The organism is Streptosporangium sp. NPDC023825 (assembly GCF_040639575.1).
In the GTDB taxonomy this organism is placed as follows: domain Bacteria; phylum Actinomycetota; class Actinomycetes; order Streptosporangiales; family Streptosporangiaceae; genus Streptosporangium.
Genome location: NZ_JBFAAE010000070.1, coordinates 1 through 44637, shown reverse-complemented (window position 1 = coordinate 44637; position 44637 = coordinate 1). Strand labels below are relative to the sequence as shown.

37 protein-coding genes, 1 pseudogene and 2 riboswitches are annotated in these 44637 nt (G+C 71.1%); of the genes and pseudogenes, 19 read left to right on the top strand and 19 right to left on the bottom strand.

The window, feature by feature from the left end:
* Positions 1 to 166: 166 nt before the first annotated feature.
* Complete coding sequence (locus tag AB0G15_RS37480; protein WP_362695840.1) at positions 167 to 376, bottom strand: MbtH family protein; 210 nt, start codon at positions 374 to 376, stop codon at positions 167 to 169.
* Between the two features lie 534 nt (positions 377 to 910).
* Positions 911 to 1312 carry a hypothetical protein gene (locus tag AB0G15_RS37475; RefSeq protein WP_362695838.1) on the bottom strand — a complete coding sequence of 134 codons (402 nt, stop codon included), beginning with the start codon at positions 1310 to 1312 and terminating at the stop codon, positions 911 to 913.
* Positions 1313 to 1602: 290 nt separating this feature from the next.
* Between AB0G15_RS37475 and AB0G15_RS37470 the strand changes: the two genes are divergently transcribed.
* Entirely contained in the window at positions 1603 to 2190 is a 588-nt protein-coding gene (locus AB0G15_RS37470; protein ID WP_362849597.1) for a TetR/AcrR family transcriptional regulator C-terminal domain-containing protein, read from the top strand.
* A gap of 425 nt (positions 2191 to 2615) precedes the next feature.
* Complete coding sequence (locus AB0G15_RS37465) at positions 2616 to 2807, top strand: DUF5999 family protein (protein WP_329094021.1); 192 nt, start codon at positions 2616 to 2618, stop codon at positions 2805 to 2807.
* A 6-nt stretch (positions 2808 to 2813) separates the two neighbouring features.
* Here the strand turns inward: AB0G15_RS37465 and AB0G15_RS37460 are convergent, their stop codons facing one another.
* The gene (locus AB0G15_RS37460) at positions 2814 to 3446 is read right to left on the bottom strand and encodes an alpha/beta family hydrolase (protein WP_362849603.1); all 633 of its coding nucleotides are present in this window, start codon (positions 3444 to 3446) and stop codon (positions 2814 to 2816) included.
* A gap of 133 nt (positions 3447 to 3579) precedes the next feature.
* On the opposite strand from AB0G15_RS37460, the gene AB0G15_RS37455 reads away from it, so the two are divergent.
* The gene (locus AB0G15_RS37455) at positions 3580 to 3939 is read left to right on the top strand and encodes a hypothetical protein (RefSeq protein WP_362849595.1); all 360 of its coding nucleotides are present in this window, start codon (positions 3580 to 3582) and stop codon (positions 3937 to 3939) included.
* 240 nt (positions 3940 to 4179) lie between these two features.
* Here the strand turns inward: AB0G15_RS37455 and AB0G15_RS37450 are convergent, their stop codons facing one another.
* The 8 genes from AB0G15_RS37450 to AB0G15_RS37415 form a co-directional block, all read right to left on the bottom strand.
* Positions 4180 to 4962, bottom strand: a complete 783-nt coding sequence (locus AB0G15_RS37450) for a hypothetical protein (protein ID WP_362695833.1) — start codon at positions 4960 to 4962, stop codon at positions 4180 to 4182.
* A gap of 125 nt (positions 4963 to 5087) precedes the next feature.
* Positions 5088 to 7943, bottom strand: a complete 2856-nt coding sequence (gene gcvP / locus AB0G15_RS37445; protein WP_362849592.1) for an aminomethyl-transferring glycine dehydrogenase — start codon at positions 7941 to 7943, stop codon at positions 5088 to 5090.
* 181 nt (positions 7944 to 8124) lie between these two features.
* A riboswitch (glycine riboswitch) is annotated at positions 8125 to 8217 on the bottom strand.
* Positions 8218 to 8232: 15 nt separating this feature from the next.
* Positions 8233 to 8763, bottom strand: coding sequence for a MerR family transcriptional regulator (locus AB0G15_RS37440; protein WP_362696061.1), 531 nt, complete (start codon positions 8761 to 8763; stop codon positions 8233 to 8235).
* A 234-nt stretch (positions 8764 to 8997) separates the two neighbouring features.
* Entirely contained in the window at positions 8998 to 9468 is a 471-nt protein-coding gene (locus AB0G15_RS37435) for a bifunctional nuclease family protein (protein WP_326639501.1), read from the bottom strand.
* Positions 9469 to 9547: 79 nt separating this feature from the next.
* A complete protein-coding gene (locus tag AB0G15_RS37430) occupies positions 9548 to 10225 on the bottom strand; it encodes a MerR family transcriptional regulator (protein WP_362849589.1) in 678 nt (225 codons plus the stop codon).
* Positions 10225 to 10737 (bottom strand): FHA domain-containing protein, encoded by a 513-nt coding sequence (locus tag AB0G15_RS37425; protein ID WP_329079681.1) that lies wholly within the window; start codon positions 10735 to 10737, stop codon positions 10225 to 10227. The genes AB0G15_RS37430 and AB0G15_RS37425 overlap by 1 nt, the downstream gene beginning before the upstream one ends.
* A gap of 290 nt (positions 10738 to 11027) precedes the next feature.
* Positions 11028 to 13529, bottom strand: coding sequence for a mannose-1-phosphate guanyltransferase (locus AB0G15_RS37420; protein WP_362849586.1), 2502 nt, complete (start codon positions 13527 to 13529; stop codon positions 11028 to 11030).
* A 3-nt stretch (positions 13530 to 13532) separates the two neighbouring features.
* Positions 13533 to 14129: a CDP-alcohol phosphatidyltransferase family protein gene (locus tag AB0G15_RS37415; protein WP_362849583.1), complete on the bottom strand. Its 597-nt coding sequence runs from the start codon at positions 14127 to 14129 to the stop codon at positions 13533 to 13535.
* 94 nt (positions 14130 to 14223) lie between these two features.
* Positions 14224 to 14336: riboswitch (TPP riboswitch) on the top strand.
* Here AB0G15_RS37415 and thiC point away from each other — a divergent pair.
* The 4 genes from thiC to AB0G15_RS37395 all read left to right on the top strand — a co-directional run bounded on the left by thiC (position 14329) and on the right by AB0G15_RS37395 (position 18516).
* On the top strand, positions 14329 to 16062 hold the full coding sequence (gene thiC, locus AB0G15_RS37410; RefSeq protein WP_362849580.1) for a phosphomethylpyrimidine synthase ThiC: 1734 nt from the start codon (positions 14329 to 14331) through the stop codon (positions 16060 to 16062). (Overlaps the previous riboswitch by 8 nt.)
* 61 nt (positions 16063 to 16123) lie before the next feature.
* Positions 16124 to 16732, top strand: coding sequence for a methyltransferase domain-containing protein (locus AB0G15_RS37405; protein WP_362849577.1), 609 nt, complete (start codon positions 16124 to 16126; stop codon positions 16730 to 16732).
* 104 nt (positions 16733 to 16836) lie between these two features.
* Positions 16837 to 18018: an acyl-CoA dehydrogenase family protein gene (locus tag AB0G15_RS37400; protein ID WP_362849575.1), complete on the top strand. Its 1182-nt coding sequence runs from the start codon at positions 16837 to 16839 to the stop codon at positions 18016 to 18018.
* Between the two features lie 81 nt (positions 18019 to 18099).
* Complete coding sequence (locus tag AB0G15_RS37395) at positions 18100 to 18516, top strand: SRPBCC family protein (protein WP_362849573.1); 417 nt, start codon at positions 18100 to 18102, stop codon at positions 18514 to 18516.
* A gap of 148 nt (positions 18517 to 18664) precedes the next feature.
* Here the strand turns inward: AB0G15_RS37395 and AB0G15_RS37390 are convergent, their stop codons facing one another.
* Together AB0G15_RS37390 and AB0G15_RS37385 are read right to left on the bottom strand one after the other, a co-directional pair.
* The gene (locus AB0G15_RS37390) at positions 18665 to 19579 is read right to left on the bottom strand and encodes an alpha/beta hydrolase (RefSeq protein ID WP_362849571.1); all 915 of its coding nucleotides are present in this window, start codon (positions 19577 to 19579) and stop codon (positions 18665 to 18667) included.
* 24 nt (positions 19580 to 19603) lie between these two features.
* On the bottom strand, positions 19604 to 20287 hold the full coding sequence (locus AB0G15_RS37385) for a gamma-glutamyl-gamma-aminobutyrate hydrolase family protein (protein WP_362849568.1): 684 nt from the start codon (positions 20285 to 20287) through the stop codon (positions 19604 to 19606).
* A gap of 489 nt (positions 20288 to 20776) precedes the next feature.
* Between AB0G15_RS37385 and AB0G15_RS37380 the strand changes: the two genes are divergently transcribed.
* Together AB0G15_RS37380 and AB0G15_RS37375 are read left to right on the top strand one after the other, a co-directional pair.
* On the top strand, positions 20777 to 21892 hold the full coding sequence (locus AB0G15_RS37380) for a globin domain-containing protein (protein ID WP_362849565.1): 1116 nt from the start codon (positions 20777 to 20779) through the stop codon (positions 21890 to 21892).
* A 347-nt stretch (positions 21893 to 22239) separates the two neighbouring features.
* Positions 22240 to 22569 carry a hypothetical protein gene (locus AB0G15_RS37375; protein WP_362849563.1) on the top strand — a complete coding sequence of 110 codons (330 nt, stop codon included), beginning with the start codon at positions 22240 to 22242 and terminating at the stop codon, positions 22567 to 22569.
* A gap of 121 nt (positions 22570 to 22690) precedes the next feature.
* On the opposite strand, the gene thyX is transcribed toward AB0G15_RS37375, so the two are convergent.
* The 3 genes from thyX to AB0G15_RS37360 form a co-directional block, all read right to left on the bottom strand.
* Positions 22691 to 23383 (bottom strand): FAD-dependent thymidylate synthase, encoded by a 693-nt coding sequence (gene thyX / locus AB0G15_RS37370; protein ID WP_362849560.1) that lies wholly within the window; start codon positions 23381 to 23383, stop codon positions 22691 to 22693.
* Between the two features lie 112 nt (positions 23384 to 23495).
* The gene (locus AB0G15_RS37365; RefSeq protein ID WP_362849557.1) at positions 23496 to 25076 is read right to left on the bottom strand and encodes an amidohydrolase; all 1581 of its coding nucleotides are present in this window, start codon (positions 25074 to 25076) and stop codon (positions 23496 to 23498) included.
* 123 nt (positions 25077 to 25199) lie between these two features.
* Positions 25200 to 27341 (bottom strand): anthranilate synthase component I, encoded by a 2142-nt coding sequence (locus AB0G15_RS37360; RefSeq protein ID WP_362849554.1) that lies wholly within the window; start codon positions 27339 to 27341, stop codon positions 25200 to 25202.
* Between the two features lie 356 nt (positions 27342 to 27697).
* Here AB0G15_RS37360 and AB0G15_RS37355 point away from each other — a divergent pair, with 356 nt between their 5' ends.
* The 3 genes and pseudogenes from AB0G15_RS37355 to AB0G15_RS37345 all read left to right on the top strand — a co-directional run bounded on the left by AB0G15_RS37355 (position 27698) and on the right by AB0G15_RS37345 (position 30787).
* Entirely contained in the window at positions 27698 to 29383 is a 1686-nt protein-coding gene (locus tag AB0G15_RS37355; protein ID WP_362849551.1) for a CocE/NonD family hydrolase, read from the top strand.
* A gap of 141 nt (positions 29384 to 29524) precedes the next feature.
* Positions 29525 to 29980, top strand: a pseudogene (locus tag AB0G15_RS37350) (HTH domain-containing protein); the annotation flags it as partial.
* On the top strand, positions 29969 to 30787 hold the full coding sequence (locus AB0G15_RS37345; RefSeq protein WP_362849600.1) for a WYL domain-containing protein: 819 nt from the start codon (positions 29969 to 29971) through the stop codon (positions 30785 to 30787). The pseudogene AB0G15_RS37350 and the gene AB0G15_RS37345, both read left to right, overlap by 12 nt.
* A gap of 124 nt (positions 30788 to 30911) precedes the next feature.
* On the opposite strand, the gene AB0G15_RS37340 is transcribed toward AB0G15_RS37345, so the two are convergent.
* Positions 30912 to 31826: an SDR family oxidoreductase gene (locus AB0G15_RS37340; RefSeq protein WP_362849548.1), complete on the bottom strand. Its 915-nt coding sequence runs from the start codon at positions 31824 to 31826 to the stop codon at positions 30912 to 30914.
* Between the two features lie 362 nt (positions 31827 to 32188).
* Here AB0G15_RS37340 and AB0G15_RS37335 point away from each other — a divergent pair, with 362 nt between their 5' ends.
* The 5 genes from AB0G15_RS37335 to mctP all read left to right on the top strand — a co-directional run bounded on the left by AB0G15_RS37335 (position 32189) and on the right by mctP (position 37497).
* Positions 32189 to 33379 carry a cytochrome P450 gene (locus AB0G15_RS37335; protein WP_362849545.1) on the top strand — a complete coding sequence of 397 codons (1191 nt, stop codon included), beginning with the start codon at positions 32189 to 32191 and terminating at the stop codon, positions 33377 to 33379.
* A 177-nt stretch (positions 33380 to 33556) separates the two neighbouring features.
* Positions 33557 to 34378, top strand: a complete 822-nt coding sequence (locus tag AB0G15_RS37330; RefSeq protein ID WP_362849542.1) for an MBL fold metallo-hydrolase — start codon at positions 33557 to 33559, stop codon at positions 34376 to 34378.
* A 101-nt stretch (positions 34379 to 34479) separates the two neighbouring features.
* Positions 34480 to 35034 (top strand): VOC family protein, encoded by a 555-nt coding sequence (locus AB0G15_RS37325; RefSeq protein ID WP_362849539.1) that lies wholly within the window; start codon positions 34480 to 34482, stop codon positions 35032 to 35034.
* A gap of 650 nt (positions 35035 to 35684) precedes the next feature.
* Complete coding sequence (locus AB0G15_RS37320) at positions 35685 to 35897, top strand: DUF3311 domain-containing protein (protein WP_362695790.1); 213 nt, start codon at positions 35685 to 35687, stop codon at positions 35895 to 35897.
* A gap of 4 nt (positions 35898 to 35901) precedes the next feature.
* Positions 35902 to 37497, top strand: coding sequence for a monocarboxylate uptake permease MctP (mctP, locus tag AB0G15_RS37315; RefSeq protein WP_362849536.1), 1596 nt, complete (start codon positions 35902 to 35904; stop codon positions 37495 to 37497).
* Positions 37498 to 37634: 137 nt separating this feature from the next.
* Here mctP and AB0G15_RS37310 read toward each other — a convergent pair whose 3' ends face one another.
* Together AB0G15_RS37310 and AB0G15_RS37305 are read right to left on the bottom strand one after the other, a co-directional pair.
* Positions 37635 to 40961 (bottom strand): PQQ-dependent sugar dehydrogenase, encoded by a 3327-nt coding sequence (locus AB0G15_RS37310; protein WP_362849534.1) that lies wholly within the window; start codon positions 40959 to 40961, stop codon positions 37635 to 37637.
* 173 nt (positions 40962 to 41134) lie between these two features.
* The gene (locus AB0G15_RS37305) at positions 41135 to 42325 is read right to left on the bottom strand and encodes a TIM barrel protein (RefSeq protein ID WP_362849531.1); all 1191 of its coding nucleotides are present in this window, start codon (positions 42323 to 42325) and stop codon (positions 41135 to 41137) included.
* A 1012-nt stretch (positions 42326 to 43337) separates the two neighbouring features.
* Between AB0G15_RS37305 and AB0G15_RS37300 the strand changes: the two genes are divergently transcribed.
* Together AB0G15_RS37300 and AB0G15_RS37295 are read left to right on the top strand one after the other, a co-directional pair.
* A complete protein-coding gene (locus AB0G15_RS37300; protein ID WP_362849528.1) occupies positions 43338 to 44411 on the top strand; it encodes a serine hydrolase domain-containing protein in 1074 nt (357 codons plus the stop codon).
* Positions 44408 to 44637 (top strand): hypothetical protein (locus tag AB0G15_RS37295; RefSeq protein ID WP_362849525.1); only part of this gene is annotated, 230 nt, incomplete at its 3' end. The genes AB0G15_RS37300 and AB0G15_RS37295, both read left to right, overlap by 4 nt.

Here is a 44637-nt window from a genome sequence, read left to right as displayed (position 1 = left end):
CTACCGGTCCGCGGTGGCGCCCTTCGGCGTGTTTCCGGCCCCTGCGGGGAGTGCCCCCCGGAGGGACCGGCAGGAGCGCGAGGCGCCCCTCCCCGAGGGGCCGGTACGCGGACCGGGGCGACGGTCCCCGTACCGGCCCTCGAAGGTCTTGAAGGTCTTGAAGGGGTCAGCCGCCCATCTCGGCGACGAGGCTTCTGGGGCGCATGTCGGTCCAGGAGCCCTCGACGTAGGCCAGGCAGCCGGCGCGGGAGTCCTCACCGTGGACGACCTCCCACCCCGGGGGGACGTCGGCGAACGCGGGCCACAGCGAGTGCTGCCCCTCGGCGTTCACCAGCACCAGGAAGGACGCGCTCTCGTCGTCGAAGGGGTTGGTCATCGGATACCTCCAGCGTGGGTGTACCGGGTGGCGAACCCGGCCGTGTGGACTCGCCCGGCCCCGGGATTCCCGGCCGGCGCCGGCCGCCCGCGCGGACGGCGCGGGAGTTTCCCACCGGCGCCCGGGGGTCGGCGACCGTCGTCCCCCGCCGGATGCGAGAGCGTTTGGGCGCGAGAAAAAGGCAGACGAAAATGGCATAACTGCGTGCACCTCAGCGAAGTGCCTGGTCACGGCGTTGAGGGAGTGGCCGGAGAGGCCACCGAGACGAAGTGTTTTATTAGGGAAGCCTAACCTAAAATCTGCTATTTTGGGAGGCCGTGCCGAGACGACCGGTCATCAGGGCCGAATCACCGTCGCCTCCCCCCGACCCGTTCCGGAACGACGAAACCGCCCGTCACGGGAACGCGCGACGGGCGGCGAGAGGCCGTTCGAACCGGGTCCGCGGGTGGAGACCCGTGGGCGGATCAGATCCGCGCTCGAGCACCCGCGGTCGAAAACCCTGGTGAGGGCCGGGAACGGGGATCGGGATGGAGCTCAGCGGGCCGATGCGGCGACCGGGCGCGGGACCCTGGGGATGCCGGTCAGCCGGTTCTGCTCGCGAAGGGTGCGCAGGCGGTTGACCTCGGCGGTCCACTCGGCGCCCTTCGGGGTGGCCCTGCCCTTGCGGCGGCGGATCCGGTCGTCGTACGACCTGATCCCGAACGTCGCGCGCTGGTTGGCCTCGGCCGCGCGCAGGGCCTCGGTGAGCGCCCTGTCGAAGGCCAGCCCGGCGGCCCGCAGCTCCTGCACGGGGGCCGCGGCGGCCTGCGCCCGGCGCACCTCGGCCTCGGCCTCGCGCGCCTTCTCCAGAAGCTCGGGGAAGCTCTTCCCGACCTCCTGGTCAGCGTGGTGACGAACCTCCGCCTCCCGGCTCACGCGCGGTCGGAAAAACGCCATCTTCTTCCCTCTCTCGCCGGTCGCCGGTCTCCTCCGGCAGATCACCGCTCGTAGCCTACGCGGTCCGCCCCCGCCCCACACACTCAGGGACCGGGCCTCCCGCGGAACGGTCCGCACCGCCGACCCTCTCACCGTGCGGCGCCACCGGCCCTCTCACCGTACGGCGCCACCGGCCGCCTCGCCGTACGGTGCCACCGGCCACCTCGCCGTACGGCGACGCCGAGGAACATCGGTCCTGCCCGGCGCGCCGTCCTTTACGCAGTAAGGTGAGCGGTGGCAGGATGCCTTTCATGCCTGCCAAGCGACCGCCCGTCCCGCTCTCCAGGGAACGCATCATCGACGCCGCCCTCCACATCGCCGACGGCCAGGGGCTCCGGCGCCTGACGATGCGGCGGCTGGGCGACGCGCTCCAGGTGGAGGCGATGGCCATCTACCACCACCTGCCGCGCGGCAAGGACGCCCTGATGGACGCGCTGGCCGAGCACGTCACCACCGTCCACGCCGAGCCCGGCGAGAGCTGGCAGGACAGCGCGAGGGCCTGGTGCAGGGCGAGCCGGGCCGCGCTGAGGGAGCATCCCGGGGTGCTGGCCCTGGCCCTGACCAAGCCGCCGAGGGGCAGGGCGGCGATCGCCATCAGGGAGCAGACCGACCAGCTGGCCGACGCGGGACTGGCCGACGCCGCGGGCGCGGTACGGGCCCTTCGGGCCTACGTCTTCGGCGCGGTGGCGGTGGAGGTGCAGCAGTCGGGCTGGGCCGAGCCCTCGGGCGACGAGGACGAGCCCTGGCGTCCCCCGTCCAGGGGAGGCGGCAGCCCGGAGGCGGACACCGACTTCGAGCACGGGCTGGACGCGCTCCTGGCCGGCCTGGGCGCCCGGTGAGCGCATCGGACCCGGCAGGGGACGGTCAGGGGTTTGGAAACCCGCGTCGGCGCACGTCAGCAACTTGTAACCGATCGTTTACCTGCTCGGCGGCGTGTCGCACTTGGTCGAATATCCTTATATGAGGCATGCTGTGTTATAGGTCACATCCCCTGATAAAGCCCTGACGGACTGACCCCTTACCAGTTCTCAAACAGTCCTAACGGGCTATGTCGCCAAGGTGCGATCGATCGCACACTTGATCTGCTTGATGTGCGGCTCCCGTTCTGTTAGGGACCGCATGGCCATATATCAACATTCAGATGCTCGTCCCCGTCATACGTGGGAACGGAGACCCATCGGTGACGGTGCCGCCGGATGTCCGATGCCCACCCGTGCCCGGTGTGACCCGGGCGAGCCGACACGAGAGATCCGGAGGCACGCCGATGTGCCCGCACGAGCCGTCCTGTCCGTCCGCCGACGCGCTGGACCGCGAAGCCGCCCGCACCATGGCGGCCCACCCCGAGCAGGGCTGGAGCCTGCTCTGCAACGGTGTGGTGCTGTTCGACGACACCGGCGAGCTTCTTCCCGACGGTGCCGTCATCGAGCCGCACCGGCCACTGGCCGGCGTCGTCTGAGGCCCGTCACACCCGGCCGGTCACGCTGAGCGGGTCCACCGAGCCCGGCCGCATCCTCGTGTCGAGCCACTCGGCGGCCACCTCGCCCACCCTGGCGGGATTCCTCCCGAGGTCGTGACCCTCTCCCGGCAGCACCACCAGGCGCGCGGCGTCCGCCGCCTCGGGCACGCCGAACGGGTCACGGTCTCCGTTCACCACCAGCACGTCCACACCCGCCGCGCGCAGCTCCCCGGCGCGTGACCGCTCCGGCCTCCCCGGCGGGTGCAGCGGGAACGCCAGCGCGACGACCGCGACGGCCCCGACCCGGTCGGCCGTACGGCACGCGACCCTGGCCCCGTTGCTCCGCCCGCCCTGCGCCAGCGGCAGCCCCGGGTAGCGCCCGCGCAGCGCGGTCACCAGCGTCTCCCACGCCTCGTCCTGCTTGACCGCCGACCCCGGCGCGCGGGCTCCGCGCATCCGGAACGGCTGGAGCACCCGCGCGACCGTCGCGCCGATCGCCAGCGCGGCGTCCCGCACGGCCAGCAGGTCGGGGGCGTCCACTCCCCCGGCCGAGCCGTGGGTGAGCACCAGCAGGAAACGCGGGGCGGCCACCTCGTCGATCTCCACCAGCGCAGGGCCGTGCGGGGTCGTGATCTCCATGGGCGGGACCGCGTGCGCGGGGAACCCGGATCCCGGCGTGGACGCGCCGGCGGGAGGGGTGGACTCGGAGGTGGACACGGATCTCCTCCTATTGACTGATGCCCGGCGGCCGGCTTGAAGGAACAATCGAAGCGTGCAGGACTATCAAGATATCCGCCAGGACATGCATGCCACCGTCGAGGCCCGGCGCGACCTCGGCCCCGAGTACGAGGCCGCCCTCATCGAGTCGTTCGTGTCACGCCTCGACGCGACCATCGCCCACCGGGTGCGCGCCGAGATGCACGCCGCCGGGGCGCCGAAGGCCAAGTCGGCCAAGTCGCGCAAGAGCTCGAACGGCTCGATCCCGATCGCCCTCGGTTCGATGGGCATCGGGATCCCGCTGACCGCCGTCGCGGCGCAGACCTCCGGCACCGCCGGGCTGCTGCTGGCCTGGGGCGGGATCGTGGCGATCAACTTCGCCCACGCCCTGAGCCGCTGGCGGGAGCGCGACTGACACCCGCCGGGGTCCCGCCCGGCCCCTCCTTTCCGGCTTCCCGCCCTGGCTCCCCGCCTCGGGCCGTCTCGGGCGGCCCGGAATCCGCGCGGCCGGACCGCCGGGAAGGCCGGTGCCCGTGCAAGGTCTCCCACGGGCCCGACGAGCACCGCGCTCTCGCACGGAACCGGCGCGCCGCGCGCCCCGGGCTCAGAGGTCCCGGCCGAGAGGTTCAGCGATCCCGGTCGAGGCCCGGAAGGCTCAGAGATCCCGGTCGAGGCGGAGGCGGACCTCACCGGCGAGATCCTCGTCCGCGCTGTCCAGGCCGTAGCGCCACACGCGCTCGGCGTCCTCGTCGCGCCCCCTGAGCGGGAGCGTGCGGGCCAGGAGCTCGATGGCCAGCGCGCCGGTCTCGACGTCGCCGCCCTCCTCGATCGCGGCGGAGAACTCCGCGCATGCCAGCTCCAGGTGAGCGATGCCGAGCATCACCCGCAGCCTCGGCACCTCGGCCGCGTCGGGCACGGCGAGCGCCTCCAGGAGCACCTGGGCGGCCTCCCCCGGCTCGCCCTCCTCCAGGAGTGCCTCCGCCAGCCGCTGGGCGGCACGAGGAGCGATCTCCGGGTCGGCGGTGGCCAGCGCGTCACGCAGCGACCTCTCGGCCTCCTCCTCGCCCGTGGCGAGCCTGGCGAGGGCCATGTGCGCCAGCGGGACGTAGGCGGGATGGCCGACGCCCAGCGCGGCCTGCCAGGCGGCACGGGCCTGGTCGGCCAGGCCCTCCCGCTCGAAGCTCCCCGCGAGCAGGCAGGCGGCCTGGGCGGCGAACTCCGGATGCCCGGTCGCCAGCGCGGTGCGCGCGGCCGTGCGGGAGCCCGCCACGTCCCCGCTCTCCTCCAGCACCACCGCGAGACCCACCGCCGCCTGGGCCCGGTCGGGCTCGTCGGGATCGGCGACCAGCTCGGCGAAGATCGCGGCGGCGCCGTCGAGGTCGCCCGCCTCGGCCAGTCTTCGCGCGGTGTCCAAGGGACGGGTGTCCACCTCAGGCATGCAGGATCCTTCCGGATACGGAGACGCCCCGAGCCTAACGACTCGGGGCGCCCTCCGTCCTGTCGCATTCCCCGCGAATATCGAGGGTCGCGCGGGCTTGCGGTCCCGGCGGGACCCGGCGGCGATCAGTCCTCGTACGCCTCCAGGGGAGGGCAGGAGCAGACCAGGTTGCGGTCGCCGTAGGCCTGGTCGATGCGGCGGACCGGCGACCAGTACTTGCCCTCGCGCACCGACGGCAGCGGGTAGGCCGCCTCGGTGCGGCTGTAGGGGTGGCCCCACTCGTCGGCGACGAGGCTGTCGGCCGTGTGCGGGGCGTTGCGCAGCGGGTTGTCGGTCTTGTCGTACGCCCCGGAGGCGACCTTCGCGATCTCCTCGCGGATCGCGATCATCGCCTCGCAGAACCGGTCGAGCTCGGCCAGGTCCTCGCTCTCGGTCGGCTCGATCATCAGCGTGCCGGCCACCGGGAAGGACATGGTCGGGGCGTGGAAGCCGTAGTCGATGAGGCGCTTGGCCACGTCGTCGACCGTCACCCCGGTCTCCTTGGTGATCTGGCGCAGGTCCACGATGCACTCGTGGGCGACGAGGCCGCCGCGGCCGGTGTACAGGACCGGGTAGTGGGGGCTGAGCCTGCGGGCCAGGTAGTTGGCCGACAGGATGGCCTGCTCGGTGGCCGCCTTCAGGCCGTCGGCGCCCATCATCCGGATGTAGGCCCAGGAGATGGGCAGGATGCCCGCGGAGCCGTACGGGGCCGCCGAGACCGGGCCCACCGCGGTGCCCTCGCGCAGCGGGTGGCCGGGCAGGTAGTCGGCCAGGTGGGCGCGGACCGCGACCGGGCCGACGCCGGGGCCGCCGCCGCCGTGCGGGATGCAGAAGGTCTTGTGCAGGTTCAGGTGGGAGACGTCCGCCCCGAACTCGCCGGGCCTGGCCAGGCCGACCAGCGCGTTGAGGTTGGCGCCGTCGACGTAGACCTGCCCGCCGGCCTCGTGCACCAGCTCGCAGATCCGGACGATCGTCTCCTCGTACACGCCGTGCGTGGACGGGTAGGTCACCATGATCGCGGCGAGCTGCTCGCGGTGCTTGTCGATCTTCGCGACGAGGTCGTCGACGTCCACGTTGCCCTGGTCGTCGCAGGCGACCACGGCCACCCGCATGCCCGCCATCACGGCGCTCGCGGCGTTGGTGCCGTGCGCGGAGGAGGGGATCAGGCAGACGTCGCGGCCCGCGTCGCCGCGCGCGGTGTGGTAGGCGCGGATCGCCAGGAGCCCGGCGAACTCGCCCTGGGAGCCGGCGTTCGGCTGGAGCGACACGGCGTCGTAGCCGGTGACCTCGGCCAGCCAGCGCTCCAGCTGCCCGATCAGCTCGACGTAACCCGCGGCCTGGTCCTCGGGCGCGTAGGGGTGCAGCCCGGCGAACTCCGGCCAGGTGATCGGCTCCATCTCGGTGGTCGCGTTGAGCTTCATGGTGCAGGAGCCCAGCGGGATCATCGACCGGTCGAGCGCGATGTCCTTGTCCTGGAGCCTGCGCAGGTAGCGCAGCATCGCCGTCTCGGAGCGGTGGCTGTGGAAGACCGGGTGGGTCAGGTAGTCGCTGACGCGCGCCAGCGAGGCGGGCAGCGCGTCGTGCGCGGCGGCGTCCAGGTCGGCCAGCACGGCGCCGCCGATCCCGAAGGCGGCCAGGACCTGCTCCAGGTGGAGGGGCTCGGTCCTCTCGTCGCAGGTGACGCCCACGTGGTCGGCGTCGACCAGGCGCAGGTTGACCCCGTTGTCGCGGGCCGCGGCGACGACCGCCTCGGCGCGGCCGGGAACCCTGGCGAGCACGGTGTCGAAGAAGGTGTCGTGCACGACCTCGACGCCGCCCTGGCGCAGGCCCTCGGCCAGCACGACGGCGTGCCGGTGGGTGCGACGGCCGATCCTGCGCAGGCCCTCGGGACCGTGGTAGACGGCGTACATGCCGGCGATCACGGCGAGCAGCACCTGCGCGGTGCAGATGTTGCTGGTGGCCTTCTCGCGGCGGATGTGCTGCTCGCGGGTCTGGAGCGCGAGCCGGTACGCGGGGCGCTGGTCGGCGTCCTGGGAGACGCCCACCAGGCGGCCCGGCAGCTGGCGCTGCAGGCCGTCACGGACCGCCATGTAGGCGGCGTGCGGGCCGCCGAAGCCGAGGGGGACGCCGAAGCGCTGGGAGGAGCCGACCGCGATGTCGGCGCCGAGCTCGCCGGGCGCGGCCAGGAGGGTGAGGGCCAGCAGGTCGGCGGCGGCGACCACCTGGGCGCCGCGCGCGTGGGCGGCGTCGGCGATGGCGCGGAAGTCGCGGACCCTGCCGCTGGCGCCGGGATACTGCACGAGCACCCCGAAGCACTCGGGAAGCTCCTCGGTGAAGTCGCTCTCGACCAGCTCGATGCCGAGCGGCTCGGCGCGGGTGCGCAGCACCGCCTTGGTCTGCGGCAGCGCGTCGGCGTCCACCACGAACACCTTCGAGGGGCTGCGGCCCGCGCGGCGGGCCAGGGTCATCGCCTCGGCGGCGGCGGTGGCCTCGTCCAGCAGGGAGGCCCCGGCGACGTCGAGGGCGGTGAGGTCGGAGACGACGGTCTGGAAGTTGATCAGGGCTTCCAGGCGGCCCTGGGAGATCTCCGGCTGGTAGGGCGTGTACGCGGTGTACCAGCCCGGGTTCTCCAGGAGGTTACGGCGGATGACGCCCGGGGTGATCGTGTCGTGGTACCCCAGGCCGATCATCGAGGTGAGCACGGTGTTGCGCCCGGCGAGGGCCCGGAGCTCGGCGAGGGTCTCGGACTCCCCTGCCGCCGGGGGCAGGCTCAGCCGCTCCGAGGAGCGGATCGCCTCGGGCACGGCCACCGCGACCAGGTCGGAGACGGAGGCGAATCCGACCGCCTCCAGCATGCGGGTCTGGCCGGCGTCGTCCGGCCCTATGTGGCGGGTCGCGAACGCGGGGGAGCCGAGTTCGCTGAGCGATGACAGGTCGGTCATTGGTGAAGCCTCCCGGGACGGGGTGGAGACCGGCGCTGGGCGCGGGCGTATGCCTGGTCTCCCCCTCTGTCATCACGACCGTCGTGCGGGTCGTGACCTGAGAGCTTCACCTGCCCCTTGTCGGGAGGCTTGCACCGTCGGTGAGTCGCGCCTGGCGAGCGCGCCTGCTTTCCAGAGTTGCCTCGTCCGTGCGGTACCGGGTGCCTGAGAGATTCCGGGGAGGTTGCTCCTTCGGCGCCCCGATCCTGGTCGGGGTCTCTCCCGCACAGGGTCAGTGGCAGGTCCGAGTTTACCCGGTTCGTCGTGCTCTGCGACGGCGGGCCAGCTCATCGGCCTGATGATCTCCTAAAGGGCCCTCGCTCGACTCCGCGCGTTCGCCGGGCAGATCCGCGAGGGAGCCCTCCACCTCCTGCCACACCCGTCCCAGAGCTATGCCGAAGACTCCCTGACCGCCCTGGAGGAGGTCGATGACCTCGTCGGGCGAGGTGCACTCGTAGACGCTCACCCCGTCGCTCATCAGGGTGATCCCGGCCAGGTCGTTGACGCCCCGGTCGCGCAGGTGCTGCACGGCGATGCGGATCTGCTGGAGGGAGACGCCGGTGTCGAGGAGGCGCTTGACGACCTTGAGGACCAGGATGTCGCGAAAGCCGTACAGCCGCTGGGAGCCGGAGCCGTGGGCGGCTCGCACGGTGGGCTCGACCAGGCCGGTGCGCGCCCAGTAGTCGAGTTGCCGGTAGGTGATGCCGGCCGCGGAACAGGCCGTGGGGCCCCGGTAACCGATGTCGGCGGGCACCTTCACCGGTTGCCCGTCGAACAGCAGACCCTCTTCACCCGCGCGCTGACGTGCCGACTGGCGCCGTTCCGGGTCATCCTGATCGGCGTTTCTACCCTCGCCGCTGCTGACCGCCACGCGGACCTCCGGCTTTCTCTCATCCCACGGCCTGATCTGGGGGTTTACGCACGACCGCGGGTTTCACTTGCACCGTAGGACTGGGGCCAAGTCCAGTCAACGACCCCACCCGGCGCGTCGTGAAGCGTAAATGCACCGAAATTCCTACCCCGCGCGGCCGAAGTCCTCGGGCGTGATCGTGTCAAGGAACTCCCTGAACTTCTCCACCTCGTCCTCCTGGTCGTCCGGGATGATCACCCCTGCCTCCCGGACCACGTCCTCACTCGCGAAGATACGTGCGCCGGTGCGAAGTGCCAAGGCGATCGAGTCCGAGGGGCGCGCGCTCACCTCGACCCCGTTGGAGAACACGAGATCGGCGAAGAAGATGCCGTCGCGCAGGGCGACGATGTTGACCGTGCTCAGCCGGACGCCGAGTCCTTCGAGCACGTCGCGGAACAGGTCATGCGTGAGCGGCCGGGGTGGTGGTTCCTCGGCCTGGGCCATGGCGATCGCCGTGGCCTCCGTCATGCCGATCCAGATAGGTAGGTAACGCTCCCCATGCGTCTCTTTCAGCAAGACGATCGGCTGGTTGGAGGGCATCTCAACTCGAACGCCCACGACCTCCATCTGCAACACGGGCTGCTCCGTCTTCGCTGGATTCCGACCGGTTTGTTCAACGTAACACTCGTGGGGGTACGAGTGCCTGGTCAGGTTCTCACCGGCCCAGGGCCCCACGAACGCCGGAACGCAGCAGAGAGGCGTGCAATTCCAGCAGCAGGCCGGAGATCTCCCTGGCCGTCTCGTCGGCCTGGTCGATGGCCCCGGGCCTGCGGCGGCGCAGGAGCGGGGCGACGGCCTGCTCCACCAGACCGGCCTCGCGCTCCGCGGCGGCCTTGACGGCTCGCAGATGGCGGGCCCGCAGGCCGAAGGCGGCCAGGGCTCCGACGCTGCGGGCCACGGCCAGCGCCTCGGCGTCGTAGTAGCGGGCCACGGCGGCCAGCAGGCCGTAGTCCTCCAGCTCGGCGAGGGTCTCCTCGTCGAGCTCGGCGGCGGCGAGCAGCTCCTCGCGGGTGAGCCGGAGCTCGGGGGGCGCGTCGCCGGGGACCGCGCGCGGCTTGGCGGCCGGACGCTCCTCGCGGTCGGCCGCCTCCAGATGATCCTTGATGACGCGCAGCGGCAGGTAGCGGTCACGCTGCTCGCTGAGGATGTAACGCAGCCGCTCGACGTCGGCGTAGGTGAACTTGCGGTAGCCGGAGGGACTGCGCTCCGGCTCGATCAGCCCCTCGCCCTCCAGGAAACGAATCTTGGAGATGCTGACGTCGGGGAACTCGCCCTGCAGCAGAGCGAGCACCTCCCCGATGCTCATGTGCGCACGAGCGGCCTGCGAGCTCATCATCCTCCAGCGGCGCCGCGGGTGAGGAAGACCAGGCGGAACTTGCCGATCTGCACCTCGTCCCCGCCGTACAGCGGGACCTCCTCGATGCGCTCGCGGTTCACGTACGTGCCGTTCAGGCTGCCGACGTCGCGGACGGTGAAGACCCCGCCGCCGCGCCGGTAGAACTCCACGTGGCGGCGCGAGACCGTGATGTCGTCGAGGAAGATGTCGCTCTCGGGGTGACGGCCCACGGTGGTGAGGTCGCTGTCGAGCAGGAACCGGCTGCCGGCGTTGGGGCCGCGCATCGCGACCAGCAGCGCGGTGCCCGGGGGCAACTGCTCGACGGCCTGCCGCTCGGCGAGAAGCGTCTCACCTGTCTCCGCCTCGTAGGCCTCGATCCCGGAGAGGGAGATCGTCGATGTGCTGTCTCCGGGGGTCTCGGCTTTGGTAAGCGGCGACCCGCATCGTGAACAGAAACGGGCATCCTCAGGATTGGCATGACCGCACTGCGTGCAGTAGACGCTCGGCATCGATCGGCTCGGCCTCCTACCGCGAAGACGCGGCAACGGTGCTCAGTGATGCGCGCCTCGCTTCTTCGCTTCTCAAGTGTTTTCTCGGACTGCGAATGCCGCAACATACAGTGATGAGGCGCGAAGGTCAAGGTTGACGCTGAACCGCGGGTACGGTCGGTGACAAAGTTACAGTGGGGCACTGTCCCCGGTCCATGGCGCCGCGCTGTCTTTGTGGCAACCGCTCGGCCCGCGGCCCCCGTCAGGGCGCCTTCCCGCGCCTGCGGCGCGACGGCCGGGGCCGGGTCCCGTCAGCCGCCCGCGGCCTCCTCCACCACCCTCGCCCAGTGCTCGATCAGGGTCTGCGCGGAGTCGACGTCGAACCCCTCGGCCCACAGGTGGGTGACCGCCTCCGCCGGGTCGGGCAGCACCAGGGTCCAGCTGCCGTCCTCGGCGACGACCCGCACCCCGTCCGTGGTGTCGATGCGGTAGTGCTCGGCGGCCTCGATGACCGAGCGCATCACCGCGCCCTTGGCCGCCCACGGGGTCGGCACGGTCCGGCGCAGCAGCTTGGCCTCGGGGATCCTGGCGTCGATCTGGCTGAGCGAGAGCCGGGTCCTGGCGACCAGGCCCAGCAGGCGCAGGAACACCGCCAGGCCGTCCACCGTGGGGCCGAACTCGGGCACGATGAAACCGCCTCGCCCGTCGGCCGCGAAGATCATCTCCGGCCCCCTGGCGGCGGCGGTGAGCGCGTCGATCGCGGTGGAGGTCCACTCGGCCTGGACGCCGTGGAACCTGCAGACCTGCTCGGCCACCCGGGTGGTGGTGACCGGCAGCGCCACCCTGCCGCCGCGCCGCTCGGCGGCGACCAGGTCGAGCACCACCAGCAGGGCGCGCTCCTCGCTGATCAGCTGGCCCATCTCGTCCACCAGCGCGACCCGCTCCCCCACCGGGTCGAAGCGCACCCCGAAGGCCGCCCTGGAGGAGCTGACGAGCTCCGACAGGCGCTGCAGGTCGCGGCGGCGCTCGGCGAGGGTCTCGGTGGGCGAGGCGTCGTCCAGCCGGTTGTTGACGGTCAGCACGTCCACCCCGACGCGGCCCAGCAGGCTGGGCAGCACCAGCGAGGAGGTGCCTCCGGCGCAGTCGACCACGACCTTCATGTCGGCGTCGCGCACCCCGCTGATGTCGACCAGGCGCAGCAGCTCGTGCGTGTAGTCCTCCACCGCCCGGGCGGGGAAGCTCAGCTCGGCGATCTCCCCGGGGAAGGCGCGGCGGAACTCCTGCCGGGAGAAGACCCGGTCCAGCTTGCGCTGGGCCGCCGGGGAAAGATCCGCGCCGTGCTCGTCCATGAAGACGATGTCGACGCTCTGCGGGTCTCCGGGGGTGGTGCGCAGCGCGATGCCGCCGACGGCGTTCTCCCTGGCGGTGTGGAAGCGGGCCACCGGGAGCGGGGACGCCTCCAGGTCGAGCACGTTGATCGCGCTGGCGTTCAGGGCGCTGATCACGGCCCGCTTCAGCGCCCGCGCGGCGCGGGAGGAGTCGCGGGAGGTGATGACCGAGGCGCCCTTCTTCAGGGTGGTGGCGTAGGCGCTGGCCAGCCGTACGCACAGCTCGGGGGTGATCTCGACGTTGACCAGCCCCGAGACTCCCCGGGGGCCGAACAGGTTGCGCTGGGCGCGCGGCTCCCAGATGACGCTGTTGTTGATCACCGCCCCGGCCTCGATGGTCTTGAACGGGTAGATCTTGACGCCGGAGGAGATGTACGCCTCGGCCTCGATGATGCACTCGTCGCCGACGACGGCGCCCTCCTCGACCCTGGCGCCGGTCATCAGGTCGGTGTTCTTGCCGATCACGCAGCCGCGCAGGTGGGCGCTGGGCCCGACGTAGACGTTGTCGTGGACGACCGCGCGGTGCAGGAAGGCCCCCTCCCTGACCACCGCGTTGCTGCCCAGCACGGTGTACTCGCGCAGCTCGGCGCCCGCCTCGATCTTGGCGTAGTCGCCGACGTAGAGGGGGCCCTTCAGGACGGCGTCGGCGTCGACCGAGGCCCCCTCGGCGACCCAGACGCCCGGCGAGACCTCGAAGGCGTCGATGTCGACCTTGACCCGGCCGGACAGGACGTCGGCCTGGGCCTTGAGGTAGCTCTCGTGGGTGCCGACGTCCTCCCAGTAGCCGTCGGCCACGTAGCCGTACAGCGGGGCGCCGCGCTCCAGCAGCCTGGGGAACACGTCGCCCGACCAGTCGACGGACTCCCCGGCCGCGATCTCGTCGAGGACCTCGGGCTCCATCACGTAGATGCCGGTGTTGGCGGTGTCGGAGAAGACCTGGCCCCAGGTCGGTTTCTCCAGGAAGCGCTCCACCCTGCCCTGGTCGTCGACGATGACGATGCCGAACTCCAGCGGGTTGGGGACGCGCTTGAGCCCGATCGTGACCATCGCGCCGTTCTCGCGGTGGAAACGGATCATGTCGGTCAGGTCGATGTCGGTCAGCGCGTCGCCGGAGATGACCAGGAAGCGGTCGTCGCGGAGCCGGTCGGCGGCGTTCTTCACGCTGCCCGCGGTGCCGAGCGGCGTGTCCTCGGTGGCGTAGTACAGGCTCATGCCGAGCTCGTCGCCGTCGCCGAAGTAGTTGCGGACCAGGGCGGCCAGGAACTGCACGGTGACCACCGTCTCGGTGAAGCCGTGCCGTTTCAGCAGGCGAAGCACATGCTCCATGATCGGCCGGTTGATCACGGGTAGGAGAGGTTTGGGCTGGTTCGCGGTCATCGGCCGGAGCCGTGTCCCCTCCCCGCCCGCCATGACGACGGCCTTCACAGATCACCTCTTAAGGCGTTTGGCCTCGCTTGTCAGCTGACGCACCTGTACCCAATACAGCACCCCGGACCACCAGTACAGGCCGGTGCCCCAGATGGCCAGGGACCAGCCGACGATCCCCGCCACCTCGGCGTACCAGGAGGGATGGTGGGCCAGGAAGAGCAGTGGGAAGGCGTAGAGCAGGTTGGCCGTGGCGGCCTTGCCGAGGAAGTGCACGGGCAGCGCGGGACCGTACCCGAGGCGGCGCAGGATGAGCGGGATGCCCAGCAGCATCACGTCGCGCAGTGGGATGGCCAGCGCCAGCCACCAGGGGATGATCTCGCGCATGGCGAGGCCGAACAGGGTGGCCAGGATGTAGAGCCGGTCGGCCAGCGGGTCGAGCAGGCGGCCGAGCCTGCTGGTCTGGTTCCAGGCACGGGCGATCTTGCCGTCGAGCCAGTCGGAGAACCCCGCCAGCATCAGCAGGGCGACGGCCCAGCCGTCGGCCTTCGGGCCCAGCACCAGCCACAGGAAAACCGGCACCCCCAGAAGCCTGGCCAGGCTCAACGCGTTGGGGACCGTCCAGATTCGGTCCTCGGCCCCCGATGCTTCCGGATTCACCGGCTGATCTCCCTCCCCGTACCTGATGGTGACACTACTGCGTCCGATGCGGCCGGGTGGATGGTGGGCGCGGGGGATACGCGTTATCGTTCCGTTCGACCAACGCGGGAGCCCGGAGAACCGGGCTGAGAGGACGGCCGAGACAGCCGCCGACCGCCAGAACCTGCTCCGGGTAATGCCGGCGAAGGGAGTTTGCGCGATGACCGACGCGCGTATTTCCAGCTCCAAGATCTACCAGGGCGACCTGCGCGTCCCCATGCGCGAGGTGCGCCTGACCGACGGGACCGCGGTCACGCTGTACGACACCTCGGGCCCCTACACCGACCCGTCCGTGACCACCGACGTCACCCGCGGCCTGCCGCGCCCGCGCGAGGAGTGGATCCTGGAGCGGGGCGACACGGTCCGGTACGGCGGCCGATCCGGCGCCCCCGGCGACGACGGCTACCGCGACCGCGACGCCTGGGCCCGCGACCTGCGCTCCCTCGACGCGGTCTTCACCGGCGGCGGCGACCGGCCGCTGCGCGCGGCGGGGGCGCCGGTCACCCAGCTCGCCTACGCCCGGCGCGGCCTGGTCACCCGGGAGATGGAGTTCGTCGCGGTCCGCGAGGGCGTGACGCCGGAGTTCGTCCGCGCCGAGGTGGCCGCCGGGCGGGCGATCATCCCGGCCAACGTCAACCATCCCGAGAGCGAACCGATGATCATCGGCCGCAACTTCCTCGTGAAGATCAACGCCAACATCGGAAACTCGGCCGTCGCCTCCACCGTCGAGGAGGAGGTGGACAAGATGACGTGGGCGATCCGGTGGGGCGCCGACACGGTGATGGACCTGTCCACCGGGCGCAACATCCACACCACCCGCGAGTGGATCATCCGCAACTCCCCCGTGCCGATCGGGACCGTCCCGCTCTACCAGGCGCTGGAGAAGGCGGGCGGCGACGCGGCCCGCCTGTCGTGGGAGATCTACCGCGACACCCTGATCGAGCAGTGCGAGCAGGGCGTGGACTACTTCACCGTCCACGCGGGGGTGCGCCTGGCCCATGTGCCGCTGACCGCGCGGCGCAGGACCGGGATCGTCTCCCGGGGCGGCTCGATCATGGCGGCCTGGTGCCTGGCGCACCACCGCGAGAGCTTCCTCTACGAGCACTTCGCCGACATCTGCGAGATCCTGGCCCGCTACGACGTGGCGTTCTCGCTGGGCGACGGCCTGCGCCCCGGATCGATCTCCGACGCCAACGACGAGGCGCAGTTCGCCGAGCTCAGGACGCTGGGCGAGCTCACGAAAATCGCTCACGCGCACGACGTCCAGGTGATGGTCGAGGGCCCCGGCCACGTCCCCATGCACAAGATCAAGGAGAACGTCGACCTGCAGCGCAAGCTCTGCGACGACGCCCCGTTCTACACCCTCGGCCCGCTGACGACCGACGTCGCGCCCGGCTACGACCACATCACCTCGGCCATCGGCGCGGCGATGATCGGCTGGTACGGCACGGCGATGCTCTGCTACGTCACGCCCAAGGAGCACCTGGGCCTGCCGGACAGGGACGACGTGAAGACCGGCGTGATCACCTACAAGATCGCGGCGCACGCGGCCGACCTCGCCAAGGGCCACCCGGGCGCGCAGGCGTGGGACGACGCGCTGTCCGACGCCCGGTTCGAGTTCCGCTGGGAGGACCAGTTCGCCCTCTCCCTGGACCCCGGGACCGCCCGGTCCTTCCACGACGAGACGCTGCCCGCCGCCCCGGCCAAGACCGCGCACTTCTGCTCGATGTGCGGTCCGAAGTTCTGCTCGATGAGGATCAGTCACGACGTGCGCAGGTTCGCCGAGGAGCGCGGCCTGACCGGCGCCGAGGCCCTGGAGGCCGGGATGCGGGAGAAGTCGGAGGAGTTCTCCCGCGAGGGCGGCCGGGTCTACCTGCCCGTGGAGGGTCTCTGAGCCGCCAAGATCGACCAGGCGGCGTACTGCAGGCGCTTCCGTACCCTCTACCCTTCAAACCATGACCAATGACACCACGCTCTTCCTGGGGCAGTGGATCCGCTCGCCGGGCACCGTCGGAGCGGTGGCGCCGAGCTCGCGGCGGCTCGCCGAGGCGGTGGCCTCGCCGGTCCCGCACCGGGGCGACCCGGTGATCGTCGAGCTCGGCCCCGGCACGGGCGCGTTCACGGCGGAGATCCAGCGCCGGCTGGGCGGCCGGGGGCACCACATCGCCGTCGAGATCAACCCGAGGCTGGCCGAGTTCCTCGCCGCCAGGAACCCGGGCGTGGACGTCGTGGTCGACGACGCGGTACGGCTGCCCCAGCTGCTCCAGGAGCGCGGCCTGCCCCAGGCCGACGCGATCGTGAGCGGGCTCCCCTGGGCCGCCTTCTCCGAGGAGACCCAGGCCCGCCTGCTGGGCGCGGTCACCGGGATCATGGGTCCGCACACGGCCTTCACCACCTTCGCCTACAGCTTCGCCAAGCGCCTTCCTCCGGCGCGGCGCTTCAGGAGGCGCCTGATCGACACCTTCGAGGAGGTCGTCACGGGCCGGACGGTGTGGGGCAACGTGCCGCCGGCCTTCGTCTACCACGCGCGCAGGCCGCGGCTGGAGCCCGCCCCGGAGGCCTGACCCCGCGGGCCGGGGCCGGAACGTCAGGGCCGGGGCCGGGACGCCACGAAGATACCGAACTACGTTCTACGATTGCGCCCGCAGCCAGAATGGAGTTGATCATCGTGGACTTCACCCTCCCCGAGAGCGCCCTCGCCGTACAACGCGGCATCGGCGACATCTGCGCCCGCTACGACCTGGACTACTGGCAGCGGTGCGAGAGCGAGAAACGCTGGCCCGAGGAGGTCTGGCAGGACCTGGCCAAGGGCGGCTGGCTCGGCCTGGCCGTGCCCGAGGAGTACGGCGGCGGCGGTCAGGGCCTGCTGGAGCTGGCCGTGGCCACCGAGACCCTGTCGGCCTCGGGCTCGGCCGGCGGCTCGGCGTTCACCTACGTGCTCACCCCCGGGTTCGGCGCGATGACCCTGTCCAGGCACGGCAGCCGGTGGCAGCGCGACGAGCTGCTGCCCAAGCTGGCCACCGGCGAGCTGGAGACCTGCTTCGCGCTGACCGAGCCCGACGCCGGGTCCAACGCCCTGGGCATCTCCACCTTCGCCCGCCGCGACGGCGCGGAGTTCGTCGTCAACGGCCAGAAGATCTGGATCACCGGCGTGCAGCGCGCCACCTGGATGCTCCTGGTCACCCGGACCATCCCGGCCGCCGAGGCCAAGCCCCGCTCCAACGGCCTGACCGTCTTCCTGGTGAACGTCCCCGAGGCGGTCGCCGCCGGGCAGCTGTCGTTCCGGCCGATCCCGAAGCTGGGCGCCAACACCACCCCGTCCAACATGGTCTTCATCGACGACCTCCGGGTCCCGGAGAGGAACGTGATCGGCGAGGTCGACCAGGGCGCGCTGGTGTTGTGGGACATCCTCAACCCCGAGCGCGTCCTGCTCGCCGCCTCCGCGCTCGGCGGCGCCGAGGTGGCGCTGCGGGTGGCCGTGCAGTACGCCAAGGAGCGCGAGGTGTTCGGCCGCCCGATCGGCGCCAACCAGGCCATCGCCTTCCCCCTCGCCCAGGTCAAGGCGAAGATCGAGCTGGCCAGGCTGATGCTCTACAAGGCCGCCTGGCTGTTCGACAGGCAGCTGCCCTGCGCCACCGAGGCCAACATCGCCAAGCTGTCCGCCTCGCAGGCCGCGTGGGAGGCGGCGGACCACGCCTTCCAGACGCACGGCGGCATGGCCTACTCGCTGGAGTACCCGGTGGCCAACCTGCTGACCGGCGCCCGCATCGGCAAGGTCGCCCCGGTCACCGAGGAACTCCTGCTCAACTACCTGGCCACCCAGGTTCTCGGGCTGCCCAGGAGCTTCTGACCTGATCACCCGGCGGCCCTGATTACCCGGCGGCGCGCGCGGGCATGACCCTCGGCGACAGGCCAGCACGAGGAGTAGCCGATGTCCGCGTACGCCAGCACGGTGATCAACGCCTCCGCCGACCAGGTGTGGGAGTACCTGAGGGATTTCGGCAACGTGGCGGAGTGGCTGCCGGGGATCACCGGCTGCGAGATCGAGGACGGCGGGGACTCCCGGCCGGGCGCGGTGCGCAGGCTGGAGAGCCCCGGCGGAGCCTTCAGGGAGCGGCTGCTCACCCTCGACGACGCCTCGCGCTCGGCGACGTACGAGATCCTGGAGAGCCCGCTGCCGGTCCGTGACTACCGGGCGCTCTACCGGGTCGCCCCCGTCACCGACAGCGGGAGGGCGTTCGTCGAGTGGTCGGCCACCTTCGAGACCGACGACGCGGCGAAGGTGGAGGGGTTCGTCGTCGGCCAGGTCTTCGAGCCCGGCCTGGCCGCCCTGCACGGGCGCTTCTGACCGGGCGCCGCCGCCTCGGGGCGGCCGCCGCCGTACGGGTCCGGGCGGCGTCCCCGGCGGAGGCCGCGGCACGGACCCGCCCCGCGGCAGACACCCCGCGGGAAGGCTCCGCTCGCCGGACGGGTATCGGCCGGCCGGAAAGACCCGTCTACCGGAAGGCCTCCGCGAGACGGGCCGCGGCGTACTCGCGCGCCTCGGTCGCCTGGTCGAAGAAGCCCGGAAGGCCGAAGAAACCGTGGATGGCTCCCTCGTATCTCCTGACCTCGACCGGCACCCCGGCCGCGGCGAGCTGGGCGGCGTACTGTTCGCCCTCGTCGCAGAGGGGGTCGCACTCGGCGACGATCACCGTCGCCGGGGCCAGGCCGGACTTGTCGGCCAGCCGGGCCGGAGCCAGCCGGGGGTCGGCCGGGTCACCGCCGTACTGCGCGACGAACCAGGCCATCTCGTCCGCGCCGAGCCCGAAGCCGGTGGCGTAGGCACGGTAGCTCCCGGTGTCCATGGCCACGTCGGCCACCGGGTAGACGAGCAGCTGGTGGGCCAGCCGGAGCCCGGCGTCCCTGGCCTGCCAGGCGGCCACGGCCGCGAGGTTGCCCCCGGCGCTGTCGCCGCAGACCGCGATGCGCCCCGGGTCGATCCCGTAGGCGCCGGGACGGGCGAAGACGTCCTGGACGACGCTCCACGCGTCGTCGGCCGCCGCGGGGAAGGGGTGGTGGGGCGCGAGCCGGTAGTCGACCGAGACCACGACCGCCCCGTTGCGCACCGCGAGGTCGCGGCCGAGGGCGTCGTTGCGCTCGACGCTCCCGAAGACCCAGCCTCCGCCGTGGAGGTAGACGATCGCGGGAAGGGGGCGGTCGCCCTCCTCGGGCCGGTAGACCCGGACCGGCACGCCCCCGACGACCTCGTCCCTGACCATCGGGAGGGGAATGATCGGACCCCGCTGCTCGGCGAAGGCGTCCAGGGTCCGCAGCTCGGCGATCATCTCGGGGGTGAGCGTGGAGAGAGGGGCACCGAGGTCCGTCTGGAAGAGCTTCAGGTAGGCCTCGGCCTGCGGGTGCAACGGCATGATCGGCACTTTACCCGCCGGACGTCACCGCCGGGCCTCCTCGACCAGGGCCTCGATGAGCCGGTTGTCCCCGGCGCGTCCGGGGTTCCACTGCACCCCGACGCAGAACCGGTGCCCCTGCAGCTCGACGCCCTCGACGATCTGGTCGTCGGCCCAGGCCACGGCGAGCAGGCCGGTGCCCAGCCGCTTGACGGCCTGGTGATGGGGCGCGGTCACCTCGGCCGTGTCACCCACCGTCTTGCCGAGCCTGCTGGAGACGCTGATCTGGATGCGGTGCGCCTGGGCGGCGTGGCGGTCGTGGTCGACCACCTCGGGGAGCCAGGGGATCAGGGTCCCGCCCTGGGCGACGTTCAGGACGTGCATGCCCCGCCCCGAGGCGAGCAGCGGCAGGCCGGCCTTGACGGCGGCGCGGGCCAGCGCCAGCTCGAAGCGGTCGCGGTGCGGCTGGGGGTCCCTGACGCGCTCCTCGGGGGCGGCCCCGTAGAGGGAGGGGTCGAGCTCGCCCCCTCCGGCGAGGATCACGCCCGACAGGCCGCCGACGTAGTCGTCGATCCCGCCGAGGTTGAGCGGGGGCAGCAGCACCGGGGCGCCGCCCGCCTTCTCGACGGCTCGCGCGTAGGAGGGCGGCGACAGGACGGCCTCCCTGACCCAGTCGCCCCAGCGGGCGGCCTCGAGGTAGGCGGTGATACCGATCAAGGGTCGGGGCATGCGTTCTCCAGGGGGCGTGCGCGAGGTGGCGCCACCTGTTTCGGACAGCACCGATCCCATCTCCAACAGCTCCTCTATCATGGCGCACTCTATTTCGGTCATGTCACACATTCGAGGTATCAGTGTCGTCTCGCCAGGAGTCCCCAACTCTCACCGCGGGGACGGTTCACACCCCCGGCGACCTGGAACTCCGCCATGACCGCATGGCTTACGAGCAGTAAACTCTCCATTCAAATGGAACGTGATTATTATTCGCCTATGTCGCCCGCCGCCAATTAGTTGGTCACGCAAAATAACTTTTCAATTACGGATAGTTAGATTTCCCACCATATTGCTGAGAAACGGTTGTGACGTCTACATGGTGATGGAAGACTCAAATTCGAGTGGCCAGGTGAGCCGGGGCTCCCGGTCGCTCGTCACCCGGAGCCGTCAGGGAGGTGGATCTGCATGATCGGACTTTGATCCGATCAATTAGGGTGGGTTCGTTAAATGTCGTTGAATCCGCATCTCGTCAAGGAAAGTTTCGCCCTCGTCGAACCCGTCGCGGACAAGGCCGCGGCGTACTTCTACGGGCGCCTGTTCGCCGAGAGCCCGCACCTGCGGGCGATGTTCCCCCCGGCGATGGACGTCCAGCGCGACCGCCTGTTCAGCGCGCTGACCAGGATCGTCTGGAGCCTGGACAGCCCCGGCAGCCTGGCGTCGTTCCTCGGCCAGCTCGGCCGCGACCACCGCAAGTACGGGGTCCTCGCCGAGCACTACACCGCGGTCGGCAACGCGCTCCTCGCCACGATCAGGCGCTTCGCCGCCGAGATCTGGGACAACGAGATAGAGGCGGCGTGGGTGGCCGCGTACACGGCCGCCGCCAATCTCATGATCGAGTCAGCCGAGTCGGACGCGGGCGTGTCGCCCGCCTGGTGGCTGGCCGAGGTGATCGACCACGAGCTCCGCACACCGGACATCGCGGTGATCACCTTGCGGCTCGACCAGCATCTGCCCTACGTACCCGGCCAGTACGTCAACGTGCAGACCCCGCGCTGGCCGCGCGTCTGGCGCACGTTCTCCATCGCGAACGCGCCCAGGGACGACAAAACCGTCCGCCTGCACGTCCGCGCGATCACCGGCGGCTGGGTCTCCACCGCGCTGGTCCAGCACACCCGGATCGGCGACACCCTGACGCTGGGGCCTCCGATGGGCACCATGGTGCCCGCCGACTCGGGGCGCGACATCCTGTGCGTGGCGGGCGGCACCGGCCTGGCCCCCATCAAGGCGATCCTGGAGCACGTGATCGGCTCCGGGCGCCGCCCCAACGTCCATCTGCTCTACGGGGCCCGCACCGCCGCCGAACTCTACGACCTGACCGACCTGGTACGGATGGAGTCGGCCTTCCCGTGGCTGCGGGTACTGCCCGTGGTCTCCGGCGAACCGGGGTACGACGGCATGCGGGGCCAGGTGGCCGAGGTGATGGAGCGGTTCCACTCGTGGGCCGACCACGAGGCCTACGTCTGCGGCCCGACCGCCATGGTCAACGAGACGGTCCGCAGGCTCCAGCGGGGCGGAATGCCGCTGCCGCACATCCACCGGGACATCGTGCAGGGCGAGCTCTGAACGACAATCGGGACTAACACCCCGAACTGATCACGCAAATTTCATAGAGCACGGCAAGACACGGCGTGGCATGGCAGCATGAGGCCCAATCCGAAAGGAGATGGTCATGCACGACGGCCCCCCTCCCAGCCCGTGCCCACCTCTCGACCGCCACCCGCGCGGACCCGTCCGCCGCCGTCACCATCCGTCCGGCTCTCCGGCCGGAGCCGTCCGCCCGCACGCGCCCGTCCCCGGTCCCCTCCACCGGCGGCGGCGCCGCCGAGGTCAGGACGACACCCGTCCCCGGCCCCCGGCCGGTTCAGGCCACCCTGCCCTGCCCGCCCCTCGCGACACGGTGCGCTGAGCCGATGGCCAGACCCGTCACCCTCGTGACCTTCATGCTTCCCGCCACGCTCCGGCACTGGGCGGGCGAGACCACCGAGATCCGCGTCTTCGCCGTCGCCGACCACGACGACGGCCACCCCACGCTGGGCTCCGCCCTCGACATGCTCCGCCGCACGCACCCGTCCCTGGAGCAGCGACTCCGCGACGACTACGGGTGCATCCGCCGCCACATCAGCATGTTCGTCTGCGGCGAGAACGCCCGGCACCTCGGCGGCCTCGACTGCGCGCTGCCCCCGGGCGCCGAGATCTTCGTCCTGCCCGCCCTCTCCCGCCGTCAGGAGACCACGAGCTGACCGCCCGCGAGAGACAACAAGCCAGGCGGCGGGCAGGAGACGAGGACCGAGGGGGCGGCGGGCCGGGAGACCTCCGGTCCGCACGCCCCCGGCGACTCCGCGAGGGGGCGCCCCTGCTCCTCTAGGGGGCGACCCTGCCGGCGGCCACGAAGGCCGCGTGCGTGAGGGGCATCAGCTCCGCCCAGGCCGCCTCCATCTTCTCCGCCACCATCTCGATCTCGCGCTGCGGGAACGAGGGCACCCTGGCCTGCTCGTTCTTGGTGCGCAGGGAGAGGAAGTGCATGAGCGAGCGGGCGTTGCAGGTGGCGTACATCGAGGAGAAGAGACCGACGGGCAGCACCGCCCTGGCCACCTCCCTGGCGATCCCGGCCTCCAGCATCTCCTGGTAGGCGGCGTAGGACTGCCGGTACGACGACTCCATCGCCTCAGTCACGATCTTGTGCTGCTCGGCGCTGCCCTCGGCGAAGACGTACTTGCCCGGCCGGCCCTCCTGGACCAGCTTCCGCTCCGCCCCCGGAACGTAGAAATTGGGCTGAAGCTCCCGATAACGCCCACTTTCCTCGTTGTATGACCATCCGACCCTGTGGCGGTGAAATTCACGGAAGACGAAGATCGGCGCGCTGACGAGGAACGTCATCGAGTTGTGCTCGAAGGGGCTGCCGTGCCTGTCGCGCATCAGGAAGTTGAGCAGTCCCTTGGAACGCTCGGGGTCCTTGCCGATCTCCTCCAGGGACTGCTCTCCCGCGGTCGACACCCGCGCGGCCCAGAGCACGTCGGTGTCGGAGGCGCTGTGCTTGACCAACTCCACGGTCACGTCGTCGAGAAAACGTGCCTCTGCCCCATCGCCCGTCAACTGGTTCCCCCTCGTCGCGCCAACAGTCGCCACATTATTCCAGGGGCCCAGCCGCCCCGGGGGCGGGCACCCGTCACAACCGGTATATCCGGCGGGCGTTTCCCGAGCCGATCATCTGGGCCACCCGGGCGGCGTCCGCGGTGCTCCACTCGCCGTCGGCCAGTCGCGCGGCGAGTGCCCCGGCCAGGCCGCGCCGGTAGTGCAGGGCACCGAGGTGGCAGGCCTCGGCCACGCCGTGGCCGCCGGAACCGAACAGCTGCTTGTGGAACGGCACGAGTTCCAGCAGTTCCGCCATGACCGCGGCCGACCCCGTGGCGCTGCGGGTCAGGGCCGCTCCCACGTCGACGTAGACGTGCGGGAGGGCACCCGCCAGATAGGCCGCCTGGCGATGGAACGGGTGGCAGTGCAACAGGACGACGGGGACGCCCATCGGCTGCGTCGCCGTGATGAATCCGGCCACCGGCGCCGGACCGACGCCGTACGGACCGGAGTCGGGACCCCAGCCGGAACCGGCGTGGCCTCCGAAGGGGCCGGGACCTCTGGCGCCCCCGGCGGCGCCTGGGCCGCCGTGCCCGCCGCCCCCGTAGGTCTCGTGACCGCCGTACGCGCCGCGACCGCCGGAGGTGGCACGGCCCCCCGGGTGGGCGCCGTGGCGCGTGCCGCCGGCATGGCGGGCGGGGCCGGTGTGGAACTGCAGCGGCCGCCCGTACTCCCTGGCCACGTCGATCGCCGTCCAGAGCAGGTGGCGCAGGAGCACCTGGTCGGTGAGCCTCTCCCCCGGGCAGGCCAGCCGCCGGGTGGCCGCCGCGATCACCGCTCCCCTGCTCGGCCTGGCCGGCTCGAGGGGCCGGCCGGAGCGGTGGGCGGTGACCGACTTCAGCGCGACGGCGCGGACGGCCCGCTCGGCGAGTTTCTGGGCGAGGGCGGAGATGTAGGAGACGCCCGAGACGGCGGTGCCGGCGACCTCCTCCTCGGCCCGCTCGATGTGGACGACCCGCGCGGTGTCCGCGCCGCCCGCGTGCCCCATCTCGGCCGGTGGCAGCACCTCGCCCCCGCCGGGGCCGCCGCCGAAACGATCCCTGCGGTCCGGACGCTCCAGGCGGTCCAGGCGGTCCAGGCGGTCCAGCATTCCGGGACCCTCGGACCCGCGGGAGCCGTTGAGAGCACCGAGAACACCGAGAGCACCGAGAGCACCGCGGGGTCCGAGACCGGCGACGTCGCCGCGACCGCCGAGGGGGCCCTTCTCGAAGCCGCCGAAGCCCTCCCCGCCGGAGTCGCCGGAGTCGCCGGAGTCATCGGAGTCGTCGGATCCGTCGAACAGGAAGGTGGAGATCCCCGCAGCGCCCAGCAGCCGCCGGTTCACCTCGGCCGCGCCGAGCTCCGCCCTGCGGGCCAGGTAGACGGCGGGCGGAACGTGCGGGGCGAGGCCGAGAACGGGGGCGCACCAGCGCCGGACGGCGGCGCCCGCGGGGGTGTCGAAGTGGGTGGTGCCCGGCGGCGCGGGGGTCTCCGCGTCGGTGAGCAGCGTCTCGAACCGGGCCCGGGTCAGCTCGTCGCGGCGCACACCGCGGCAGTTGTGGTCGACCAGCGGCGCCAGCAGCGCCTCCCGTACGACGTCGGGCAGCTCGACGGGCAGCACGCCGTCCGATCTCATGCCCGCTCCTCCCCCGCCGCCGGGCGTGTCGGCCGGTCCTGGCCCGGTACGCCCAGCGGTCTCCACGACGGGGAGAACTCTAGGGTCACCCGGCGGGACCGCCGGGCGCGAAGTACGGCTTCTTTACCCGTTCTTGCGGCAGAGCCGGAGAACGTTGGCGATGATCTTCGCTCCCGAGCCCCCCTCGGCGGTGAGGATCGACTCGGGATGGAACTGCACCGCGAAACGGCGTCGCTCCACGTCCTCGATGGCCATCACCGCGCCGTCCGGGGTGAGCGCGGTGGCGGTGAACCCGGCGACGCCCGGCTGCTTGGCGTGGACCGAGTGGTAGCGCGCGGCCGTGAACTCCTCGGGAAGCCCGTCGAGCAGGGCGCTGGGGCCCAGCCGCCGCACCTGGCCGCGCTTGCCGTGCTCGGGATAGGACAGCAGCTCGAGGGTGCCGCCCGCCTGCTCCACCATGCCCTGCAGGCCGAGGCAGACGCCGAACACCGGCAGGTCGCGCTCGTAGAGGGCGCCGACCAGGGCGGGCAGCCCGAAGTCGGACGGCCAGCCGGGGCCGGGCGACAGCACCACCAGGGAGGGCGCGATCTCGTCGATCATCGTGACGGGGAATCCGTGCCTGAGCGTGACGACCTCGGCGCCCTGCTGGCGGAAGTAGTCGGCGAGGGTGTTGACGAAAGAGTCCTCGTGGTCGACGAGCAGCACCTTCATCCCGCTGCCCGGCGGCGTGGCGGCCACCTCCGCCTCGGCCCGCTCCTGCGGGGCCGCGCCGACCGCGGCCAGGGCGCCCAGCAGGGCGCTGGCCTTGAGCTCGGTCTCCCGCTCCTCGGCGTCGGGGTCGGAGTCGAACAGCAGCGTGGCCCCGGCCCTGACGGTGGCGACCCCGCCGCGGATCTGCGCGGTGCGCAGGGTCAGGCCGGTGTTCATCGAGCCGTCGAAGCCGATGTAGCCGACCGCCCCGCCGTACCAGCGCCGCGTGGTGGCCTCGTGGTCCTCGATGAACTGCATCGCCCAGGTCTTGGGGGCGCCGGTGACGGTGACGGCCCACATGTGGGTGAGGAAGGCGTCGAGGGCGTCGAACTCCGGACGCAGCCGGCCCTCGATGTGGTCGACGGTGTGGATGAGCCGGGAGTACATCTCGATCTGGCGGCGGCCGATCACCTGGACCGTCCCCGGCACGCAGATGCGGGACTTGTCGTTGCGGTCCACGTCGGTGCACATGGTCAGCTCCGACTCCTCCTTGACGCTGGACAGGAGGGTCCGGATCGCGTCGGCGTCCTCGATGGGGTTGCCGCCGCGGGCGATGGTGCCGGAGATGGGACAGGTCTCGACGCGGTCGCCGCTGACCCGGACGTACATCTCCGGGGACGCGCCGACCAGGTGCTCGCCCTCGCCGAGGTTGAACAGGAACTCGTACGGCGCCGGATTGACCTTGCGCAGCCCCCGGTAGAAGGCGGCCGGGTCGGTGCAGGGTGCGTGGAAGACCTGGCCGGGAACGACCTCGAACAGGTCGCCGCGGACGAACTTCTCCTTGGCCGCGGCCACCACCTTGGCGTAGGAGCCCCTTTCGGGGTCGGCCGGGAGTTCGGACGGCGGCGGGGTCAGCGGCACGACCTCCCCCTCGCGGGCGAGCCCGTGGGTGGAGACGCCGTCCACGGTGAACTCGTAGCGGAACTCCTTGCTGGTCTCCCTCTTACGGTCGATCACCATCACCCGGTCGGGCAGGTGCAGCACGAGGTCGCGCTGGTCCGCGGCCCGCGTCAGGACCTGCCTGATCGGCTCGAACTGGAAGGCCAGGTCGTAGCCGAAGGAGCCGTACAGGCCCAGGTGCTCGTTCTCGCCCTTGAACGCGGCGATGACCTCGCGGATCGCGGTGAAGACCGTGGGACGGCGGCTGCGCATCTCCTCGGGGAGGATGTCCTCCGACTCCGCCACGTAGACCTCGACGAGGTCGGCGGTCGGCTCCTCGACGGGCTTGCCCGCCGCCAGCAGGCAGGACACGACGGCGGGCAGGACCACCCTGCCCCGGGCGTTCAGCGCGCGGGCGGAGATCCTGCGCCCCCTGGCGACGATCTCCAGGCAGGGGTCGACGTAGGCGAGGTGCCATCGGCTGTAGCGGCCGGGATACTCCATCCCGGAGGAGAGCACTCCGCCACGGCGCTCGCCGAGCGTCGTGACGACGTCCTCAAGCACCGTCTCGGGCACGTCGGACGCGGTGACCTCGACCCCTATGCCGCCGGCGGTGGTATATCGGCTCGTCTCCACTGCGGTATCGCCCCTTTTGATGTCCCTGATGCCCAGAGGGAGCGGACGCAGAAAAGGCCGCCTCCCTGGGCGGCCGCCTGTCTGCTCGCGAATGCGAAACCTGCGCCGCCTAGAAGCGGCGCCACCACTGAAGGGTAATCGGGTCTCGCATGTGGCCAGAGTACCGGCGGCGACCGCGATCATGCAACGTGACACCACGCCGGCCCCGTACCGGCGGGGAAACCGTGAAGATCCCCAGGCAGGGGGCGGAAGCCGGCGGGACCGGAGGATGACGAGCCTCACACCGGCGAACCCTGGCCATCGCGAGCCTTGTTCTGTTACCAGTGGGTAATCACGGGGCTGCGCGAGGAGAGCACATGGGGACGATCACTTGGCCGCGGACGGCCGTCCACCGGGTCACGGTCGAGCGTGACCTGCCGGTACCGATGCCCGACGGGGTCACCCTGCTGGCCGACCGCTACGTACCGGCCGGCGCCGTGCGCCCGCCCACGATCCTGATCCGCTCCCCGTACGGAAGGCGCGGCGTGTTCGGGCGGACCTTCGGGCGCGGGTTCGCCAAGCACGGGTTCCAGGTCGTGATACAGAGCTGCCGGGGCGGCTTCGGCTCGGGCGGCCTGCTCGACCCGCTCGGCGACGAGCACGACGACGGGCTGGCCACGCTGGCCTGGCTGCGTGCCCAGGACTGGTACGGCAGGAGCCTGGCCATGCACGGCCCCTCCTACCTGGGGTACGCGCAGTGGGCGATCGCCCCGTTCGCCGGGCCGGACCTCAAGGCCATGTCCACCTCGGTGACCGCCTCCCAGTTCCGGGACGCCGCCTACGTGGGCGGGGCGTTCGCGCTGGAGTCGTCGCTGATGTGGACCACGCTGACCGCCTCCCTGGAGCGGCCGTTCGGCGGGGCGAGCGCGCTGCTCATCCCGCGCAGAACGCGTCGCGCGGCCCTGTCGGGGCGCCCGCTCGGGGAGCTGGACACGCTGTCGGCGGGCAGGGGCATGCCGTTCTTCCAGGACCTGCTCACCCACCACGCCGAGCCCGCCGCCTACTGGGGCAGGCGCGACTTCTCCGCCTCCGTGGGCGAGGTGGAGGCCGCGGTCACCATGGTCGGCGGCTGGTACGACGTCTTCCTGCCCTGGCAGGTCAAGGACTACGCGGCGATGCGGGCCGCGGGGCGGCGCCCGTACCTGACGATCGGCCCCTGGTACCACGCGGACGTGCGGCACGGCCGGGTGGCCAACGCCGAGGCGCTCGCCTGGTTCCGCGCGCACCTGCTCGGCGACCCGTCGGGGCTGCGCGAGCAGCCGGTCAGGCTGTACGTGACGGGCGCGGACGAGTGGCGCGACTACTCCGACTGGCCGGTGCCCGGCGTGCGGGAGCAGCGCTGGCACCTGCGTCCCGGCTTCGCCCTCTCCCCCGGCATCCCCGGCGTCCCTGACGTCCCTCACGCCTCTCGCGCCTCTCATGCCGTCGAAGGCCCTGGCGGCGGCGTCGGCCCGCACGGCGCCGAACCCGACCGCTTCCGCTACGACCCCGCGCACCCGACGCCCGCGCTGGGCGGCCCGGTCCTGCTGGGCAACTCGGAACCGCGCGACAACCGCAGGCTGGAGGCCCGGCGCGACGTACTCGTCTACACCGGCCCCGAGCTGCGGCGGGACACGGAGATGATCGGCCCGGTCTTCGCCGACCTGTACGTGCGCACGGGCACCGGGCACGCCGACGTGGTGGTCCGGGTCTGCGACGTGCACCCGGACGGCGCCTCATACAACGTGTGCGAGGGCGTGCGCCGCCTTGTCCCCGGTGACCCGCCCGCCGGGGACGACGGGATCCGCCGGGTCCGGGTGGATCTGTGGCCGATCGGGCACCGTTTCCGGCGTGGCCACCGGATCCGCGTGCACGTCGCCGGAGGCGCGTACCCCCGGATCGCCCGCAACCTCGGTACCGGTGAGCCGCTGGGCACGGGCAGCGCGATGGTCAAGACCGACCACGAGATCTTCCACGACCCGTCCCACCCGTCCGCGGTCGTGCTGCCCTTCGTCCCCTCCTGACCCTCCGGGTTCCGCCCGGCCCTCGGGGTTCCGCTCCGCCCTCGCCCGGCCGCCTCCGGCCGTCCCCGGGCGGCCTCGCCCCGGCCCCGCCCGTTCCCCGCCCCGCCGCGGTCACGGGTGCGCCGGGGCTAGGGTCGGAGAGTGCGCGCGGCCAGGTTGATGTCGTTGGTCCTGCTGCTCCAGGCCCGGGGCGGCATGACCGCGGCGGAGCTCTCCAAAGAGCTGGAGGTCTCCGAGCGGACCGTCCACCGTGACGTGCTGGCCCTGTCGGAGGCCGGCGTGCCGGTGTACGCCGACCGCGGGCGGGGCGGAGGCTACCGGCTGCTGGACGGGTACCGCACCCGCCTCACCGGGCTGGATCGTGCCGAGGCGGAGGCGCTGTTCCTGTCGGGCGTGCCGGAGGCACTGCGGGAGATGGGACTGAGCGAGGTGGCGGCCACGGCGCGGCTGAAGGCCTCCGCCGCGCTCTCCCCCGGCCTCCGCGACGCCCCCGCGACCGCGGCTCAGCGCTTCCACCTGGACGCCCCCGGCTGGTTCGCGAGCGAGCGGCCCCCACCGGCGGCGCTGGCGCCCCTGGCCAGGGCGGTGTGGGGGGACCACCCGGTCACCGCCCTCTACCGGCGTGCCACGCGCACCCGGCCGGGTGAACAGACCAAACAGCCCGGCCAGTCCGATCGGCCCGGCGGAACCCGGGAAACCGGGCGGGCCGAAGGAACCGGGCAGGCTGAAGGCGGGCGGACCGAGCGTGACGGACGGGCCGGGGAGAACGAGCGGCCCGAGCAGGCCGGGGCCGCCCGACGGCGGCTGGAGCCGTACGGGCTCGTGCTGAAGGCGGGAGTCTGGTACCTGGCGACCCGGTTCGCCATCTACCGGGTCGACCGCTTCGACGAGGTCGAGATCCACCCCGGCCTGCGCTTCGAGCGGGACGAGACCTTCGACCTGGCCGCGTTCTGGGGGGAGAGGGCGGCGCAGTTCGCCAGGTCCCTGCTCACCGCGCACGTCACCGTACGGCTCAGCCCCGCCGGGCGCCGCGCGCTGCCCGCCGTCGCCGACCCCGCCGCTCTCGGCTCCGCCCTGGCCTCCGCCGGCGAGCCCGACGGGCAGGGGTGGGTCACGTTCCGCCTGCCCGTCGAGTCCCCGGAGGTCGCCTACAGCCAGATCCTCCGCTTCGGTCCGGAGGCCGAGGTCGTCGACCCGCCCGGCCTCCGTGCCCGCCTCGCCGAAGCGGCCACCCGCCTGCGCGACCTGTACGCCTCCCCCCGCTCCCCCGCCGGCACCCTTGGCACCTCCGACATCGGCGACGCCTCCGAGCCCCGCGACATCGAAGACCCCGGCGACCCCGGCGACCCCGGCGACCCCGGCGACCCCGGCGACCCTGGCGGCACCGGCACGCCAGGCCGCTGACCCCGGCCGGGGTCTCAGCCAGGGGTCTCAACCGGGGATCCCAGCCGCTTCTCCCGGCCGGTGGTCCCGGCCCGGGGTCGCGGTGCCGGTCCCGGTGGTGGTCAGGTGCCGGTCCCGGTGGTGGTCAGCGGTAGCCGGTGGCGTCGGCGGGTTTGCCCTTGCTCTCGACCTCCTCGATGTAGCGCCAGGCGTCGGGCCTGCTGCCGTCGACGTCGGTGAAGCCGTACACCTGGGCGAGCTGGCCGCTGGACACCGACTGGCCCGACCAGCGCATCCGGTCCTCGTCGGTGGCGAGGGCGACGACCGCGCGGCCGGTGTAGGCGGGCGTCTCGGAGATCACGAAGTGCGGCTGCTTGGCGGTGGCGTCCCGCCAGTTCTCCTCGGTGACGCCGAAGAGCTCCAGCATGCTCTCCGACCTGAGCCAGCCGGGGCTCAGCGAGATCGCGGCGCAGCCGTGCGGGCGCAGCTCGTGGGCCTGGCTGAACGCCAGGCGGTTCACCGAGATCTTGGCCAGGTCGTAGAAGGCCGAGAGCCGGTAGTTGACGGTGTTGTACTCCAGGGTGCCGTCGGTCACCTCGATCACCATGCCCCCGGGACTCTCGATCAGCAGGGGCAGCGCGTGGTGGCTGGTGATCAGGTGGGTGTCCACCGCCAGCCGGAGGATGCGCAGGCCGTCGTCGAGGGAGTGCTTCCAGACGGGGACGTGCCACTCGGTGAGCGAGTCGGCGCCCCAGACGTCGTTGACGAGGATGTCGAGCCTGCCCTGCTCGTTCCTGATCCGTTCCACCAGGGCGCGCACCTGCTCCGGAACCAGGTGGTCCACCTGGACCGCGACGCCGTGCCCGCCCCCGCGGGTCACCAGCTCGGCCGTCTCCTCGATGGTCTCCGGCCGGTCCATCTCCGAGCGCCGCTCCCGCGTGCTCCTGCCGGTGCAGTAGACCGTGGCGCCGGCCGTGCCCAGTTCCACCGCGATTCCCCGGCCGGTCCCCCTCGTCGCCCCCGCGACCAGGGCGACCTTTCCTTCCAGCGTTCTTGTCATGTGGCCAGCGTGACGCGAAAACAGGCCACCTACTGTCATGTTTTCGCGTCACCGGCCGAAGGGGTTCGCGTCACAACGGCCGAGGGGAACGGATCGGGGCGGAAGGCCGGGCCGCGGCGCGGAACGGCCGGCGGGAAGGGCGAGAAGGGGCCGCGGTGTCCGGCGTCCCGCCAGGACACCCGTGCCGGGCGTTCCGGCCGCGGGTCGGGGATCTCACGGCGCACGACCCCGCCGGAGCAAGTAGTTGCTGGTCAGTGGCACAACACAGACCTCGGACGGCCGTCGGGGTCCTTCGCGCGCAATCGATGGGTTGCTAGCGTTTTTTCGGAGTGGCCAGAACGGCGAGTCATCCAGGGGGTCCCATGAGCGAGTCTCCGACGCCACCGCTGCACATGCGGCGAGCCGATTTCGATCCCGATCCGGAGCTGGAGGCGATGCGGGACGCGGAGGGAGTCAGGCTCGTCAGGACACCGCCCGGCGTCGACGCCTGGCTGGTGACCCGCCACGAGGACGTGCGCGCGGTGCTGAGCGACACGGAGCGGTTCAGCAACGCCCGGACGGCCACGTTCCAGCTGCCCGGCGACCAGAGCAGCGAGGAGGAGCTCGCCGTGCTCCGCGCGGGCAACCTGCTCGCCTTCGATCCCCCCGAGCACACCCGGCTGCGCCGGATACTGACGCCGGAGTTCACGCTCCGCCGGATACGCCGGCTGGAACCGCGGATCACCCGCATCGTCGAAGACCACCTGGACGCGATGGAGAGCGCGGGCTCCCCCGCCGACCTGGTGTCGTCGTTCGCGCTGCCGATCCCCTCCCTGGTGATCTGCGAGCTGCTGGGCGTGCCGTACACCGACCGGGCGGGCTTCCAGCGCAGGACCGGCCTGTTGCTCGACGTGTCGGCGCCCATCGAGGAGCGCAGGGCGGCGCAGCTGGAATCGCGCGCGTACATGGCCGAGCTGGTCGCCCGTGCCCAGGCCGACCCCGGAGAGGAACTGCTCGGCACGCTGGTGCGCGAGCACGACGACCTGACGACGGACGAGCTCATCGGCATCGGCGGCCTGCTGCTGGTGGCCGGTCACGAGACCACCGCCAACATGCTCGGGCTGGGTACGCTGGCCCTGCTGCGCCACCCCGACCAGCTGGAACTGCTCAAGAAGGAACCCGAGCTCGTGGACGCCGCGGTGGAGGAGCTGCTGCGCTGGCTCAGCATCGTCCACTCCAGCACCTTCAGGACGACCACCACGGAGGTCGAGATCGCCGGCCGCAGGATAGGGCCCGGCGAGCTGGTGATGTGCGCGCTGCTCGCCGCCAACCGCGACCCCGCCTTCCTGTCCGATCCGGGGGTACTGGACATCACCCGGGGGGCGCCCGGCCACCTGGCCTTCGGCCACGGCGTGCACCACTGCCTGGGGGCGCCGCTCGCGCGGATGGAGATGCACATCGCCTTCCCCGCGCTGCTCAGGCGCTTTCCCGAGCTGCGCGCGATCGAACCCGACGCGCACTTCCGCTCCTTCAGCTTCGTGTACGGCCTGTCGTCCCTGAAGGTCGCCTGGTGACGTCGCGGCAAGACCGTACGACGTCGCGGGGAGACCGTACGCCGGCCCGCCGGACGGGGGTTCCGGCCACCGGCGGGGAGCGCCGGGAGGCATGACGGTCCCGGGACGGCCGGAGGTGCGGCCTGCCGGGTTCGAGCACGACGACCATTCCACCGATCCGACACGGGGGACCACGGCATGTCCGACCAGGAGACGGCGAGTGTGCTGTTCATCGGGAACGCCACGACGCTCATCCGCTACAACGGGTTCACCATCCTCACCGACCCCAACTTCCTGCACCGCGGCCAGTACGCCTACCTGGGTCACGGGTTGTTCACCAGGCGACTGACCGAACCGGCGCTGGCCGTCGACCGGCTCCCGCCTCTGGACGCCGTTCTCCTCTCGCACATGCACGGCGACCACTGGGACCGGGTGGCCCGCAAGGGGCTGGACCACAGCACACCGATCGTCACCACACCGCACGCGGCGCGGAGGCTGAAGCGGCAGGGCTTCGGCGGGGCGGTAGGCGTGGCCACCTGGCATGACCACGAGCTCCGGAACCCGGGCGGCTCGGTGAAGATCACCTCGCTGCCCGCGCGTCACGGCCCCGGCCCGGTGGATCTCCTCCTGCCACCCGTCATGGGAAGCATGCTGGAGTTCTCCGGCCCGGACGGCCGCGTGCGACTGCGCCTGCACATCAGCGGCGACACGCTCATGGCGAGAGAGCTGGACTCCATCCCGCGGCGCTTCCCCGACATCGACGTGGGCATCGTCCACCTGGGAGGCACGAAACTGCTGGGCGTCCTGCTGGTGACGATGGACGGCCGGCAGGGGGCCGAATGGGTGCACCTGCTCAAGCCGCGCCGCGTGCTGCCGGTGCACTACGACGACTACGGCGCCTTCAGCTCGCCGCTCTCCGACTTCCGCGACCACGTCGAGCGGAGCGGTCACGGAGACCGGGTCGTCTACCTGTCCAGGGGCGAGAGCCATCGGCTGCCCGAAGTGTCCGAGCGGCCGTGAGCGGTACGGGCAGGTCGCGCCGCCGCCTCCCCGGCGGCCGCCCGCTCGGCCCTTCCGTCTCCTGTGATAAGCAGTTCATTACCCGAGGGAGCGAGGAGAACATGGCGGACAACACCGAGTTCGAGCTGCGCGGGATCAACCACCTAGCGCTGGTGTGCTCGGACATGAAGCAGACGGTCGACTTCTACTCCGGCGTCCTGGGCATGCCCCTGATCAAGACGATCGAGCTGCCGATGGGCTGGGGACAGCACTTCTTCTTCGACTGCGGCGGCGGCAACGCGCTGGCGTTCTTCTGGTTCCCCGACGCGCCCGAGGGCGTTCCCGGCATCTCGGCGCCCAGGAACCTGCCCGACCGGGGTGAGCTGCTCTCCGCGGTCGGCTCGATGAACCACATCGCCCTCGACGTCGCCCCGGACCGGATCGAGGAGTACCGCGACAAGCTCATCGCCAAGGGCGTGGACGTCGGGGTGATCCTCAACCACGACGACAGCGAGCTCGGCATAGCGCCCGCCATGGGAGAGGGCGTGTTCGTCCGGTCGATCTATTTCAAGGACCCCGACGGCATCCTGGTGGAGTTCGCCGCCTGGACCAGGGACCTCGGCCTGCCGGAGGACGTACGGCACGAGCCGAGGACCGCCGCCGACAGGACCGTCTGAGCCCGCGCTGAGCCCGCGCTGAGCCCGCGCGCCGGCGGGCCGCGGGAGGCCCCGCCGGCGGGACCGACGGTGCCGGTGGTGTCGCGCGAGGCCGCGCACCGGCGAGATCGACGGCACCGCGCGAGACCACGCGCCGGTGGGGCCGGGGCGTCGCACGGGATCCCGCGGACGGGAACGACGGCATCGCACGGGATTTCGCGGGATCTCGCGGGATCCCGCAGGGGAAGCGACGGGATCCCGCAGGCGGGGATGACACCATCGCACGTGATCGCGACCGGCTGCTCGGGACGCTGTGTGACATGTCTCGCGCCGGGCGACACATCGCGCGCCGTATGAGCGCCGTATGAGCGCCGTATGACACGCCTTCACCCGTCACGCCTTTACAAGGAATTGCTCGATCATGTCAAGGAAGCCACGCCGGGGATTCGGCGACAGGTGGGATCCCGTCGGCGAAGGGAGTCCGCCCGGGAGGCATGACCTCCGTGACCTCGGCGGTGACCTTCACGAAGGGTCCGCGCTACCGTTCGTCGCGCCACCGGTGCCGCTCGGCGCTCGGTGACCTGAATGCAACGGCCGTGTAATTACGCTGCCGGTCAGCCGAAGGGGACGGTCCTGCCCGGACCCCCTTTCTCCAGCTCAAGGAGACCGTGTTGACCACTCCGAACGGGAACCGGAGCGATCGCAGCCCATGGAACTGGCTGCTTATCGTGCCGATCATCCTACCTTTGCTCCCGTTTCTCTTCAATTCCGACGAGCCCCGGCTTTTCGGCTTTCCGATGTTCTACTGGCTCCAGCTCGCCTTCATCGCGGTCGGTGTGACGTGCACCACGATCGTGTACCAGATGACGAAGCGGCGGCGGTGACCCGATGGAAGCTCACCTGACAGAAATCATCATCTTCTCCGCGCTGTTCCTGCTGGTCAGCGGCATGGGATTCGTGGCCGCGCGCTGGCGCCGCCCGGAGAACCTGGCGAGCCTCGACGAGTGGGGGCTCGGCGGCCGTAACTTCGGCTCGTGGGTCACCTGGTTCCTGGTCGGCGGCGACCTCTACACCGCCTACACCTTCGTGGCCGTGCCCGCCCTGCTCTGGAGCGCGGGCGCGATGGGCTTCTTCGCGGTGCCGTACACGATCGTGGTCTACCCGATCGTCTTCCTGGTGCTGATCCGTCTCTGGTCGGTCTCGCACGTGCACGGCTTCGTGACCCCCGCCGACTTCGTCCGGGCCCGCTTCGGCTCCCCCACCCTGGCGCTGCTGGTCGCGATCACCGGCATCGTCGCGACGATGCCCTACATCGCCCTCCAGCTCATCGGCATCGAGGCCGTGCTGAAGTCGATGGGCATCACCGGCCACCTGCCGATCATCATCGCGTTCGCGATCCTGGCCGCGTACACCTACCAGTCGGGCCTGCGCGCCCCCGCGCTGATCGCGTTCGTCAAGGACACGCTGATCTACGTCGTGATCCTGGTGGCGATCTTCGCGATCCCCGCCCAGATCGAGGGCGGCTGGTCGGGCATCTTCGACTCCGCCCAGGCGAAGTTCGCCGCCAGTGCCGCGCCCGGCGACGGCATCCTGCTCAACGCGAACAACCAGCTGCAGTACGTCACGCTGGCCCTGGGCTCGGCGCTCGCGCTGTTCCTCTACCCGCACAGCATCACCGGCGTGCTCGCCTCCAGGAACCGCGACGTGATCAAGCGGAACATGTCGGCGCTGCCCGCCTACAGCCTGCTGCTCGGCCTGATCGCGCTGCTCGGCTTCATGGCCATCGCGGCCGGCATCCAGCCCATCGGCAAGGACAACAACACGATCGTGCCGCAGCTGTTCGACAAGATGTTCCCCGACTGGTTCACCGGCGTCGCCTACGCCGCGATCGGCATCGGCGCGCTGGTCCCGGCGGCCATCATGTCGATCGCCGCGGCGAACCTGTTCACCCGCAACATCTACAAGGAGTACCTGAAGCCGGACGCGAGCGACGCCGACGAGGCCCGCGTATCCAAGATCACCTCGCTGCTCGTCAAGGTCGGCGCGGTGCTGTGCATCCTGTTCCTGGACACCGGCTTCTCCATCGACCTGCAGCTCATCGGCGGCGTCATCATCCTGCAGACGCTCCCGTCGGTGGCGCTCGGCCTCTACACCCGCTGGTTCCACCGCAGCGGCCTGATCGCCGGATGGGTCGCCGGCATGGGGGCCGGGATGCTCCTGCTCTACAACATCGGCAACCCGGCCACCGGCAAGCTGCACTTCGCCGGGTCGGCGTTCCCGCTGGAGAAGCTGGGCCTGGACACCAAGATGACGATCTACGCGGGCATCCTCGCGCTCGCGGCCAACCTGGCCGTCGCCGCGCTCGGCACGGTCGTCGCGCGCGCCATGAAGTCCTCCGACGGCGTCGACACCACCCGGCCCGACCACTACTTCGCCGACGAGGGCGACCCCAGGATCAAGGATCTCGACCTCGCCCCCCACTGACCCACCGGACGCGCCGCCCGTTCCGGGCGGCCGGAACCTCAGGATCAGGGACCGGGACCGGGAGAATCACCCACCGGCCCCCGGAAACGAGCGCGGGGGGAGAGCCTGTCCGGCTCTCCCCCCGCGCCGCGTCGTCGTTACCCGCCTGCCGGGGCGCGCAGCTGCGCGATCAGCGCCTTCCCGTCCCGGACGAGCACGTCACGCGCCGCGGTGTCGGGCACCCAGAGCTTGAGGCGGGCGAGCGTCACGAAGACCTCCAGCGAGGCGATCGCGAGCTGCTTCCTTCCCGCCTCCGCGTGCTTTCTGGCCTGGTCGAGCTGGACACCGAGCAGGACGCCCCGCACCGAGCCCTCCGCCTTGAAGCGGTCGAGGAGCCTCTTCACGTCGGCGAAGGAGGTCGTGACCTCGAACGCGACGGTCTGCTTCGTGACGTGTCCCGCCTTGTCCTTCGCGGTGACGGTCAGCGTGTGCGCGCCGAGCGCCAGCGTGGACAGGGCGAGCGGCTTGCCGGAGGCCACCTGCAGGTCGCCGATCGCCGCCGTCACGCTCGCCACCCCCGACGTCGCGTCGGCCGCCGAGAAGACCGGCGTGACGGACGCGGAGTCACCGTAGTCGCCGGGCTCCACCCCGCTCACGGCCAGGACCGGGACGGTCTTGTCGATCTTCGCCGTGACGGTGCCGACCTGCGAGACGTTGCCCGCGTTGTCGGTCGCCCGGTAGCGCACGGTGGCCGTCCCGTCGGCGGTCAGGGTGACCGGGTTGCCGGCGTTCAGCCACGTCGTGCCGCCGTCGAGCGAGTACTGCCGGCTCGACACCGTGCCGTTGTCGGTCGCGGTGACCGTCAGCGTGACGTTGCCGGTGTACCAGCCGTTCTCCCCGCCCGGCTCGGCCGGGGCGAGCGTGGCCGACACGGTCGGAGGCGTCTCGTCGGAGACCCCGTCGCCCTGGAAGGTGAACCCGTCGACCTCCACGCCGCCGGTCGAGGTGACGTAGAGCTTCCCGCTGCCGGTCGGGGCGCCGGTGAGCGAGGTGTCCACGCTCTGCCAGCCCGACCCGGCGGGCACGGTGACGGTGGCGAACGGCTCCGCCGTCCCCGAACCCCAGCGCAGGGACAGCGTTCCCGCACCGGAGGCGCGGGTCTTCACGCCGGTGACGCCGGCGAAGTTCACCGGGTCGTACGCGATCCAGTCCCCGGCGTCGAAAGAGGTGATCTTCGCCAGGCCGGACGCGCTCTCGTCCTCCACCCTGGTGACGCCGCTGCTCGCGTCCGCGTGCTCGGCCTGCATCTCCTTGGGGTTGAGGATGAGCGTGGCGTCGCCGAGCGCCCCGGGGATGTCACCGGCGCCGTTGTCGCGGTAGCTCACCACGACGACGCCGAAGATGTTCTCGGTCTCGCCGTGCTCGGGGGCGTCGGCGGGTGTCGGCCAGGCGCCCGAGCATCCCGACCCGAGGGTCTCCGGGTGCGCGTGCGTGTCGTGGCCGAGGCCGAAGGTCCACTGCACCCGGCCGCACACCGGGGTGTCGCCGTCCTCCTTGTCGGAGACCTTGATCTGGAACGGCACCGCGTCGCCCCAGTTGAAGAAGGCGCCGTTGCCCGGCGTCTGGATGGTCACCTCGGGTGCGGTGTTGCCCACGGTGATCTCGGTCGAGGTGAGCCCGAACTTGCCCTGCGCGTCGGTCACGCGGAGCCTGGCGGCGTACTGCCCGAGCGCCGAGTAGGTGTGCGAGGCCGTCACGCCGGTGGCGTCGAAGGTCCCGTTGCCGTCGAAGTCCCACTCGTAGGTCAGCGCGCCCGGCTCGGCGTCGGTGGACGTCTCCGCGCTGAACGCGACGGTGAGCGGCGCGGCGCTGCCCGACACCGGCTTGGCGACGATCTTCGCCTGCGGCGTCTTGTTCCCCTCGGCGTAGTCGATGCGGTACAGGCCCGCGTCGGGGTTGGCGCGGAAGAAGCCGTCGCCGTAGTCGAGCACGTACAGCGACCCGTCGGGACCGAACTCGATGTCCACCGGGCTGTCGGTGATCGGCATAACGGCCGTGGTCAGCGCGTCGTTGGGCAGGAAGTGCTCGAGCTTGGTCACCGGCCCGTCCGACCCCGTCACGGTGAACGCCGCGAGGTAGTCCTGGGAGAACTCGCCGTAGAAGAACTTCTTGTCCCAGTACGCCGGGAACTTCGTCGTCGACGGGTTCGCCGCGTCGTAGTGGTAGACGGGACCGCCCATCGGCCCCTGGCCGCCCGCCGGCTCGAAGTCGGTGAGCCCGGCCCACTCCGCGGGCTGGTGGGTGTTGTTGTCACCGTAGTAGAGGTCCGCGGGGGTCGCGGCCGGCAGCTTGTCCACGCCGGTGTTCCAGCGGGAGGTGTTCGTCGGCCCGCCCGCGCAGTCGAACCACGCGCGCGGCGTCGAGGTCGCGAAGTTCCAGTCGTTGTAGTTGAAGTTGTCGCCGGTGCAGTAGGGCCAGCCGCTGTTCATCGGCTTGTCGAGGGGGGTGACGTTCCACTCGACGTAGCCCAGGGGCCCGCGGGCGGGGTCGGCCGCGCCGGCGTCGGGACCGTAGTCGCCCCAGGAGAGCGTGCCGGTCGCGTCGTCGACGTCGATCCGGAAGGCGTTCCGCACGCCCGTCACGAAGATCTCAGGACGCGTCCTGGCCGTTCCCGGTGGGAACAGGTTGCCGGCCGGGACGGTGTAGGTGCCGTCCTCCTTCACCGTGATCCGCAGGATCTTGCCGCGCAGGTCGTTGCTGTTGCCCGCGCCGCGCCGCGCGTCGAGCCCGGGGTTCATCCCGGGGGCGTCGTTGTTGGGCGCCATGCCGTTGGCGCCGGGCGTGCCCGCGGGGGTGTTGTCACCGGTGACGAGGTAGAGGTTGCCCGCGGCGTCCCAGTCCACGTCGCCCGCGACGTGGCAGCACTGCCCGCGCTGCGCCTCGACCTTAATGATGACCTGCTCGGTGGAGAGGTCCAGCGCGTCACCGGTCCACTTGAACCGCGACAACTGGTTGTAGCCCTTCCACTGGTTCCAGTACGACTCGTCCGCGCCCGCGGGCAGCGAGTTGGGCGCCGAGCCGGTGGGGGTCGTCTCCGGGTACGGCGCCGTCATCGTCTTCGGCGCGTAGTAGACGTAGACCCACTTGTTCTCGGCGAACTTCGGGTCGATCGCGATCGTCTGGAGACCGTCCTCGGAGTTCGCGTAGACGGGGATCGTGTTGATGACCTTGGTGAGGCCGGTGGCGCCGTCGGTCAGCCGGATGTCGCCGTTGCGGGCGGTGTGCAGGACCCGCCTGTCGGGCAGGACCGCCAGGTCGATCGGCTCACCGACGTTCTTGGTCAGCGTGATCTTCTCGTAGTTCGACCAGTCGGTGGGCGCGTCCAGGACGCCGGCCTGGGCCTGTACGGGGGCGGTGCCGGGCACCGCCAGGGGGAACAGCAGGGCGGCCAGTGCTCCGCCGAGCATGGCGCGGGTACGCTTCAACTTCCTGAGCCTCTTCTTCAGGGGGGTGTCAGGACAGGGCGGGCCGCCACGCGTGCCGCGGCAACGGCTTCGATCACGTGGCGGTCCGCCGAACCCGTCTCCGGGTTCTTTTCAGGTGCTCTTCGAGGGGACTCTGAGGAGTTCGCCCGGTCGTCCGGTCGTCCGGCGGGCTCTCAGCGGCGGCGCAGGGCGGCCAGGTTCTTGTAGCTGAGGTCGGCGTACTGGAGCGAGCGGCCCGGCTCCTCGGCCCCTCCGGGCGCGTTGTCCTGCTCGTACATCGGGTTGTGGCGCCGCTCGATGTCCAGCTTGGAGAAGAAGGCGCGGTAGTCGATGTCACCGGTGCCGAACGGCACCATGTCGTAGCCGTTGCCGGTCGCCGTGTTGGCCTTCCCGTCCTTGGCGTGGAACAGCGGGAACCGCTTCTCGTTCTGTCGTACGAGCTTCAGCGGGTCGAAGATGTCGGCCCGGGTGGAGCCGTCGCGCGCGACGTACGAGCGGTGCTTGTACTGCGCCACGTGCGCCCAGAAGATGTCCATCTCGAGGTAGACGTGTCTGCGGTTGGTGATCCGCAGGAAGTACTCCAGCTTCCTGATGCCCGACGAGCGGGTGGGCCGGCCGAGCTCGTCGAGCGGGCCCTCGTCGAGGAGGAAGCCGTACGCCGCGTCGTGGTTGTGCGTGTACAACTTGAGCCCGGCGGCCGAGGCGATCGAGCCGAGACCGTTCCACTTCTGGGCGGCGAGGTCCCAGTCCGCCTTGTAGGCACTGTTGGTCGGGTCGCCGCCGGTGCCCACGTGCTCCATGCCGAGGATGTTGGCGATCTCCAGGGTCAGCTTGAAGCGGTCGAGGTCGGCCTGGGTGAGCGGCCAGGAGCCGGGGATGAAGCCGTGGTTGCCCTGGGCCTTGAGCCCGTTGTCGTCGAGCCACCGGCGCAGCAGCCTGGCACCCTCGACGGTCTCCAGGTCGGCACCGCCCTCGGCGTTCGCGTGCTGGCGGTAGCCGGCGAACTCCACCTGCTTGTAGCCGATCCGCGAGAGCTCCTCGAGCACGCGCCGGAAGCCGGCCGGCAGGCTCGTGTTCGCCGCCGGGTCGCGGGAGATCACGTCACGGACCGTGTAGAGGATGATGCCCCGCTTGGCCTCGGGCACCAGGGCGTTCCGGTCGCCGTGACCGTGGCCGTGGCCCTGACCCCGCTCCTGGTCGCCACCGGGGGAGGCGTACGCGGCCGACGCGAGTGGGCCCACCGCCGAGACGGCGGCCACCGCGGTGACTCCCGTCGTGGCCGCGAGGAACTGGCGGCGGTTCAGTCCGAGCCTGCGGCGCAGCGCGCCCGCGACCTCGTCGAACTCTTCTTCGTGTGCACTCATGGTTTCCTACCTCCGTGTGGGTGGATGGAGCCCCGTGATCCCCGATGCCTCAGCCGAGTGACCGCCGACTCCTTTCCGCCGCGGGCCGGGCCCCGCCGGGCGGATCACCTCTCCGAGGAGATCCGCCCGCGAACGCCGCCGGCCGACTCACTGCGCCCTCTTGATGTTGTGCAGAGAACTTGGCGTGGAAGTTACGCGTCTTCTGACATTTTTGGAAGAACTTTTGTCATGATCAATTGAACTTTCTACGATCAACGACCGAAGTCATCGTGGTGCGCGACCCCGCCCACCAGGCCCCGCAGACCATCGAACGGTGGATCTTCCCTGATAGATCGGGGTGGCCGTCTCCCCTGGCGCCGCAATAGACTTGGTTTGTAACGATATGAGCAGATAACGCTGCCGGACGATCCGCCTCGACGCCCGCACTCGGCCGGACCTGTGGGCTCGCCGGGCAAGGAGCCGGCCGCCTCGCCACGAACGGTCATGGAACCTATCCGGCGGGTACTTTGGTTGAAAAACTCGAAACTTTCGCTCATAATCGGCGAAATTGGCGGTTCGCCCATCGGAGGGCACATCGAGCGGCGTCGGGTGACACCTCGGGTGGCGTACCGGGAGACCTGGGGTGACACCAGGTGGTGTATCGGGAGACCTCGGGTGGCAACGTCAGGTAGCACGGGACCGCCGGGCATCTCGCCGACCGGCGAGACCGGAACCAGCCGACACCGGACCTCCATTCGAAGACCGGGCCCCATCAGGCGGGCTTTCCCATTCACCACACCGCTTGTAGCGTCTTGACATCCTTTCCGCCCGGAGGCGGAGTTTTCCGCGCTCGAGGTTTCCCCGCTCAAGGAGAAGTGATGGTCCCGGCGAGGAACACGAGGAACGAGAAGGGAAACGCCGGATGCGCGCGGCCGGACTCGGAGCCATCTCACTGGTGATCACACTGACCGCCTGTGCCCCGGCGCCCGGCGCCGCCCCGCCGACCTCTTCCCCGGTGACGAGCCCCGCGCCCATGCCCCCTTCACCTTCCTATGACTCCTCTGATGACTCCTCTGAGCGGCCGGATCCCCCCGCGAAAGCGAGCCCGGCCGGCTCGGCCTCCGCCCTTCAGGCGATCGCGAACGACCTGGTGGCGGCGGCCGGTTCCCCGGGGGCCGTCGTGCACGTCCGCGACGAGGGAAAGATCCAGGAGGCCGCCGCGGGGTTCGCCGACCCTGCGACGCGTACCCCGATGCGGGCCGACCATCGCTTCCGGATCGCGAGCATCACCAAGACGTTCACCGCGGCGATCACGCTCCAGCTGGTACGCGAGCGGCGACTGGCCCTCCGCGACACGCTCGGCGAGCTGCTTCCCGGCGTCCTTCCCGGTGCCGACCGGGTGACCGTGGAGCAACTGCTCAACCACACCAGCGGGATACCGGACTATCTCACCGACTCCCGCTTCATGGACGCCATCGTCGACGGCGGCATGCACACGCGCGACTGGCCGCCGCGGGAACTGCTCCGTTACGGCGGCAGACCGGGCAGAAGCGGGGTGAACCGCTATTCCAACGGCAACTTCATCCTTCTCGGTCTCATCATCGAGAAGGTCACCGGTCAGAGTTACGCCGAGGTGCTCCGCGAGCGCGTCACCGAGCCCCTGAAACTGCGCAACACCGAACTGCCGCGGGATCTACTGCCACCCGGGCTCGCCACGGGCAGACAGGGCGACGGTCCCGGGGCGACGGTCGTGAACTCCTCCATCTTCTGGTCCGCGGGCGGGCTGGTGTCGACCGCGGGAGATGTGGGCGCCTTCTACGAGGCCCTGTTCGGCCGGAAACCGGCTGTGTCCGGCGGTGAAGTCACCGAGGGATCGGCGCCTAGGCGACTGCTCGAAGGGGCCGCGCTGAAGCGCGCGGAAGGTCTGGGCATCTTCGCCGACAGGCTGCCGTGCGGCACCCGGGTGTGGAACCACTCCGGGATGATCTACGGATATTCAGGGGTCGCCATGAGCAGCGAGGACGGCCGGCGCCAGGTGGTGGTGCAGCTCAACTCCCCGGCGGCCGGACAGGCGATCGCGACGGCGGGAAGGCTTATGTGCCGATGAGCCGCCTGATCAGAAAAGAGGTCCGGAAACTCCTGGGAAAGCGGGGCCGGGAAGCTCCCAGAAAAAGAAGTCGGGAGGCTCCCGGAAACGGGGAGCTCGGAAACGAGGTCCGGGAACTCCCGGGAAAAGAGGTCCCAGAAACGGGTCTGGAAATGCCTGAGGGCCCCCACCCAACGGTGGAGGCCCTCAAAAGATTGTCCGGCGGTGACCTACTCTCCCACACCGT

Coding starts and splice junctions, on each gene's coding strand:
- AB0G15_RS37385 (WP_362849568.1), bottom strand. CDS start 20,287: ATGCCCCGACCCTTGATCGGTATCACCGCCTACCTCGAGGCCGCCCGC.
- AB0G15_RS37450 (WP_362695833.1), bottom strand. CDS start 4,962: ATGCCTGAGGTGGACACCCGTCCCTTGGACACCGCGCGAAGACTGGCC.
- AB0G15_RS37340 (WP_362849548.1), bottom strand. CDS start 31,826: ATGACAAGAACGCTGGAAGGAAAGGTCGCCCTGGTCGCGGGGGCGACG.
- AB0G15_RS37475 (WP_362695838.1), bottom strand. CDS start 1,312: ATGGCGTTTTTCCGACCGCGCGTGAGCCGGGAGGCGGAGGTTCGTCAC.
- AB0G15_RS37335 (WP_362849545.1), top strand. CDS start 32,189: ATGAGCGAGTCTCCGACGCCACCGCTGCACATGCGGCGAGCCGATTTC.
- gcvP (WP_362849592.1), bottom strand. CDS start 7,943: ATGACCGACCTGTCATCGCTCAGCGAACTCGGCTCCCCCGCGTTCGCG.
- AB0G15_RS37460 (WP_362849603.1), bottom strand. CDS start 3,446: ATGGAGATCACGACCCCGCACGGCCCTGCGCTGGTGGAGATCGACGAG.
- AB0G15_RS37380 (WP_362849565.1), top strand. CDS start 20,777: ATGTCGTTGAATCCGCATCTCGTCAAGGAAAGTTTCGCCCTCGTCGAA.
- AB0G15_RS37425 (WP_329079681.1), bottom strand. CDS start 10,737: ATGCCGAGCGTCTACTGCACGCAGTGCGGTCATGCCAATCCTGAGGAT.
- AB0G15_RS37480 (WP_362695840.1), bottom strand. CDS start 376: ATGACCAACCCCTTCGACGACGAGAGCGCGTCCTTCCTGGTGCTGGTG.
- AB0G15_RS37305 (WP_362849531.1), bottom strand. CDS start 42,325: ATGAGTGCACACGAAGAAGAGTTCGACGAGGTCGCGGGCGCGCTGCGC.
- AB0G15_RS37465 (WP_329094021.1), top strand. CDS start 2,616: ATGTGCCCGCACGAGCCGTCCTGTCCGTCCGCCGACGCGCTGGACCGC.
- AB0G15_RS37330 (WP_362849542.1), top strand. CDS start 33,557: ATGTCCGACCAGGAGACGGCGAGTGTGCTGTTCATCGGGAACGCCACG.
- AB0G15_RS37395 (WP_362849573.1), top strand. CDS start 18,100: ATGTCCGCGTACGCCAGCACGGTGATCAACGCCTCCGCCGACCAGGTG.
- AB0G15_RS37365 (WP_362849557.1), bottom strand. CDS start 25,076: ATGAGATCGGACGGCGTGCTGCCCGTCGAGCTGCCCGACGTCGTACGG.
- AB0G15_RS37300 (WP_362849528.1), top strand. CDS start 43,338: ATGCCCCCTTCACCTTCCTATGACTCCTCTGATGACTCCTCTGAGCGG.
- AB0G15_RS37355 (WP_362849551.1), top strand. CDS start 27,698: ATGGGGACGATCACTTGGCCGCGGACGGCCGTCCACCGGGTCACGGTC.
- thiC (WP_362849580.1), top strand. CDS start 14,329: ATGACCGACGCGCGTATTTCCAGCTCCAAGATCTACCAGGGCGACCTG.
- AB0G15_RS37405 (WP_362849577.1), top strand. CDS start 16,124: ATGACCAATGACACCACGCTCTTCCTGGGGCAGTGGATCCGCTCGCCG.
- AB0G15_RS37325 (WP_362849539.1), top strand. CDS start 34,480: ATGGCGGACAACACCGAGTTCGAGCTGCGCGGGATCAACCACCTAGCG.
- mctP (WP_362849536.1), top strand. CDS start 35,902: ATGGAAGCTCACCTGACAGAAATCATCATCTTCTCCGCGCTGTTCCTG.
- AB0G15_RS37375 (WP_362849563.1), top strand. CDS start 22,240: ATGGCCAGACCCGTCACCCTCGTGACCTTCATGCTTCCCGCCACGCTC.
- AB0G15_RS37390 (WP_362849571.1), bottom strand. CDS start 19,579: ATGCCGTTGCACCCGCAGGCCGAGGCCTACCTGAAGCTCTTCCAGACG.
- AB0G15_RS37430 (WP_362849589.1), bottom strand. CDS start 10,225: ATGAGCTCGCAGGCCGCTCGTGCGCACATGAGCATCGGGGAGGTGCTC.
- AB0G15_RS37470 (WP_362849597.1), top strand. CDS start 1,603: ATGCCTGCCAAGCGACCGCCCGTCCCGCTCTCCAGGGAACGCATCATC.